General features: G+C 75.5%; 50 protein-coding genes, 2 tRNA genes and 1 other RNA gene. 31 read left to right on the plus strand and 22 right to left on the minus strand.

Translation table 11 applies throughout. From position 1 onward, the window contains the following. Window positions 1–505: IS110 family transposase (locus ACK586_RS14470; RefSeq protein ID WP_409331191.1), on the minus strand; the 505-nt coding region annotated here is incomplete at its 3' end. A 184-nt stretch (window positions 506–689) separates the two neighbouring features. On the opposite strand from ACK586_RS14470, the gene rfaE2 reads away from it, so the two are divergent. Together rfaE2 and ACK586_RS14480 are read left to right on the plus strand one after the other, a co-directional pair. After that, window positions 690–2,096, plus strand: a complete 1,407-nt coding sequence (rfaE2, locus tag ACK586_RS14475) for a D-glycero-beta-D-manno-heptose 1-phosphate adenylyltransferase (RefSeq protein WP_409331192.1) — start codon at window positions 690–692, stop codon at window positions 2,094–2,096. Continuing rightward, entirely contained in the window at window positions 2,093–3,082 is a 990-nt protein-coding gene (locus tag ACK586_RS14480; protein ID WP_409331193.1) for a glycosyltransferase family 9 protein, read from the plus strand. The genes rfaE2 and ACK586_RS14480 overlap by 4 nt, the downstream gene beginning before the upstream one ends. An 8-nt stretch (window positions 3,083–3,090) precedes the next feature. On the opposite strand, the gene ACK586_RS14485 is transcribed toward ACK586_RS14480, so the two are convergent. The 7 genes from ACK586_RS14485 to ACK586_RS14515 form a co-directional block, all read right to left on the minus strand. Then, entirely contained in the window at window positions 3,091–4,746 is a 1,656-nt protein-coding gene (locus tag ACK586_RS14485; RefSeq protein ID WP_409331194.1) for a substrate-binding domain-containing protein, read from the minus strand. Window positions 4,747–4,845: 99 nt separating this feature from the next. After that, window positions 4,846–5,823: a UDP-glucuronic acid decarboxylase family protein gene (locus ACK586_RS14490; protein WP_409331195.1), complete on the minus strand. Its 978-nt coding sequence runs from the start codon at window positions 5,821–5,823 to the stop codon at window positions 4,846–4,848. Window positions 5,824–6,090: 267 nt separating this feature from the next. Continuing rightward, window positions 6,091–7,452: an ABC transporter substrate-binding protein gene (locus tag ACK586_RS14495; protein ID WP_409331196.1), complete on the minus strand. Its 1,362-nt coding sequence runs from the start codon at window positions 7,450–7,452 to the stop codon at window positions 6,091–6,093. Window positions 7,453–7,574: 122 nt separating this feature from the next. Continuing rightward, window positions 7,575–8,747, minus strand: a complete 1,173-nt coding sequence (locus ACK586_RS14500; RefSeq protein ID WP_409331197.1) for a branched-chain amino acid ABC transporter permease — start codon at window positions 8,745–8,747, stop codon at window positions 7,575–7,577. Then, window positions 8,744–9,631 carry a branched-chain amino acid ABC transporter permease gene (locus tag ACK586_RS14505; protein ID WP_409331198.1) on the minus strand — a complete coding sequence of 296 codons (888 nt, stop codon included), beginning with the start codon at window positions 9,629–9,631 and terminating at the stop codon, window positions 8,744–8,746. Before ACK586_RS14505 ends, ACK586_RS14500 begins: the two co-directional genes overlap by 4 nt. 33 nt (window positions 9,632–9,664) lie before the next feature. Beyond that, window positions 9,665–10,441, minus strand: coding sequence for an ABC transporter ATP-binding protein (locus ACK586_RS14510; protein WP_409331199.1), 777 nt, complete (start codon window positions 10,439–10,441; stop codon window positions 9,665–9,667). Beyond that, window positions 10,434–11,324, minus strand: a complete 891-nt coding sequence (locus ACK586_RS14515; protein WP_409331200.1) for an ABC transporter ATP-binding protein — start codon at window positions 11,322–11,324, stop codon at window positions 10,434–10,436. The genes ACK586_RS14510 and ACK586_RS14515 overlap by 8 nt, the downstream gene beginning before the upstream one ends. A 147-nt stretch (window positions 11,325–11,471) precedes the next feature. On the opposite strand from ACK586_RS14515, the gene ACK586_RS14520 reads away from it, so the two are divergent. Then, the gene (locus ACK586_RS14520) at window positions 11,472–12,713 is read left to right on the plus strand and encodes a PucR family transcriptional regulator (protein ID WP_409331201.1); all 1,242 of its coding nucleotides are present in this window, start codon (window positions 11,472–11,474) and stop codon (window positions 12,711–12,713) included. A 36-nt stretch (window positions 12,714–12,749) separates the two neighbouring features. Here the strand turns inward: ACK586_RS14520 and ACK586_RS14525 are convergent, their stop codons facing one another. Next, window positions 12,750–12,983: a DUF2630 family protein gene (locus ACK586_RS14525; protein WP_409331202.1), complete on the minus strand. Its 234-nt coding sequence runs from the start codon at window positions 12,981–12,983 to the stop codon at window positions 12,750–12,752. A 38-nt stretch (window positions 12,984–13,021) separates the two neighbouring features. Continuing rightward, on the minus strand, window positions 13,022–13,945 hold the full coding sequence (locus tag ACK586_RS14530; protein WP_409331203.1) for a prephenate dehydrogenase: 924 nt from the start codon (window positions 13,943–13,945) through the stop codon (window positions 13,022–13,024). A gap of 70 nt (window positions 13,946–14,015) precedes the next feature. Here ACK586_RS14530 and ACK586_RS14535 point away from each other — a divergent pair, with 70 nt between their 5' ends. The 5 genes from ACK586_RS14535 to ACK586_RS14555 all read left to right on the plus strand — a co-directional run bounded on the left by ACK586_RS14535 (window position 14,016) and on the right by ACK586_RS14555 (window position 16,420). Beyond that, window positions 14,016–14,678: an O-methyltransferase gene (locus ACK586_RS14535; protein WP_409331204.1), complete on the plus strand. Its 663-nt coding sequence runs from the start codon at window positions 14,016–14,018 to the stop codon at window positions 14,676–14,678. Continuing rightward, entirely contained in the window at window positions 14,675–15,181 is a 507-nt protein-coding gene (locus ACK586_RS14540) for a tRNA adenosine deaminase-associated protein (protein WP_409331205.1), read from the plus strand. Before ACK586_RS14535 ends, ACK586_RS14540 begins: the two co-directional genes overlap by 4 nt. Next, entirely contained in the window at window positions 15,178–15,834 is a 657-nt protein-coding gene (locus ACK586_RS14545; protein WP_409331206.1) for an HAD-IA family hydrolase, read from the plus strand. Before ACK586_RS14540 ends, ACK586_RS14545 begins: the two co-directional genes overlap by 4 nt. Next, window positions 15,831–16,322, plus strand: a complete 492-nt coding sequence (locus tag ACK586_RS14550) for a nucleoside deaminase (protein ID WP_409331207.1) — start codon at window positions 15,831–15,833, stop codon at window positions 16,320–16,322. The genes ACK586_RS14545 and ACK586_RS14550 overlap by 4 nt, the downstream gene beginning before the upstream one ends. A 10-nt stretch (window positions 16,323–16,332) precedes the next feature. Further along, window positions 16,333–16,420 (plus strand) — tRNA-Ser (locus tag ACK586_RS14555). A 67-nt stretch (window positions 16,421–16,487) separates the two neighbouring features. Here the strand turns inward: ACK586_RS14555 and ACK586_RS14560 are convergent. From ACK586_RS14560 to ACK586_RS14570, 3 genes are all read right to left on the minus strand, one after another. Continuing rightward, on the minus strand, window positions 16,488–18,950 hold the full coding sequence (locus tag ACK586_RS14560) for a hypothetical protein (protein WP_409331208.1): 2,463 nt from the start codon (window positions 18,948–18,950) through the stop codon (window positions 16,488–16,490). Window positions 18,951–19,073: 123 nt separating this feature from the next. Continuing rightward, window positions 19,074–20,846 (minus strand): serine/threonine-protein kinase, encoded by a 1,773-nt coding sequence (locus ACK586_RS14565; RefSeq protein WP_409331209.1) that lies wholly within the window; start codon window positions 20,844–20,846, stop codon window positions 19,074–19,076. Between the two features lie 40 nt (window positions 20,847–20,886). Then, entirely contained in the window at window positions 20,887–21,231 is a 345-nt protein-coding gene (locus tag ACK586_RS14570) for a hypothetical protein (protein WP_409331210.1), read from the minus strand. 210 nt (window positions 21,232–21,441) lie between these two features. On the opposite strand from ACK586_RS14570, the gene ACK586_RS14575 reads away from it, so the two are divergent. Next, a tRNA-Ser gene (locus ACK586_RS14575) sits at window positions 21,442–21,526 on the plus strand. A 44-nt stretch (window positions 21,527–21,570) separates the two neighbouring features. Here the strand turns inward: ACK586_RS14575 and ACK586_RS14580 are convergent. Then, window positions 21,571–22,542 (minus strand): DMT family transporter, encoded by a 972-nt coding sequence (locus ACK586_RS14580; RefSeq protein ID WP_409331211.1) that lies wholly within the window; start codon window positions 22,540–22,542, stop codon window positions 21,571–21,573. Window positions 22,543–22,749: 207 nt separating this feature from the next. Between ACK586_RS14580 and ffs the strand changes: the two genes are divergently transcribed. Both ffs and ACK586_RS14590 read left to right on the plus strand, forming a co-directional pair. Next, window positions 22,750–22,845: signal recognition particle sRNA small type (gene ffs / locus ACK586_RS14585), an RNA gene on the plus strand. 163 nt (window positions 22,846–23,008) lie between these two features. Beyond that, complete coding sequence (locus tag ACK586_RS14590; protein WP_409331212.1) at window positions 23,009–25,327, plus strand: DNA polymerase III subunit gamma and tau; 2,319 nt, start codon at window positions 23,009–23,011, stop codon at window positions 25,325–25,327. Between the two features lie 3 nt (window positions 25,328–25,330). Here ACK586_RS14590 and ACK586_RS14595 read toward each other — a convergent pair whose 3' ends face one another. Beyond that, a complete protein-coding gene (locus ACK586_RS14595; RefSeq protein ID WP_409331213.1) occupies window positions 25,331–26,188 on the minus strand; it encodes an N-acetylmuramoyl-L-alanine amidase in 858 nt (285 codons plus the stop codon). Between the two features lie 48 nt (window positions 26,189–26,236). Here ACK586_RS14595 and ACK586_RS14600 point away from each other — a divergent pair, with 48 nt between their 5' ends. Beyond that, window positions 26,237–26,572 carry a YbaB/EbfC family nucleoid-associated protein gene (locus ACK586_RS14600; RefSeq protein ID WP_409331214.1) on the plus strand — a complete coding sequence of 112 codons (336 nt, stop codon included), beginning with the start codon at window positions 26,237–26,239 and terminating at the stop codon, window positions 26,570–26,572. Window positions 26,573–26,608: 36 nt separating this feature from the next. Beyond that, window positions 26,609–27,208, plus strand: a complete 600-nt coding sequence (gene recR / locus ACK586_RS14605) for a recombination mediator RecR (RefSeq protein ID WP_409331215.1) — start codon at window positions 26,609–26,611, stop codon at window positions 27,206–27,208. A 3-nt stretch (window positions 27,209–27,211) separates the two neighbouring features. Here the strand turns inward: recR and ACK586_RS14610 are convergent, their stop codons facing one another. After that, complete coding sequence (locus tag ACK586_RS14610) at window positions 27,212–27,571, minus strand: Rieske (2Fe-2S) protein (protein WP_409331216.1); 360 nt, start codon at window positions 27,569–27,571, stop codon at window positions 27,212–27,214. A gap of 127 nt (window positions 27,572–27,698) precedes the next feature. Here ACK586_RS14610 and ACK586_RS14615 point away from each other — a divergent pair, with 127 nt between their 5' ends. After that, entirely contained in the window at window positions 27,699–29,729 is a 2,031-nt protein-coding gene (locus ACK586_RS14615) for a TPM domain-containing protein (RefSeq protein ID WP_409331217.1), read from the plus strand. Window positions 29,730–29,800: 71 nt separating this feature from the next. Continuing rightward, window positions 29,801–30,562, plus strand: a complete 762-nt coding sequence (locus ACK586_RS14620; protein ID WP_409331218.1) for a VOC family protein — start codon at window positions 29,801–29,803, stop codon at window positions 30,560–30,562. 39 nt (window positions 30,563–30,601) lie between these two features. Here the strand turns inward: ACK586_RS14620 and ACK586_RS14625 are convergent, their stop codons facing one another. From ACK586_RS14625 to ACK586_RS14635, 3 genes are read right to left on the minus strand one after another with little or no spacing between them, the layout of a single operon-like run. Further along, window positions 30,602–31,027 carry a PPOX class F420-dependent oxidoreductase gene (locus ACK586_RS14625; protein ID WP_409331219.1) on the minus strand — a complete coding sequence of 142 codons (426 nt, stop codon included), beginning with the start codon at window positions 31,025–31,027 and terminating at the stop codon, window positions 30,602–30,604. 54 nt (window positions 31,028–31,081) lie between these two features. Further along, complete coding sequence (locus ACK586_RS14630) at window positions 31,082–31,981, minus strand: pirin family protein (RefSeq protein WP_409331220.1); 900 nt, start codon at window positions 31,979–31,981, stop codon at window positions 31,082–31,084. A gap of 46 nt (window positions 31,982–32,027) precedes the next feature. Next, the gene (locus ACK586_RS14635; protein ID WP_409331221.1) at window positions 32,028–33,029 is read right to left on the minus strand and encodes a pirin family protein; all 1,002 of its coding nucleotides are present in this window, start codon (window positions 33,027–33,029) and stop codon (window positions 32,028–32,030) included. A gap of 166 nt (window positions 33,030–33,195) precedes the next feature. Here ACK586_RS14635 and ACK586_RS14640 point away from each other — a divergent pair, with 166 nt between their 5' ends. The 5 genes from ACK586_RS14640 (at window position 33,196) to ACK586_RS14660 (ending at window position 38,452) form a co-directional block, all read left to right on the plus strand. Further along, window positions 33,196–34,236: a methylenetetrahydrofolate reductase C-terminal domain-containing protein gene (locus tag ACK586_RS14640; RefSeq protein ID WP_409331222.1), complete on the plus strand. Its 1,041-nt coding sequence runs from the start codon at window positions 33,196–33,198 to the stop codon at window positions 34,234–34,236. Next, window positions 34,229–34,993 carry a class I SAM-dependent methyltransferase gene (locus ACK586_RS14645; RefSeq protein ID WP_409331223.1) on the plus strand — a complete coding sequence of 255 codons (765 nt, stop codon included), beginning with the start codon at window positions 34,229–34,231 and terminating at the stop codon, window positions 34,991–34,993. Before ACK586_RS14640 ends, ACK586_RS14645 begins: the two co-directional genes overlap by 8 nt. Window positions 34,994–35,118: 125 nt before the next feature. Next, a complete protein-coding gene (locus ACK586_RS14650) occupies window positions 35,119–36,615 on the plus strand; it encodes a circularly permuted type 2 ATP-grasp protein (RefSeq protein ID WP_409331224.1) in 1,497 nt (498 codons plus the stop codon). Further along, a complete protein-coding gene (locus tag ACK586_RS14655; RefSeq protein ID WP_409331225.1) occupies window positions 36,609–37,559 on the plus strand; it encodes an alpha-E domain-containing protein in 951 nt (316 codons plus the stop codon). Before ACK586_RS14650 ends, ACK586_RS14655 begins: the two co-directional genes overlap by 7 nt. Continuing rightward, window positions 37,556–38,452, plus strand: coding sequence for a transglutaminase family protein (locus ACK586_RS14660; RefSeq protein ID WP_409331226.1), 897 nt, complete (start codon window positions 37,556–37,558; stop codon window positions 38,450–38,452). The genes ACK586_RS14655 and ACK586_RS14660 overlap by 4 nt, the downstream gene beginning before the upstream one ends. Before the next feature lie 42 nt (window positions 38,453–38,494). On the opposite strand, the gene ACK586_RS14665 is transcribed toward ACK586_RS14660, so the two are convergent. Beyond that, window positions 38,495–39,274 (minus strand): hypothetical protein, encoded by a 780-nt coding sequence (locus tag ACK586_RS14665; RefSeq protein ID WP_409331227.1) that lies wholly within the window; start codon window positions 39,272–39,274, stop codon window positions 38,495–38,497. A gap of 274 nt (window positions 39,275–39,548) precedes the next feature. Here ACK586_RS14665 and ACK586_RS14670 point away from each other — a divergent pair, with 274 nt between their 5' ends. The 8 genes from ACK586_RS14670 (at window position 39,549) to mnhG (ending at window position 48,671) form a co-directional block, all read left to right on the plus strand. After that, window positions 39,549–41,363: an ABC-F family ATP-binding cassette domain-containing protein gene (locus tag ACK586_RS14670; RefSeq protein ID WP_409331228.1), complete on the plus strand. Its 1,815-nt coding sequence runs from the start codon at window positions 39,549–39,551 to the stop codon at window positions 41,361–41,363. A 66-nt stretch (window positions 41,364–41,429) separates the two neighbouring features. After that, window positions 41,430–41,885: an SRPBCC family protein gene (locus ACK586_RS14675; RefSeq protein ID WP_409331229.1), complete on the plus strand. Its 456-nt coding sequence runs from the start codon at window positions 41,430–41,432 to the stop codon at window positions 41,883–41,885. Window positions 41,886–42,101: 216 nt separating this feature from the next. After that, window positions 42,102–44,978, plus strand: coding sequence for a Na+/H+ antiporter subunit A (locus ACK586_RS14680; RefSeq protein ID WP_409331230.1), 2,877 nt, complete (start codon window positions 42,102–42,104; stop codon window positions 44,976–44,978). After that, the gene (locus tag ACK586_RS14685; RefSeq protein ID WP_409331231.1) at window positions 44,975–45,475 is read left to right on the plus strand and encodes a Na(+)/H(+) antiporter subunit C; all 501 of its coding nucleotides are present in this window, start codon (window positions 44,975–44,977) and stop codon (window positions 45,473–45,475) included. The genes ACK586_RS14680 and ACK586_RS14685 overlap by 4 nt, the downstream gene beginning before the upstream one ends. Further along, complete coding sequence (locus ACK586_RS14690; RefSeq protein ID WP_409331232.1) at window positions 45,472–47,250, plus strand: Na+/H+ antiporter subunit D; 1,779 nt, start codon at window positions 45,472–45,474, stop codon at window positions 47,248–47,250. Before ACK586_RS14685 ends, ACK586_RS14690 begins: the two co-directional genes overlap by 4 nt. Next, on the plus strand, window positions 47,247–47,873 hold the full coding sequence (locus ACK586_RS14695; protein WP_409331233.1) for a Na+/H+ antiporter subunit E: 627 nt from the start codon (window positions 47,247–47,249) through the stop codon (window positions 47,871–47,873). The genes ACK586_RS14690 and ACK586_RS14695 overlap by 4 nt, the downstream gene beginning before the upstream one ends. Then, window positions 47,870–48,232, plus strand: coding sequence for an MrpF/PhaF family protein (locus ACK586_RS14700; RefSeq protein WP_409331234.1), 363 nt, complete (start codon window positions 47,870–47,872; stop codon window positions 48,230–48,232). Before ACK586_RS14695 ends, ACK586_RS14700 begins: the two co-directional genes overlap by 4 nt. Then, window positions 48,225–48,671, plus strand: a complete 447-nt coding sequence (gene mnhG / locus ACK586_RS14705; RefSeq protein ID WP_409331235.1) for a monovalent cation/H(+) antiporter subunit G — start codon at window positions 48,225–48,227, stop codon at window positions 48,669–48,671. The genes ACK586_RS14700 and mnhG overlap by 8 nt, the downstream gene beginning before the upstream one ends. Window positions 48,672–48,699: 28 nt before the next feature. Here mnhG and leuA read toward each other — a convergent pair whose 3' ends face one another. Beyond that, a complete protein-coding gene (gene leuA / locus ACK586_RS14710; protein WP_409331236.1) occupies window positions 48,700–50,448 on the minus strand; it encodes a 2-isopropylmalate synthase in 1,749 nt (582 codons plus the stop codon). A 382-nt stretch (window positions 50,449–50,830) separates the two neighbouring features. On the opposite strand from leuA, the gene ACK586_RS14715 reads away from it, so the two are divergent. Beyond that, complete coding sequence (locus tag ACK586_RS14715; protein WP_409331237.1) at window positions 50,831–51,481, plus strand: universal stress protein; 651 nt, start codon at window positions 50,831–50,833, stop codon at window positions 51,479–51,481. A 37-nt stretch (window positions 51,482–51,518) separates the two neighbouring features. Here the strand turns inward: ACK586_RS14715 and ACK586_RS14720 are convergent, their stop codons facing one another. Then, a complete protein-coding gene (locus ACK586_RS14720) occupies window positions 51,519–53,141 on the minus strand; it encodes a phospholipase D family protein (RefSeq protein WP_409331238.1) in 1,623 nt (540 codons plus the stop codon). 73 nt (window positions 53,142–53,214) lie between these two features. Between ACK586_RS14720 and ACK586_RS14725 the strand changes: the two genes are divergently transcribed. Continuing rightward, on the plus strand, window positions 53,215–54,483 hold the full coding sequence (locus ACK586_RS14725) for an aspartate kinase (RefSeq protein WP_409331239.1): 1,269 nt from the start codon (window positions 53,215–53,217) through the stop codon (window positions 54,481–54,483). Further along, window positions 54,480–55,523: an aspartate-semialdehyde dehydrogenase gene (locus ACK586_RS14730; protein ID WP_409331240.1), complete on the plus strand. Its 1,044-nt coding sequence runs from the start codon at window positions 54,480–54,482 to the stop codon at window positions 55,521–55,523. The genes ACK586_RS14725 and ACK586_RS14730 overlap by 4 nt, the downstream gene beginning before the upstream one ends. Window positions 55,524–55,639 lie beyond the last annotated feature (116 nt).

A 55,639-nucleotide genomic window follows, 5' to 3' on the forward strand; every position in this document is an offset into this window, starting at 1 on the left:
CGAGATCGCCGCCGGTGATAGCCAGCGCCGCGGGGTAGGTGATCTGCAGGTCGGCGCGCAGCCGGTTGAGCAACCGCCGCTGGTCGCGGGCGGCGCGCTCGTCGTCGCGGGCGATCGCCCGCAGCTCTCCACCGAGCTCGCCGTGCGGGATCAGCGTCTTGAGCCCGGCGTGCCGGTCCAGGGCCAGCAGGCAACAGATCCGGGCGTCCTCGGCGTCGTCCTTCTTCCGCGCCGGGCCGCGGCGGCGGGCGACCAGGTCGGGATTGACCGGCACCACGGCGAACCCGGCGTCGATCAGCGCCTCGACCAGCAGGCCGTGCCGGGTCTCCAGCACCACCCGCACCTCGGCCGGATCGGGCTCCAGCGCCAGACAGCGGGCGACCAGCCGAGCGACCCCGTCGGGCCCGTGGTCGATACGGAATTGTTCGATGACTCCCTTCTCCGGCGTTCCCAGGGCGATGTCGTGAAACTCTTCGGCCCAGTCGATACCGACTCCCAGCACCATTCCTCCTTCACCGGTCGCCATCGTGCTCGGCGGACCGGGAAGGCGCTGCGTCGTGCTGATGAACCAGTCCTCGTGGGACGACACCCTCCAGGGCGTCAGGCCTTCGCCGGGGCCCGGCAGGGGCGCCGTCTCACCTCAGTCCTCGCGGGACAAGCGACGCAAGCGCTCCCTGCCGGGATCCACCGTGCGAAGGGAAGGTAGAGCCATCAGCGACGAGCGGCCGCTGGTCGTCGTCGGCGACGCCCTGCTCGACGTCGACCTGGTCGGGACGGCGTCCCGGCTCACCCCGGACGCGCCGGTGCCCGTCGTCGAGGGGGCCGAGATCCGCGAGCGCCCCGGCGGCGCGGCCCTGGCCGCCGTGATCGCCGCCGCGGCGACGTCGCGCCCGGTCGTGCTGGTCACGCCGATGGCCGACGACGAGGGCGCCGGCCGGCTGCGGGCGCTGCTCGCCGACCGGGTGCGGCTGGTGGAGATCCCGGCGACCGGTGGCACCTCGGTCAAGCAGCGCGTGCGGGTCGGCGACCACTCGGTGGTCCGCATCGACTCCGGCGACCCGGTGGTCACGCTCGGACCGCTGCCGGACGAGGCGCACGCGGTGCTGCGCTCGGCGGCCGCGGTGCTCGTCGCCGACTACGGCCGCGGGACGACCGCCGCGCCCGAGGTGCGCGAGGCCCTGGCCGGCGCCGGCGGGCCGATCGTGTGGGACCCGCACCCCCGCGGGGCCGACCCGGTCCCGCAGGCCCGGCTGGTCACCCCCAACGGCGCCGAGGCCGCCCGGGTGGCCTCGGCAGCGGGCGCGGACACCGGGGGCGACGGGCTGGCCGCCGTCGGGGCCCGCGCCGAGGCGCTCATCCGGCACTGGGGCGTCGGCGCGGTCGCGGTGACCCTCGGCGCCCGGGGCGCGCTGCTCTCCTACGGCGAGGGTGCGCCGATGGTCGTGCCCGCCGTGCCGGCGTCCGGCGACCCGTGCGGCGCCGGTGACTCGTTCGCCGCGGCGGCCGCGCTGCTGCTGGCCGACGGTGCCGTCACCGGCGAGGCGGTCGCCGGCGCCGTGGCCGCGGCGTCGGCGTTCGTCGGCCGCGGCGGGGCGTCGACCTGGGACGGCGGCGGCTCCGGCGGGCCCGCGCCGAACGTCGTCGCCGAGCCGGGGGCGGACTCGGTCATCGCCCGGGTGCGCGCGGCCGGCGGCACGGTGGTGGCCACCGGCGGCTGCTTCGACCTCATCCACCCCGGGCACGTGGCCACCCTGCGCGCCGCCCGCGGGCTGGGCGACTGCCTGGTGGTCTGCATCAACTCCGACGACTCGGTGCGCCGGCTCAAGGGGCCCTCGCGGCCGCTGGTGACCGCCGCCGACCGGGCCCGGGTGCTGGAGGCGCTGGAGTTCGTCGACGCCGTCGTCGTCTTCGAGGAGGACACGCCGGCCGAGGTCCTCGACCGGCTGCGGCCGGACGTGTGGGCCAAGGGCGGCGACTACGCCGGCGCCGACCTCCCCGAGGCCGCGGTGCTGCGGCGGTGGGGCGGGCAGGCCGTCGTCCTGCCCTACCTGGACGGGCACTCCACCACCGCGCTGGTCGAGCGCTCGCGCGTGTGAGCGCGATCGCGCTGCGCCGGCCGTACGAGGACCGGCGGCCCGTCGCCGTCGTGCTCCGGCCGCTCGGGCTGGGCGACCTGCTCACCGGTGTGCCGGCCGTCCGGGCCGTCCGGGCGGCGGTGCCCGCCCACCGGCTGGTGCTGGCCACCACCGCGGCGCTGGCACCGCTGGCGCGGCTGGTCGACGCCGTCGACGAGGTGCTCCCCGCCCGCGAGCTCGAGCCGCTGGACTGGACCGGCCCGCCTTTCGACCTCGCCGTCGACCTGCACGGCAAGGGTCCGCTCTCGCACGTGGTCGTGGCCGACCTGCACCCGCAGCGGCTGCTGACCTTCGCCAGCCCCGGCTACCCCGGGCCCGCCTGGTACCCCGACGAGCACGAGGTCCGGCGGTGGTGCCGGCTGGTCGCGGAGGGCCTCGGCGTCCGGGCCGACCCCGACGCGCTCGACCTGGCCGTCCCGGCCGCGCCCCCGCCGGTGTCCGGGGCCGCGGTGGTGCACCCGGGCGCGGCCCACCCCGGCCGGCGGTGGCCGACCGAGCGGTTCGCCGCCGTCGCCGCGCACCTGGCCGCCGCCGGGCACGACGTGCGGGTCACCGGCGGCCCGGCGGAGGTCGAGCTGGCGCGGTCGGTCGCCGCGGCCGCCGGGCTGGGCGAGGACGCCGTCCTGGCCGGGACGACGACGTCGCTGGAGCTGGCCGCCGTGGTCGCCGCGGCCCGCCTGGTCGTCTGCGGCGACACCGGCGTCGCCCACCTGGCCACGGCCTACCGCCGGCCGTCGGTGGTGCTGTTCGGGCCGGTGTCCCCGGCGCTGTGGGGCCCGCCGCCGCGGACCGGGCCGGGCGGGGGAGCACTGCACGTCGTGCTCTGGCACGGCGAGGTGCACGGGGGCACCGGCGACCCGTGGGGCACCGCGCTGGACCCGGCGCTGGCCCGGATCACGGTCGACGAGGTCGTCGCCGCCGTGGACTCCCTGCCCGCGGGCGCCTGAGGGGGGAGCTACCGCCGGCGGATCGCGTCGAAGAGGACGTCCTGCAGGTCGCCGGGGTCCTGGGCGTCGTACGCGCGCCCGCCGGTGGCCTCGCAGATCTGCTGGAGCACGTCGACGTCGGTGTCGGGGCCGAAGGCCACGCCGATGAGCTGCACCGGCCGGTCGGGGTCCTCCTCGGCGCGCAGGGTGTCGATCAGCCCTTGCAGCGAGATGCCCCCGGCGTCGTCCTCGTTGGTCCCGTCGGTCAACAGGACCACGCTGGAGACGGAGCCCTCCTGGTAGGCGTCCTGAGCGGCCCGGAACGCGGCCAGGGCGGTGTCGTAGAGCCCGGTCCCGCCGCGCGTCAGCGAGCCCGGCAGGCCGTCGAGCTCCGCGCTCAGGGCCGCGCGCTGCGAGGAGCCGCTCACGTCGGCGTCCAGCGCACGGATCGGCACGCGCTCCACCCAGTCGTTGCCGTTGGCCACCTGGTAGGCGAACGTCCACAGCCCCACCGAGTACTCGTCGGGGAGCAGGGCCAGCGACGTCCGTGCCGCGTCGACGGCGAGGGTGATCCGGTTGCTGTTCCCGGCGGGTGCCTCCATGGACTGCGAGGTGTCGATGGCCACCAGCAGCCGGGAGGGGGCCAGCACCCGGTTCGCCTGCTCGATCGCCTCGAGGGCGGCCTCGGGGTCCATGGGCAGCCGCTCGGGGGCCTCCTGCCGGGTGCCGGTGTCCGGGCCGGCGTCGTCCGGCGCGTTGCCCTCGGCGTCGCGGAACCCGGCGGCCCGGACGGCCTCGGCGGCGGCGTCCGACGTCAGGGCGGTGACCACGGCCTCGACCGCGTCGCCGCGGTCGCCCGGGTCACCGGCCCGGATCACCGGGTAGTCCAGCGACGGCGCGCCGCCGTCGGGGTACAGCGCGAGCAGGTCGGAGTCCCCGGCCAGGTGGCTGGCGATCACGTCCTGCTCGGTCGCCGCGAACAGCCCCGCGTCGGCCTCTCCGGCGACGGCGGCCTCGCGTACCTGCTCCAGGGTGGCGCCGGCCTCCGACAGCGCGATGGAGGCCCGGAGCTCCTCGTCGGTGGTCTCCCCGCCGATGCCGGTCCCGGTGAGCTCGACGGCCAGCGAGACGGCGATCTGCCGCGCCTCACCGGTGAGGTCGGCGGCCGGGAAGGACCGGCCGTCGCTCAGCCCGGCGACGACGACGTCGAGCCAGCCGGGCGTGTCCTCGGCGACGCCGAGGTCCTCGGCCGAGGCCCGGCTGGTCGCGAGGACGACGGGGGAGGTGGCCATGGAGGCGACCGGCTCGAGCTCGGCCCCCTCCACCTGTGCGGCCCAGATCGAGGAGTCGGGCACCCAGACGTCGGGGAGCCCGGAGTCGGCGCCCGCGGTGAGCGCGGCGGCCGTCTGCAGCGGGTCGGCCCCGGTCACGTCGGGGGCCACGCAGCCGTCCAGCGCGTCGCCGGCCAGCAGTTCCTGGGTCACCGGCACGAGCTCCGGCGCGACGGTCACCCGCACGCTCACCGGGTCGGGGCACCCCGCCGCGTCGTCCCCCTCGGAACCGGCCAGCCACCAGACCAGGCCGCCGGCGACGAGCACGACGGCGGCGACCGCCGCGAGGAGGACCGAGCGGGGAGGTGGCCAGCCGCGGCCGGTGGTGCTGCTGTGCGAGGCATGGCGGCCCATCGATGCGCTCCGTCGTCGTCCGGACACTCATGGCGACCCCCGTCCGCCGGAACCCAGCGTAGATGGGTGACGCGGGGTGCCGGAATGGCAACGGTGCGCTCAACCCACGGCGCGCTCGGCGAGGCCTCTCTGCTGCGCGAACCAGGCCACGGTGCGCCGCAGCCCCTCCTCCGAGGGCACCTCGGGACGCCAGCCCAGGAGCTGCTGGGCGCGGGTGGTGTCCGGCCGGCGCACCTTGGGGTCGTCGACCGGGAGGTCGATGAACTCCACGGAGGAGTCCGAGCCGGTCATCTCCAGGATCCGCTGCGCGAGCTGCAGCATCGACAGCTCGTCGGGGTTGCCGATGTTGACCGGCCCGGCGTGCCCGGACCAGGCCATCGCGAGGATGCCGCGGACCGTGTCGTCGACGTAGCAGATCGAGCGGGTCTGCGACCCGTCGCCGGCCACCGTGAGCGGCCGGCCGGACAGCGCCTGGCCGACGAAGGCGGGGATGGCGCGGCCGTCGTCCGGGCGCATGCGCGGACCGTAGGTGTTGAAGATCCGCACGATGCCGGTGTCGGTGCCCTTCGAGGTCCGGTACGCCGTCGTCATCGCCTCGCTGAAGCGCTTGGCCTCGTCGTAGACCCCGCGCGGCCCGACGGGGTTGACGTTGCCCCAGTACTCCTCGGTCTGCGGGTGCTGGAGCGGGTCGCCGTACACCTCCGAGGTGGAGGCCAGCACGTACCGGGCGCCCTTGTCGTGGGCCAGCCCGAGGGTGTGCAGGGTGCCGAGGCTGCCGACCTTGAGCGTCTCGATCGGCATCTTCAGGTAGTCGATGGGGCTGGCCGGGGAAGCGAAGTGCAGCACCAGGTCGACCGGTCCCGGAACGTGCACGTAGTCGGTCACGTCGCAGCGGACCAGCCGGAAGCCGGGGTGCTCCAGGAGGTGGACGACGTTCTGCGGCGAGCCGGTGAGGAAGTTGTCCAGGCAGACCACCTCGACGCCCCGCTCCAGCAGGTGCTCGCACAGGTGGGAGCCGAGGAAGCCCGCGCCGCCGGTGACCACCGCCCGCCGGATCGTCCGCGTCGCGCGCACCATGCCAGGACCTCCTCGGCCAGCAGCCGGCGCGCACCGGCGCACGCCGCGGGCGCTCCTACCCGGAGGCCGACTCCGCACACACTTCGAGTGCTGAGCGTTTCCGCCGAAGTGGCCACTTCGGCGAGGAGGTCGTCCCGCCGACGTGGCCACTTCGGCGAGGAGGTCGGGGGCGGCACGGCCTCGGGGGACGACGACGGGCCGCCGACCCCCGAGGGGATCGACGGCCCGCCGTCACCGTTGCGGCCCGTCCCGTGGACGGGCCCGCTCTCAGCCGATGGCCTCCTCGTCGGGGATGCCGCTCTCCGGCGGGGTCGAGGCCTCGCTGTCGGACTCCTCGATCTCCGCGTCACCGACGTCGGTGAGCAGGACGGGGGTCAGGTCCTCGGCCGAGCCGTCCGCGTTGATCCGGGCGACCGCCATGCCGCTGATGCCGGCGTGCCGGTCGGAGGAGTAGCGGAACGGCGCGAGCGCCGGGCCCTGGAAGTCGCCGCCGGCCTCCTCCAGCGCGGCGACCAGGTCGTCCCGCGTCGGGTTGCGGCCGGCGGCCTGCAGGGCCTGCACCATCGTGTAGGCCTGCGACATGCCGTAGACGCGGAAGTTGGTCAGCTCGCCGTCCCCGCCGTGCTCGTCCCAGACGCGCTGGAACAGCTGGATCCACGGGTTGTCGACCTGGTCCACCGTCGGCAGGTAGGACGTCGTGTAGACGCCCTCGAGCAGGCTGGTGCCGGTCACGGCGCCCTCGGAGAAGCGCTCCAGGAGCGAGCCGACCAGCTGCGGGTCGGACCCGACGTTGGACACGAACCACTCCGGCGAGTAGTTGAGCCGCAGCGCGGTCAGCTGCGCCAGCGCGGTGTAGATCGGGGTGTTGAACCCGATCACGAAGTCCGCGCCGGACTGCTGCAGCGCCGTGATCTGCGCGCCGAGGTCGACGTTGCCCGAGGTGTAGGTCTGCACCTCGACGATCTGGTCGTCGTCCAGGTACTGCCGGACGCCGCGCTCGCCGTCCTCGCCGAAGTCGTCGTCCTGCAGGAACAGACCGACGCGCGCGTCCGGGAGGTTCTCGGCGATGTACTGGCCGATGATCTTCCCCTCGCTCTCGTAGTCGGTCTGCCAGCCGAACGTGTACGGGTTGTCCTCGGCGTTGTCCCACAGCGAGGAGCCCGAGGCGACGAAGAAGTCCGGGATGCCCTCGCTGTTGAGCAGGTCGATGACGGCGTTGTGCGTCGCCGTCCCGAGGCCGCCCATGATCGCGAAGACCTCGTCCTGCAGCACGAGCTGGTTGACGACCTGGCCGGTGTTGGTCGGGTTGTAGCCGTCGTCCAGGTACTTCCACTCGATCTGGCGGTCGTAGACGCCGCCGTTGGCGTTCACGAAGTCGAAGTAGGCCTGGACGCCGGTCGGGATCTCGCTGTAGCCCGGGGCGGCCGGACCGGTCAGCGGGTAGTGCGAGCCGATGAGGACGGTGTCCTCGGTCATGCCGGGATCGGTGGCCTCGTTGTCCTCGGCGGTGCCGCCACCGCCACCGCCGCCGCCGCCGCCACCGTCGTCGTCGCCGCCACAGGCGGCCATGGTGGTGGCGATCGTCGCCGCGGCCAGGACGCTCACGAGGCGTCGGGAGGTTCGCGTCAAGGGTGCTCCTCGTAGGTTGCCCGGGCAGCTCTGCCCGGGGGTCGGTGGGGGTGCGGCGGACGGGACGGGGTGGTCGCACCCGGGGCCCGCTCCGGTCGGTGCAGCGGCGTCGTGACGGGCGCTCACCTCCTGCCGGCGGCGGCCATGGCCCGCGCCGCCCGCCGTTTCAGCAGGGCGAGCCGGACCGTGCCGACGAGCCCGGCCGGGGCGAACAGCATGGTGAGCACGAGGAGCAGGCCGTAGATCACGAAGGCGGCCTCGGCGGCCTGCGCGGACCCCATGCCGAGCACGTCCAGCCCGAAGTCCCGGGACCACTGCGGCAGCAGCACGAGCAGGACCGACCCCAGCAGCGCCCCGAACAGGCTGCCCAGCCCGCCGATCACGATGGCGGTGAGCAGGGACAGCGAGAGCACGGGCAGGAACGAGCCGGGTGCGGTGAGCCGGACCACGATGGCCAGCACGCCTCCGGCCAGGCCGGCGGCGGCGGCGCTGACCACGAAGGCGAGCACCCGCCAGGAGCCCAGCGAGATGCCGGCCAGCTCGGCGGCGACCTCCTGGTCGCGGACCGCCCGCCAGGTGCGGCCGATCCGGCTGCGCATGAGGTTGGCCAGCAGGAAGTAGGTGATCAGCAGGCAGGCGACGGCGATGTAGGCCAGCCACTTCGTCCCCTGGCCGCGCTCGCCGGAGATCGCGTCGATGGCGTCGACGAACCAGTCCGGCGCCTGCGGGGCGCGCACGTTGATGCCCTGCTCGCCGCCCAGCGTGCCGCTGAAGTACAGCGTCAGGCCCGGGACGGCGACCGCGAGCGCCAGCGTCGCGCCGGCCAGGTAGGGCCCGTGCAGCCGGGCGGCCGCCACGCCGACGACCGCACCGACGACGGCGGTGATGGCGACGGCGATCAGGAAGATCAGCGGCAGGGGCAGCGGGTCGCCGTCGACGTCGAGCAGCAGCGCCGTGGTGTACGCGCCGACGGCCATCAGCGCGCCGTGGCCCAAGGAGATCTGCCCGTTGAGACCCGTGAGCAGCGTCAGCCCGCCGGCCGCGATGGCGTAGAAGGCGATGCGGCTGATCTGGTCGTTGGTGCTGCGCTCGGTGCCCTCGAGCAGCAGCACCGCGCCGACGGAGCACAGCGCCAGCACCAGAAGGTGGCGCAGCAGGGTGCTCCTGGGCAGGAAGGACCGGCCGCCGGTGGCCGCGGCCGAGGACGCGTTCCCCGCGGCGGTGGCCGTGGTGGGGGCGTCGTCGGAGGCGGCGCCGGGGGCACCCGGGGAGGACTGCAGGTCGCTCACGGTCATGCCCTCCGGGCGGGGGTGGTCGAGAACAGGCCGCCGGGGCGCACCAGCAGGACGACGACGAGGATGCTCAGCGCCGCCGCGCCCAGCAGCGAGTCGTCCAGGTAGCCGCGGACGTAGTTGAGCGCCAGGCCCAGCAGCAGGCCGCCGACGACGGCGCCGATCGGGGAGTCCAGCCCGCCGAGGACGGCCGCGACGAAGCCGAAGACGATCAGCTGCTCCATGAAGGTCGGCGCGATGAAGGAGACGTCGCCGGCGACCAGCATGCCCGCCAGCGAGCCGACCACCGCGGCCAGGGCCCAGCCGAGGGTGAGCATCCGGCCGACCCGGACGCCCAGCAGCCGGGCGACCTCCTGGCCGAAGGCCGAGGCGCGCATCGCCAGGCCGAGCCGGGTGAAGCGGAAGAGCGCGATCAGCAGCAGCATCGTCACCACGACCGCGCTGACCGTCCAGATCGAGTTCGGCGACAGCGACAGCAGGGTGAAGCCCTCCCGCACCTCGTAGCCGATGTTGGAGAACGGCGGGACGAACGCCCGCTGGTTCACCCCGAAGACCAGCGCGACCGCGCCCTGGATGGCGATGAACAGACCCAGGGTCACGATGACCGCGTTGAGATCCGGCCCACCCTCCACCGGACGGATGACGACGCGCTCGATCACGGCGCCGAGGACGAGGCCGGAGAGCAGGGCCACGACCAGACCCACCCAGTAGGACTGGCCGGACTCGATCACGGCCAAGGCGATGAAGGTCGTGGCCGCGGCCATGGCGCCCTGGGCGAAGTTGACGATCCGGGTGGACCGCCAGATCAGCACGAGCGCCAGGGCGAAGGCGGCGTAGACCGAGCCGTTGACCACCCCGCCGAGGGTGAGGCTGAGGAATCTCTCCACGTGGGGACTGCCTCCTGTGGTGCGGACGAGGGATCAGAAGCCGAGGTAGGCGTGGCGCAGGTCCTCGTCGGCGGCGAGGGAGCGGGCGTCGTCGGTGACGACGACGCGGCCGAGGTTCAGGACGACGCCGGTGTCGGCCACCGACAGCGCGCTGCGCGCGTTCTGCTCGACGAGCAGGACCGACAGGCCCTCGTGGTCGACCAGCTGGCGGACCAGGCCGAAGATCTGCGCCACGATCCGCGGGGCGAGACCCAGCGAGGGCTCGTCGAGCAGCAGCACCCGCGGGCGGGCGAGCAGCGCCCGGCCGATGACGAGCATCTGCCGCTCGCCGCCGGAGAGGGTGTGCGCGGGGTTGTCGCGCCGCTCGGCGATCCGCGGGAAGAGGTCGTACACCCGGTCGAACTCGTCCCGGTCGACCTTGCCGCGGAACAGCGAGCCCACGCGCAGGTTCTCGTCGACGGTGAGCTCGGCGATGACCCCACGGCCCTCCGGCACGTGGGCCATGCCCTTGTGCACCATGGCCTCGACCGGGGCGCGGGTGATGTCCTCCCCGTCGAGGACCACCCGGCCGGCGGTGGGCCGGACCAGCCCGCTGATCGTGCGGAGCAGGGTGGTCTTGCCGGCGCCGTTGGCCCCGAGGACGGCGGTGATCCGGCCGGCCCCAGCCTGCAGCGACACGCCGTCGAGGGCGCGCACCGGGCCGTAGGCCGCGCTCAGCCCCTGGACGTCGAGCAGCGCCGTGGCGGTGCCGGTGCCCCCGCCGGCCGGCAGTCCCTGCCCGGATGCGGTGCTGCCGTGCGGCTCAGCCACGGCTGACCTCCTCGTTCCCGCTGGTGCGTCCGGCGCGGTGCCGGCCGGAGAGCTCCGCGGCGTCGGCCTCGACGTCGACGTCGTCGCCCAGGTAGGCCTCGGTGACCGCGGGGTCGGCGCGGATCTCCTCCGGGGTGCCGACGGCGAGCTGCCGGCCGGAGTCCAGGACCGTGATCCGGTCGCAGACGCGCATCACCAGGTCCATGTGGTGCTCGACGAGCAGCACGCTCATCCGGCCCGACAGCGTCCGGATGAGCTCGCCGAGCTCGTGCATCTCGTCCTCGGACAGGCCGCTGGCCGGCTCGTCGAGCAGCAGCAGCTCCGGGTCGGCGACCAGGGCGCGGGCCAGCGCCACCCGCTTCTGCACGGGGTAGGGGAGGCTGCCGGGGTAGCGCGCGGCGTAGTCCGTGGCCTCGAGCTCGGCCAGCGCCTCCATGGCCCGCCCGCGCAGGCGCTCCTCGTCCTTGTCGGCGGTCGGCAGGGCGAACAGGGCGGAGAAGAACCCGGCCCTGGCGTGCCGGTGGGCGCCGACCATGACGTTCTCCAGGACGGTCATGCCCGGGAACAGGCCGACCCCCTGCAGGGTCCGGGCGATCCCCAGCTTGGCCAGCTGTGCCGGGCGCAGCCGGCGCAGCTCCGAGCCGCGCCAGGTGATCCGGCCGGCCGAGGGCCGGACGAGGCCGCAGGCGACGTTGAACATCGTCGTCTTCCCGGCGCCGTTGGGCCCGATCAGGCCGTGGACCTGGCCGGGCTCGACGACGAGGGACACGTCCTCGAGGGCCGTCACGCCGCCGAAGGCGACGCTGATGCCGCTCATCTCCAGCCGCGCGGCGGGCGACCTGTCCGGTCGCTGGGTGGTGCGGTCGTGCGGCGGTTCCGCCACGGGCCCACGTCTCCTCTGGGTCGCGAGGGGTCGCCCGACCGGGTGGGCGGTCGGCGACGATTGGGTCACGGCTAGCTCCCGTTGAGGTTGCCGCCCGGTGGTGGCGGTCACAATGGGCGCGACGCACAGTGATCGGCGAAGGTGGTTGTGCGCAGCGCAGCGCAGCAGGAGGTGACGGTGCACGAGTTCCCGCCGGAGGTGGCCGGCCGACTGGCGGACGTCGCGCCGCGGCTGTTCGACCAGGTGGACGCGATGGTGGACCGGATGGTCGACGTGCTCCTGCGGACCGAGCCGGTCTACCGGGAGCTGGACCTGGTGGAGCTGCGGCGCTCGGCCCGCGCCGGGCTGGCCGGAGGCATCCGCAGCCTGGTCGGCGCCGCCGCCGGCGCACGCCAGGTGCAGCGGAGCGAGGCACGGGAGGTGGGCCGGCGCCGCGCCGCGCAGGGCATCCCGCTGGAGGCGGTCCTGCGCGCCTACCGGCTGGGCGGGCAGATCACCTGGGAGACGCTGCTGGCGGTCGCCCGCGACTCCGGCGGGGCCAACGACACCCTGCTGGTCGAGATCGCCGGCTCGGTGTGGCGGACCAACGACGTGGAGTGCGGCCTGGTGGCCGAGGGCTACCGGGACGAGCAGCGCCGCCTGGACTCCGTCGACGAGACGGCGCGGCGGCAGGTCCTCGACGGCCTGCTCGACGGCCGGGGCGGCGACCCCTCGTTCGTGCGCTCGGCCTCGGAGCTGCTCGGGATGCCGCTGGAGGGGAAGCTGCTGGCGGTCGTCGCGATCCCGGACGCCGAGGGCCGGGCCGGCCTCTTCGACCCCGCCGCCGGGCTGCTGCGCCGTGGCGTGCGCTCGGTCTGGGGGGAGCGGTCCGGCGCGCAGGTCGGCGTCGTCGCCCTCGGGCCGCGCCGGTCGACCGACGTCCTCGGCTGGCTGCGGGCCATGGCGGCCGGGCCGGTCGGCGTCTCCGCCGAGGTGGAGGGCGCGGGCTCGGTGGCGACGGCCTACCGGCTGGCCGAGACCGCGGCCCGCACGCTGCCGGTGGGGACCAGCCAGGTCGTGACGATCGACGACCGGCTGCCCGAGGCGCTGCTGAGCAACTCGCCGGAGATCAGCTCGCGGCTGGTCGGCCAGTCCCTCGGCGGCCTGCTCGACCTGCCCGAGGACGAGCGTTCGGTGCTGCTGGACACGCTGGCCGCGTTCCTGGCCGCGGACGGCTCACCGACGCGGGCGGCCGACGAGCTGTACTGCCACCGCAACACCGTCATGCACCGGCTGCGGCGGATCGAGTCGGTGACGGGGCGCAAGGTCACCGACCCGCGCTCGCGCCTGCTCTGGCAGCTGGCGCTCCTCGGCGCCCCGCACGTCATGGCGGCGCGGCCGGCCGCCTAGGCCTCGTGCAGGGGCGGGGGCACCGGGGTCCTCCGGCTACTGCAGGTAGCCCTCGACCTCGGCGGCGGGGCGCACCTGCGCGCCCTCGGGGTCCTCGTCGTACTGCCGCTTGGCGCGCCGCTGGCGCAGCAGGTCCCAGCACTGGTCGAGCTGCACCTCCAGGTCCTGCATGCGCGCCTTCTGCTCGTCGGTGTGCTCCCCGCTGTCGCGGAGCCGGTGCTCCTCGTCGACGAGGGCGTGGATGCGGCTCAGCAGGTCCTTCTCGTCCATGATCGCCATCCTGCCCGCCGCTCCCGCCGGGGAAACGGTCACGCCTCCGGCAGCCACCCCTCGACGAAGGCGGCCAGCCGCCGGGTGACCGCTCCGCCGGCGCGGCCCACGGCCAGCAGCGCGGAGCGGTCCAGCGGCACGCGGACCTCCCGCCGCCCGGTGCGCACCGCCGTCCGGACGGCGTGCCCGGCGGCGACGAGCTCGGGCCACGGCCGGTCCAGCTGCTCCCGCGTGCGGGCCAGGGCGGCCGCGGTCGGGCCGGCGTTGCCCTCGACCATCGCCGTCACCAGCGCCGGGTCGCTGCCGGCCACCCGCGTGCCGTCGCGGAAGCTGCCCGCCGCCAGCGACAGGGCCAGCGGGCCGGCCTGCCCCGCGGCGGCGGCCAGCGCGGCGGCGAGCAGGTGCGGCACGTGGCTGATCGCGGCGACGGCGTCGTCGTGCTCGGCGGCGGTCACCGGGACCACCTCGGCACCGGCGTCCAGGGCGACCTCGGCGACGCGCAGCCAGCGGGGCAGCTCGGTGCCCCGCTCCAGGCACACCGCCCAGCGGGCGCCGCGGAACAGGTCCGGGTCGGTCGCCTCGTGCCCCGACCGCTCGGTGCCGCACATGGGGTGCCCGCCGACGAAGCGGCCGCCGAACGCGGCACCGACCGTCTCCAGCACGGGGACCTTCACCGAGCCGAGGTCGGTGACCGTGGCGTCGGGGTGGACGGCGAGCGGGGCGAGGGCCGTCGGCATCGCCGGCAGCGGGACGGCGAGGACGACGACGCCGCTCATCTCCCGGCCGATCCGCACCCCGCGGTCGGCGGCCGCTGCCCGGGCGCCGGGGTCGACGTCCCAGCCGGTGACCTCCCGGCCGGCGGCGACCAGGGCGGCGGCCAGCGAGCCGCCGAGCTGGCCCAGCCCGACCACCCCCACCGGCGGGGCGGGCATCGTGGGCACCGGGAGGGCGGCGTCGGCCATGATCAGAGGCTATGTCCCACACGCTCCCCGCATCTCCGCGCGCCATGACGCTCCTGCGCGGGGTCCTGCCATGACGCCGAAGCCGTTCCTGCTCAGCGAGCAGATGGCCGACTACGTACGCGCGAGCAGCGAGGCGCCGGACGACGTCGTCACCGACCTGGTCGCCGAGACGGCGGCGATGGCCGAGCGCGGCGAGGCGTCGGCGACGATGCAGGTCGGCGTCGAGCAGGCCGCGCTCATGCAGCTGCTCACGCGGGCCCTGGGCGTGCGGCGGGCGATCGAGATCGGCACCTTCACCGGCCTGTCGTCGCTCGCCATCGCGCGGGGGCTGCCCGAGGACGGGCGGCTGCTGTGCCTGGACGTCAGCGAGGAGTGGACCGCGACCGCCCGGCGGTACTGGGACCGCGCCGGCGTCGGCGACCGCATCGAGCTGCGGCTGGGCCCGGCCCTGGACACCCTGCGCGCGCTGCCGGCCGAGCCGGTGTTCGACCTCGCCTTCGTCGACGCCGACAAGACCGGCTACGCCGGCTACGTCGACGAGCTGCACCCCCGGATGCGGGAGAACGGCGTCGTGCTGCTGGACAACACGCTGTGGAGCGGCCGGGTGCTGGACCCGCGCACCGACGACGACCGGGCCCTCGTCGCGCTGAACGCGGCGCTGGCCGCCGACCCGCGCTGGGAGACCGTGCTGCTGCCCGTCGCCGACGGCCTGACGATGCTGCGCCGCCGGTGACCGGCGCAGCGGAGCCGGCGGGTCCGGCCAGCTACGCAGTGCTCGTCGGCCGGACCGGGGGGCGGTGGCGGGTCGAGCTGCTCGCGGAGGACGCCGGCGACGAGCTCCCGGTCCTCGAGCGCGCGCTGGGCGAGCCCGGGGCGGCGGCCTGGCCGGGCCCGTTCGTCGTCGTCGTCGACTCGCGGCTGTACCTGGTGATCCTGCGGCACGGCCCGGGCGGCATGGTCCGGGCGTTCATCTCCGACGCGACGATGCAGGAGTGGCTGCTGGCCAGCGAGGTGGTCGAGCGGTACGGCATCGCGGTCGACACCGAGGGTGCCTTCGACGACGACGAGACCGGCTGGCCCGGTGGCGACCTCGACGTCCTCGCCGACTACGGGCTGCCCGCCGACGAGCTGCGGCCGATCGTGACCGCCGACGACCTGTGGGCCGACGAGATGGTCGCCCGGATCGCCGGCCGGCTGGGCTTCGCCGACGAGCTGGCCGCGGCGGTGAGGGCGTGAGCGCGCGCGTCTCGGCGGTGGTGTTCGACCTGGGCGGGGTGCTGACCGGCAGCCCGATGGCGGCCTTCGGCGCCTACGAGGCCGAGGCGGGGCTGCCGGAGGGGCTGATCCGCCGGCTGAACAGCACCGATCCCGACCGCAACGCCTGGGCGCGGTTCGAGCGCGGCGAGCTGGACACCGAGGCGTTCGTCGACACCTTCGAGGCCGAGGCGCTGGCCGCCGGGCACCGGGTCGACGCGCGGCGGGTGCTGGCCGCCCTGGCCGGGGAGCTGCGGCCGGCGATGGTCGCGGCGGTCACCGCGCTGCGGCGGGCGGGTGTGCCGCTGGCGCTGCTGTCGAACAACGTCGCGCCGATGGAGCGCACCGGCCGGCTCGGGGAGCTGCTCGGTCTGTTCGACGCCGTCGTCGAGTCGTCGGTCGAGGGCGTCCGCAAGCCCGAGCCGGTGATCTACCTGCGGGCGCTGGAGCGGCTGTCGGCGGCGGTCGGGCGCCCGGTCGCGGCGGGGGACTGCGCCTATCTCGACGACCTCGGCATCAACCTCAAGCCGGCCCGCGCGCTGGGGATGCACACCGTCAAGGTGGTCGACCCGGAGGCGGCCCTCGCCGAGCTCTCGGCGCTGGTGGGGCTGGACCTGACCGGCGCGCCGCGGTGACCGGAGCGGAGGCCCGGCCACTGGCCGCCGCCGTGCTCGACGCGGCGATGGGGCGGGCGCTGGAGCTGGCCGCGGCGGCGGTGGAGTGGGGGGACACGCCGATCGGCGCCGTCGTCCTCGGGGCGGACGGCGCGGTCCTCGCCGAGGCGGCCAACGAGCGGGAGCGGCGTGGCGACCCCACGGCGCACGCCGAGGTGCTCGCGCTGCGGGCGGCCGCACCGGTGCTGGGCGACGGCTGGCGGCTGACCGGCACGACCCTCGTCGTCACCCTGGAGCCCTGCACGATGTGCGCCGGGGCCGGGGTGCTGGCGCGCGTCGCGCACGTGGCCTACGGCGCCGAGGACCCCAAGGGCGGCGCCGCCGGGTCGTTGTGGGACGTGCTCCGTGACCGGCGGCTGAACCACCGGCCGCTGGTCACCGGCGGGATCCGGGCCGAGGAGTCCGCCGCGCTGCTACGCGCGTTCTTCCGGTCCCGGCGGAGCCTGTAGTCTCTCCTGTGGTGGCGTGTCCGAGCGGCCGAAGGGTCCCGCCTCGAAAGCGGGTGAGGTGCAAGCCTCCGTGGGTTCAAATCCCACCGCCACCGCCAGCAGGATCGTCGGCGGCGTCCGCCCGGGTTCGAGCCCGGGCAGGCGCCGCCGTCGTCGTCGGTGGCCTCAGCGGATGCGGCCGTCGACCCAGCTGACCGTCCCGCCCTGGAACCGCTGCGCCCAGCCGCCGCGGACCGCGTACTCCCCGCCCAGCGGGTAGCCGAGCCGGCCGGTCTCCCAGCCCTGCACCGCCCAGTGCTGGTGGATCGCACCCCAGGTCGCGTGGGCGCCGCTGGCGGGCGACCAGTGGACGACCCCGCCCTGGAAGGTCTGGAAGCAGCCGCCGCCGCGCAGCCCGCAGTGCTCGCCGCTGGTGGGGTAGCCCAGCCGGCCGGTCTCCCAGCCGGAGGCGGCCCAGCGCTGGTAGATGGCACCCCAGCTGATCTGGGCGCCGGTGGCCGGGGACCAGTGCACGATCCCGCCCTGGAAGGTCTGGAAGCAGCCGCCGCCGCGCAGCCCGCAGTGCTCGCCGCTGGTGGGGTAGCCCAGCCGGCCGGTCTCCCACCCCTGGGCGGCCCACCGCTGGTGGATCGCTCCCCACGTCACGTGCGCACCGCTGGCCGGGGACCAGTGGACGGTGCCCCCCTGGAAGATCTGGTAGCAGCCGCCGCCGCGCAGGCCGCAGTTCTCGCCGCTGGTGGGGTAGCCCAGCCGGCCGGTCTCCCACCCCTGGGCGGCCCACCGCTGGTGGATCGCGCCCCAGGTGACCTGGGCGCCGGTGGCGGGGGACGAGTGGACGACCCCGCCCTGGAAGGTCTGGAAGCAGCCGCCCTCGCGCAGGCCGCAGGTCACCTCGCCGATCGGGTAGCCCAGCCGGCCGGTCTCCCAGCCGTGCGCGGCCCAGCGCTGGTGGATCGCCCCGGAGGTGATGTGCGCGCCGCTGGCCGGGGACCAGTGGACGGTGCCGCCCTGGAAGGACTGGTAGCAGCCGCCGCCGCGCAGGCCGCAGGCGATCCCGCTGGTCGGGTAGCCCAGCCGGCCGGTCTCCCAGCCGGAGGCCGCCCACCGCTGCGCGATGGCCCCGCGCGAGACGTGCACGCCGGTGGCCGGGGACCAGTGGATGCTGCCGCTCTGGAAGGACTGGTAGCAGCCGCCGCCGCGCAGGGCGCACGAGGAGTTCGACGTCGGGTAGCCGAGCTCGCCGGCGGGCCCGCCCGCGGCCGTCCACGCGGCGAGCAGCGGGTGGAAGGCGAACCAGGTGCCGCCGGCCGGTGACGACAGCATCGTGCCGCCGCGGAACTCCTGGCGGCAGCCGCCCTGCGGCAGGCCGCACACGGCCTCGGCGACCGGGTACCCCAGCGGTCCGAGGTCGGCGGAGTTGGCCCGCCACGTCTCGGCGAACCGGCCGGTCAGGGCGTGCGCTCCGGTGCCCGCGGACCAGGTGACGACGCCGCCGGTGTAGGTCTGCAGGCAGCCGCCGTCCTTGAGGCCGCAGACGAGCCCGGAGGTGGGGCTCCCCAGCGCCCCGCCGGCGACCGCCGCGCGCTCGGACACCGCGGCGGCGGCTCCCGTCGCGGGGGCGGGCTCCGCCACCGGTGGGGACGGGTCCGGGGAGCCCGCGACCTGCGGCAGGGCTGCGCGGACGAGCGCGAACCGGCCCTGCCGGCAGCCGAGGTCGTACCCGGACAGGTGGACGCCGTCGGCCGCCACCGCGCCGGGGTGCTCGGCGACGAACCGGTTCCACGGCAGCACCCGCAGGTTCGGCCACCGCGTCGCCGCGTCGTGCAGGACGGCGTTGAACGCCGCCACCTCGGCCGGGTGGCCCGCGTTGTGGACGTCGAGCCACAGCACGGGACGGCCGGCGGACTGCTGCAGGAACCACTCGACGTTGGCCCGGTACTCCCCGAGACCGAGGAAGCGGACGTCGTTGGTCCCCAGGCCGATGACCCAGGTGCCGGCGGCGCGGAAGTCGCGCAGCTCCTCGGCGTGGGAGGGCTCGGTCGTGAACGGCCACGTGCCCGAGGCGGTGGTGAGCCGCAGCCGCAGGTCCGTCGTGGTGCCGCCCCACCAGCCGACCATGCCCAGCGACCGGTCCGGCACGCCCAGCGAGGACCCGCACTGGTGGAACAGCGAGTCGCCCACGCCGAACACCGTCGGGTCGGTGACCGTCCACGGGTCCGGCTCCTCGGCCGCGGGCTCCGCCGGTTCCGGTGGCGAGGTGGTCGGCGCGACTCCCGTCCCGCTCCCGTCGTCCGCGGGCTCGGCCGGAGCCGGCTGCACCCCGCCGGTGGCCGGGGGGTCGGCCTCGGTCGTGGGCGCGGTCCCGTCCACCTCGTCGGGTGCGGAGCTCGAGGACGACGTCGACGGCGGCTCGGTGGCCGGCCCCCCGGCCGGCGGCTCCTCGGCCAGCGCCGGCGAGGGGACGGCCAGGACCAGGGTCAGGGCTGCGGCCAGGGCGGCGACGGCCGTCCGGGCGCGGCGGCCGCGGGCTGCGGCCGGGCCGGTGCCCCGCCGGCCGGTGCCGGGGCGCCACAGCACGAGGATCGAAGCGCCCACCACGAGCAGTGGGACGAGCAGGAGCACGTTCATCAGTCCGTTCCGGCAGCGGGAGCACCGGCGGACCGGGGCGTCTCCCAAACTATCGGCTGCTCCGGCGCCGTTCTGTAACGATCGGCCCACGACACGTGACCGATCGGTCACGTCCGGGCGGCGTCAGACCGCCACGTCGAGGTCGACGAGCAGCCGTCCGTCGTCGGCGCGGACGAACGTCACGGCGTGCGTCTCGACCTGCCGCTCGCCGGAGCGGAGGAACTCCACCTCGGTGGTCGCGGTGATGCGGTCGCCGTCGACGGCCACGTCGCGGACGCCGAGCAGGTTCGCCTCCGCCCACGTCCCCCAGAACCCGGAGTAGGAGCCGTAGCCCACCTGCGCCCGCAGGGTGGGGCCGGTGAGCTCGTAGGCGCTCTCGGGATCCCCGGGCAGCAGCGCGTAGTACTGCTCGAGGATCTGCCGCACCTCCTCGGCGGGCTCGGCCGGGGCGGCGGGCGGCGACGTCGTGGGCGTGCTCTCCGCCGGCGTCGGGGGGTCGGGTGTGCCCTCTCCCGGGGATGCGGGCGCGTCCTCGTCGCCGGTCCCCTGCGGGGCGTCCGGGTCCTCCGACGAGGGCGTGGCCGACGAGGCGGGTGGGTCGGCGGTGGCACCGCCGTCGCCGTCCGGGCCGGACGCCAGCCACGTGACCCCGCCACCGAGGAGCAGCAGCAGGACCAGCCCGGCCACCAGCAGCGGCCACCGCCGGCGGCGGCCGGCCGCAGCGGGCGGGCCGGACGGCGGCGTCCCCGACGGCCCCGGGTCGGAGGCCGCCGGTGGCGGCCGCCCGGCGTCGGGCTCCTCGGCGGCCGGGGACTCCGCCGGGGCCGGCGTCGCGAGCGTGCGCGGCGGGGGCGGCACCGGAGCGCGCCCCGCCGGGGGCGCGGGGGTCTGCGGGGCGGGCGGTGGGGGATCCGCCGCCGGGGCGGCCGGGGCGGGGGTCCCCGCCGGGGAGCCGGCCGGCACGACGGCTGCGCCCGGGAGGGACGACGTCGGGGACCGGCCGGAGGAGGAGCGGAGGTCGGTGCGGGCCAGCAGCACGGTGGTGGGATCGCCGTCCCGGCCGGCCGCCAGCCGCGCGAGCCGGTCGCGGACCTCCGCCATGGTCGGCCGTGCCGCCGGGTCGTCGCCGAGCATCTCCATGAGCGGCGCGGTGAGCGCCCCGGCCCGGGTGGGCGGGCGCACCCCGCCTCCCGCGACGCGGTGCAGCAGCCGCAGGGCGTTGTCGTCCATGCCGAACGGGGGCTGGCCCTCCAGGCAGGTGTAGAGCGTGGCGCCGAGCGAGAACACGTCGCTGGCCTCGCTCATCTCCGTTCCCTGGGCGACCTCCGGTGCCAGGAAGGCCGGCGTCCCGGTGAGCTGGCCGGTCTGGGTCAGCGTCACGTCGCCGATCGCGTGGGAGATGCCGAAGTCGGTGATCTTGACCAGGCCCTCGACGTCCCCGCCCCGGCCGACGAGCACGTTGGCCGGCTTGACGTCGCGGTGCACGATGCCGGCCGAGTGCGTGGCGGCCAGCGCGTCGGCCACCTGCGCGCCGATCTGCGCGACCTGGTCGGGGCGCAGCGGACCGTCGTCACCGACCACCTGCGCGAGGCTGCGGGAGGGCAGGTACTCCATGACCAGCCACGGCGAGCCGCCGTCGGTGGCGACGTCGTAGACCGAGATCGCGTGCGGGTGGCTGAGCCGGGCGGCGATCCGCCCCTCGCGCAGCGCCCGCTGGCGCTGCTGGTCGACCAGGTCCTCGTCCGCGCCGGCCGGCGGGACGATCTGCTTGACGGCCACCTGCCGGCCCAGGAGCTCGTCGCGGGCACGCCAGACCGTGCCCATGCCACCGCCCGCGATCTGCGCGAGCAACCGATACCGCCCCGAGACCAGGTGTCCCGGTCCGACGACCTGCACAGGCGCTCCCTACCCGCGCATCGCCCCGAGTCGCACGTGCTCAGACGGTGCTGGGCACACCGAAGCGCCGGGTGTACTCCTCCTGGGCCCCGGCGGGGAGCGCGTCGTACAGGGTGCCCAGCTCCTCGACGGCCTCGGGGGAGAGGTCGTCGAACAGGGTCTCCCAGGTGGGCGGCTCGTCGTAGCTGCGGGTGAGGAGGAGCTCCCAGGCCTGCGTCTGGCGGTCCCGCTTGCTCCGCTCGGCGGCGAACTCGGTGAGGTAGCGGTCCTTGGCGACCTGCTTCTCCTCGGCCGTCGCGCCGGCCGGCAGGCCCGCCGGGTCGGCCCCCTTGAGCACCGCGACGATGGCGTCGACGACCTCCGGTCGTGGCTCCGCTGCACCCATGACGCGCCTCCCAGACTCCTGCCCCGCGGCCGTCGCTCGACCACGACCGGCCTGCCATTCCCCCGCGCCCGTGCCTCAACCCCGGGCATGCGGTGGGCGGAGCCTCCCACGGTCGCGATCGAGGTCGCCAGGTGGCGGGGACCGGCGCCGGCCGCCCGGGCGGGAGCCGCGGCTGACCGTCGCGGCCGCGCCCGGTAGTCTGGGCGCACGGGAGGATTCGCCTAGTGGCCTATGGCGCTCGCTTGGAAAGCGGGTTGGGGGCAACCCCTCGGGAGTTCGAATCTCCCATCCTCCGCACCTGCGACGGGCCCCCGGCGTCCAGCCGGGGGCCCGTCGCGTTCACAGCCGCCCGTCGGCCTCCGGCGCGCGGCCCAGCTCCCGCAGGTACAGGCCGGCGACGGCGGCCAGGAGCAGCAGCCCGCCGGCCACCGCGGCCGGCGCCAGCCGCTCGCCGAGGAACGCCGTGGCCAGCGCCGTGGCGGTCAGCGGCTCGAGCAGCGTCACGATCGACGCGACCGCGCCGGGCACCGTGCGCACGCCCGTGAAGAACAGGCCGTAGGCCAGCGCGCTGGGCACGAACCCGAGGTAGAGCAGGACCGCGACGGCGACCGGGTCGGTCGGGACGGCGATCCCGGCGGCCAGCACCGCCGGGGTGAGCAGCAGCGCGCCGCCGCCGAAGCCGACCAGCGTCACCGGGACGCCGGCGGGCACGCCGCCGCCGGCCAGCGTGACGACCGCGTACCCCAGTGCCGACCCGGAGGCCATCAGCGTGCCGAGCAGGACGGCGGTCCCGCGGTCCGCGCCCGCCGACACCCCGACCAGGAGGGTCAGGCCGGCGACGGCGACGACCAGGGCCGCGACCGTCGTCCGGCTGGGCCGGCCGTGCCCGAGCAGGGCCGCGCCCACGGCGATGAGCAGCGGTGCCAGGCCCAGCGCGACGAGGGTCGCGATGCTGACCCCGGCCCGGGCGACCGCGCTGAAGTAGGCGAGCTGGTAGGCAGCCAGCCCGGCGCCGACGAGGGCCAGCCGGACGGCGACCGGCCGGGTGACCGCGACGGTCGTGGCGCGACGCCGGGCCGTGAGCCCCCACGCGGCCAGCAGCACGACGGCGCCGATGGCCAGCCGCCACCAGGCGATGTCGAGTGCGGAGAGGTCGCTGCGGTCGGCGACCACCCGGCCGCTGAGCCCCGACGTCCCCCAGCACAGCGCGGCGAGGACGACGAGCAGGAAGCCGCGGCGCGAGGCCGGGTGCCGGAGGGCCGCGGCGGGGGAGGCGCCGCGCGTGGACGCGGCGGAGGAAGGGGTGGACATGACGCTCCTGGACGGTTCCGGGTCGGCGGACGGCGGTCCGGAGCATGGGGCGGGCGGCCCGCCGGCACGCGGCCGGCGGGCGTCAGCGGTGCGCGGCGCTCCGGGTCAGGAGCGCGGCGGGGGCAGCGCGAGGTCGCGCCGGGGCGTCATGCGGCCAGCGTAGGGGGCGGCGTCGTCGGAGCTCGACCGACTTCCTCTACGATGGGCACCGACCCCTCGTGCGGCGTCATCCTGTGAACCTCCCCAGGGCCGGAAGGCAGCAAGGATAAGCGGGCTCTGGCGGGTGCGCGGGGGGTCCTCGTCTTCTCCGGTGTCACCTCGCCGGTGGTCTCCCGACGACGCCGGCGGGATCGGGCCGGCACCGTCGGCGAGACCGGCCGCAGAGCGGTCCGCGGGCGGCAGCGCCCGTGTCCGACGTCCCCAGCGCGTGCGCCTCGTCGTCACTGCCCCCACGTAACCTGCGTCCGTGGCTCTGGCGCTCTACCGGAAGTACCGCCCGGCGACCTTCGCCGAGGTGGTCGGGCAGGAGCACGTCACCGCGCCGCTGGTCAACGCCGTCGACGGCGGCCGGATCAACCACGCCTACCTCTTCAGCGGCCCGCGCGGGTGCGGCAAGACCTCCTCGGCACGGATCCTCGCCCGCTCGCTGAACTGCGAGCAGGGCCCCACCTCGACCCCGTGCGGCGTCTGCGGTTCCTGCGTCGCCCTGGCACCCGACGGCCCCGGCTCGCTCGACGTGATCGAGATCGACGCGGCGAGCCACGGTGGCGTCGACGACGCCCGCGACCTGCGCGAGCGCGCGTTCTTCGCGCCGGTGAGCAGCCGCTACAAGGTCTACATCGTCGACGAGGCGCACATGGTCACCACGCAGGGCTTCAACGCCCTGCTCAAGGTGGTGGAGGAGCCGCCGGAGTTCCTCGTCTTCGTCTTCGCCACGACCGAGCCGGACAAGGTGCTGCCCACCATCCGCTCGCGCACCCACCACTACCCGTTCCGGCTGGTGCCGCCGTCGACGCTGCGCGGGCTGCTGGAGCGCACCTGCGCCGCCGAGGGCGTCACCGTCGAGCCGACCGTGTTCCCGCTCGTGGTCCGCGCCGGTGGCGGCTCGGTGCGCGACTCGCTGTCGATCCTGGACCAGCTGCTGGCCGGCGCCGGCCCTGAGGGCGTCACCTACGCGTCGGCCGTGGGGCTGCTCGGCGTCACCGACGACGCGCTGCTCGACGAGACCATCGACGCGCTGGCGGCCTCCGACGCGCCGGGCGTCTTCCGGGCGGTCGACCGCGTGGTGGAGGCCGGACACGACCCCCGCCGGTTCGCCACCGACCTGCTCGACCGGCTGCGCGACCTCATCGTGCTCGACGCGGTGCCCGAGGCCGGCGGGAACGGCCTGCTCGACTGCCCGCCCGACCGGCTGGACCTGATGAGCTCGCAGGCTCGCGCGCTGGGCTCGGCGACGCTGTCGCGGATGGCCGACACGGTGCACGCCGGGCTCACCGAGATGCGGGGGACGACGGCGCCGCGGCTGCTGCTCGAGCTCGTCTGCGCCCGCATGCTGCTGCCTGCCACCGACGACGCGGCCGCTGCGACGCTGCAGCGGCTCGAGCGCATCGAGCGGCGGCTGTCCATCGCCGGCGAGCACGCCGGCCGCCCCGCTGCCGAGGCCCCGCCGCAGCAGGCACCGGTGCGGGAGACGCCCGGAACGGCCCCGGTCCGGGCGGCCGCCGAGGCGCCCGCCCCGCCCGCCCCCGCCGGCGCACCGCGCCGCGAGTTCGTCCGCAGGTCGCAGGCGGCCGCGCCGGCTCCGGCTGCGCCCGCCTCGCCGGCTGCGCCGTCCGCGCCGTCCGCGCCGTCCGCTCCGGGCCGTGCCGACCCGGCCCCCGACGCGGCGCCGGCCGCGCGGCCGCCGTCCGCGCCGGAGCCGGCCTCGCCCGCCCCGGCCGCCGCCGCCGACGACGACTGGCCGGAGACGGCACGACCCGGGTCGGCCGCCCGGCCGGCGACCGCCGCCCCGCCGGCGCCGGCCGCAGCCCCGGCCCCGGCCCCGGCCCCGGCTCCGGCCGAGGAGACCCCGAGTCGACGGGCCGCGACCGACGAGCCCGACATCCCCCTGCCGCCCGAGCCGACCGACGACGAGGACTGGCCGCACCCGGCCGAGCCGGCGGCCGCCCGCGCCGCCGCGGCCCGGGTCGGCGCTCCCCGCGAGACCGCACCGCCGCGGGCGGCCGCGGAGTCCGCGCCCGCCCCGCGCGGCGGGGAGCCCACGCCGGTGGTGTCGGCCAACCCTCCCGACGGCGCCGGGCCCGCGTCGGGCAGCGACCTCACCACGGCCGACGTGCGGCGGGTGTGGCCCGAGCTGCTCGCCGTCGTCCGCAAGCACAAGCGCACCACCGAGGCGCTGCTCAAGTCGGCGCAGGTGCACGACCTGGCCGGGGGCACCCTGCACCTGGCGATGACCTCGCCGGCCCTGGCCAAGATGCTCGGCGACGAGCTGAACCAGGAGATCGTCCGGACGGCGCTGCACGAGCTGCTGGGGGTCCGCTGGAAGGTGCAGGCGGTCGTCGAGGGGGCCGGCCGACCGGCCGCCCCGGGCCGGGCGCCGGCGGTCGACCGCGAGGCCGTCCGCGAGGCGCAGCGCGCCGCCGAGGCGGCCGAGGCCCGCGAGCTCATGGCCGAGCGCGAGGCGGAGGTCTCCGACGACCGGGAACCGGCGCCGGCCGTGGACCCCGAGCAGGCCGCGCTCTCCCTGCTCCGCGCCCAGCTGGGTGCCCGCCCGATCGAGGAGTGACGGTCACCGGCCGAGGAAGGTGAGCACCCCGGCCGCCAGGGCCTCGGCGAGGGCCTGCCGGCCGGCCGGGTCGCTCATCAGCGCGGCGTCGGCCGGGTTGCGCATGTTGCCGCACTCGACGTAGACGGCCGGTGTGGTCGCCAGGTTGAGGGCGGCCAGGTCCGGGCGGTCGTCCAGGCCGCCGGCCCCGGCGTACATCGCGGGCGGGACGACCGGGAGGAGCGCGTCGCGCAGCGCGAGGGCGAGCGCGTCGGTGCCGGCCGCGACCTGCGGGCCGGCGGCGTCCAGCGACGAGGTGATGACGTGGAATCCCCGGCCCGCCGCCGCGGCGCCGTCGCCGTGGATGCCGACGAACGCCGCCGCGCCGACCCGCCCGGGCAGCGCCCCGCGGGCGTCGACGCAGGGGCCGACCCCGGTGTCGTCGGCGCGGGTGAGCACCACCTCGACGCCGGCCGCGGAGAGCAGGTCGCGGGTGCGCAGCGCGACGTCCCAGGTGAAGGCGTGCTCCGGGTAGCCGGCGTCGGTGGCGGTGCCGGTGGTGTTGCAGGCCTTCGTGCCGCCGGCACCGTCGGGCACCGGGGCGCCGACCACACCGGGCGCGGCGGCGTTGCCGCCGTTGTGCCCGGGGTCGAGCACGACGACCGGTGCGGGGACCGGTGCCGGCGGGACGAGCGACGGGGACGGCGGGGCGGTCGTCGCCGGCGGCACGGTGCCGGCGACCGGCGGCAGCCGCGGGGCGGACGCGGGAACCGAGGACGCGGACGGCGACGACGAGGCGGGCGACCCCGCGTCCGCCGGGGCACCGCCGCACCCGGCGAGGAGCAGGCCGACGAGGACCGCCCCCGCCCCGGCACGCCGCACGGGCCCGAGCCTGCCACGGACGTCGTCCCGCGGGCCTACCCTCGACGCATGTTCCCCGGAGGCGCCCCCGACCTGCAGCAGCTCATGCAGCAGGCGCAGCAGATGCAGCAGCAGTTGGTCGCCGCCCAGGAGCAGCTGGCGAACGAGCAGGTGACCGGCTCGGCCGGCGGCGGCCTGGTCACCGCGACGATGACCGGCGGCGGTGAGCTGACCGCCGTCACCATCTCGCCGGAGGCCGTCGACCTCGACGACCTCGAGACGCTGCAGGACCTCGTGGTGGCCGCCGTCCGCGACGCCAGGCGGGCCGCCGACGAGCTGGCCGCCGGCCGCATGGGACCCCTCGCCGGGGGCCTCGGTGGCGGGCTGGGGCTGCCCGGCGCCTGAGCCGGGCACCCGCAGAGCACCGACAGGAGTCATCCCGTGTACGAGGGGGCCGTCCAGGACCTCATCGACGAGCTCGGCCGCCTCCCCGGCGTCGGGCCCAAGAGCGCGCAGCGCATCGCCTTCCACCTGCTGGCGGCCGAGTCCGCCGACGTCGGCCGGCTCGTCGCCGCCCTGCAGCGGGTTCAGGCCGAGGTCCGCTTCTGCGCGACGTGCTTCAACGTCGCCGAGGGCGAGCAGTGCCGCATCTGCCGCGACCCGCGGCGCACCGAGGACGTCATCTGCGTCGTCGAGGAACCCAAGGACGTCGTCGCCATCGAGCGCACCCGGGAGTTCCGCGGCCGGTACCACGTGCTCGGCGGCGCGATCAGCCCGATCGAGGGCGTCGGCCCCGACGACCTGCGGGTCAAGGAGCTCATGACCCGGCTGATGAACGGCCAGGTGACCGAGCTGATCATCGCCACCGACCCCAACCTCGAGGGCGAGGCCACGGCCGCCTACCTGGCCCGGCTCGTCGCGCCCATGGGGCTGGCGGTGTCGCGGCTGGCCAGCGGCCTGCCCGTCGGCGGCGACCTGGAGTACGCCGACGAGGTCACGCTGGGCCGCGCGTTCGAGGGGCGCCGCCGGATCGACGCCTGAGGGCTACTCGAGGACGACGTCGTCGCCGCGGCGCAGGGCCCGGCGCACCCGCAGCCTCAGGTGCCTGGCGTAGCCCCGGACGAACTGCGTGTACCCCGGCGTCGGCCCGTGGTAGCCGAGGAAGCCCCGCGGCCCGGTCACCATCTCCCCGGTCCGGACGTCGTAGCGGCTCTGGTGCCAGGGGCAGACCAGGCAGCCCTCGGCGTCGAGCTCGCCGTCGGAGAGGTCGGCGAGCTGGTGCCGGCAGCGCCGCGAGACGGCGAAGTAGCTGCCGCCGCGGTTGCCCACGGCCCAGTCGCCCACGCGGCGCACCGCACCCGGCGGGAGGTCGGCGGCGGGGATGCGGTCGGACTGGTCGGCCATGTCGTCTCCAACTCGGTGGTGGGGCACGCGTTCTGCCGCGCCCTACCCGCGCCGGCGGCTCCCGACCCCTCGCCCGCGCCCCGGCCGAACCGCCTCGGACCCGTTCCGCCTGGGTAGGGTCGCCGTCGTGGTCCTCCGCCGCCTGTCCGCCGTCCTCGCCGTCGCCGGTGCGGTGGTCCTGACCGGGCCGGCCGCCCACGCCGAGCCGCCGTTCGACGTCCCCGGGCAGCTCACCGACCGTGCCGACGTCCTCGACGGCGGGGAGGAGGCGCAGGTCGAGGAGGCGCTGCAGCAGCTGGCCGCCGACGAGAACGTGCAGCTGTTCGTCGTCTACGTCGACAGCTTCGACGGGCTCGCCGGCCCGCAGTGGTCCGACGAGACCGCGATCGCCTCCGGCCTGGGTCTGGACGACGTCCTGCTGGCCGTCGCGGTCGGGGACCGGCGCTACGGGGTGTCGGTGGACGAGTCGTCGGAGTTCTCCGACAGCCGGATCCAGGAGATCCTGCGCGAGGACGTCGAGCCGCGGCTGTCCGAGGACGACTGGGCCGGCGCCGCCGTGGCGATGGCCGAGGGACTGGGCGGGGACGGCGGCGGCACCGGGGTGGGCACGCTGGCGGTGGTCGGCGGCATCGCGGCCGTGGGCGGCGGGGCCTACCTCGTGTCGCGCTCGCGGCGCAGGCGGCGGGCGGCGGCCGGGCCCCCAGTCCAGCGGCTCGAGCGCCCGGACCCGCACGCCGGAGTGCCGACCGAGGAGCTCCAGGCCCGGGCCAGCACCGCGCTGCTGGAGCTGGACGAGGCGGTGAAGACCTCGCAGCTGGACCTCGACTTCGCCCGGCTGCAGTACGGCGAGGAGGCGGTCGCCGGGTTCGCCGAGGCCCTCGCGCAGTCGCGGCAGGAGCTGACCCGCGCCTTCACGCTGCGGCAGGAGCTGGACGACGAGATCCCGGAGGACGAGCCGACCACGCGCGCCATGCTCGCCGAGATGCTGCAGCTGACCTCGGCGGCCGACGCGCGGCTCGACGAGCAGGCCGAGGCCTTCGACGAGCTGCGCGACCTGGAGAAGAACGCGCCCCAGGCGCTGGAGGCCCTCGGCCCGCGGATCACCGCGCTGCACGGCCGGATGCCGGCCGACGCGCAGCGGATGGCCGAACTGCAGCGCCGCTACGCGCCGGCGGCGCTGGCCCCCGTGGAGGACAACCTCGAGCAGGCCCGGGCCCGGTTGGCCGCGGCGGAGACCGAGGTGGGTGAGGCGCGGGCGGCGCTGGACGCCGGTGCACCTGGTGCCGCGGTCGGCGACCTGCGCGCCGCCGAGGACGCGGTGGTGCAGACCGGCCAGCTTCTCGATGCGATCGGCCGGCTGGCCACCGACCTCGAGGCGGCCGTGCAGCGCATCCCGGCCGTGCGCGCCGACACCGAGCAGGACCTGGCCGAGGCGCGGGCGCTGGTGGCGGCCGGCGACGAGAGCGGTCTGCGGCCGCAGATCGCCCGCGCCGAGGCCGGCCTGGCCGCGGCCGACGAGGCGATGGCCACCGGCGGCGGGGCGCTGCCCGACCCGTTCACCGCCCTGCGCCGGCTGGAGGAGGCCGACATCGCGCTGGAGCAGGCGCTGTCGGTGGCCCGCGACGCGCAGGCCCGGGCCCGCCGCGCGGCCGCGGCGCTGGACCCGGCGCTGCTCAACGCCCGCTCGGCGATCGCGGCGGCCGGGGACTTCATCGCGACCCGCCGCGGCGCCGTCGGCCCCGAGGCGCGCACCCGGCTGGCCGAGGCGCAGCGGCACCTCGACGCGGCGACGCAGCAGGGCGGCAGCGACCCGGTGACGGCGGTGCGCGAGGCCCAGCAGGCCGAGGCGCTCGCCGTCCAGGCGCTGCAGCGGGCGCAGTCCGACGTGTCGAGGTGGAACTCCGGCGGCTACGGCGGAGGGGCCGGGTACGGCGGCGGCGGGTTCGGCGGCGGCTTCGCCGGGCCCGCCTACGGCCGCGGCCCCGATCTGGGCAGCCTGGTGCTCGGCGGCATCCTGTTCGGCGGAGGGGGCGGCGGGCACCGGCGCGGCGGCTCCTTCGGCGGGTCGGGCCGCCGCAGCGGCGGCAGCTTCGGCGGCAGTGGCGGTCGGCGCAGCAGCGGCGGGGGCGGGCGGCGCAGCGGCGGCGGGCGCTTCTAGCGCGCAGCCGCCCCTGGGAAACCGTCGTACGGCGGTGGCACGGTGACCTCCCCCACACCCGAGGAGGAGCCATGCCCACTCGCGACACCGCGTGGCCGGCCGGCACGCCGTGCTGGATCGACTACGGCGCCAGAGACGTCGATGCGGCGAAGGAGTTCTACGGGTCGCTGTTCGGCTGGAGCTGGTCCGGCGGCGATCCGGAGTACGGCGGCTACCTGAACGCCGAGCACGGCGGCCGCCCGGCGGCCGGCCTGGGGCCGCTGATGAACGGCGAGGACCCGCCCGGCTGGACCGTCTACTTCGCCACCGACGACGCGGCCGCGACCGCCGGCACCATCCGGGACGCGGGCGGCACCGTCGTCGTCGAGCCTATGCAGGTCGGGCCGATGGGCACGATGGTGATCGCCGCCGACCCGGCCGGCCACGCCTTCGGCCTGTGGCAGGCCGGCGAGCACACCGGCGTCCGCGTCGTCAACGAACCCGGGTCCCTGACCTGGGAGGAGGCCGCGGTCGAGGACGTCGCCGCGGCGCAGGAGTTCTACTCCCGCGTCTTCGGGTTCCGCTTCGACGAGATACCCGACATGGGCGGCTACGCCACCTTCGCCACCGGCGAGCGGCCGCTGGGCGGCCTCGGGCCTGCCCAGGCCGACCTGCCGACGGGCTGGTCGGCCTGCTTCGCGGTCTCCGACACCGACGACACGGTGGCCACGGTCGAGGCGCGCGGCGGGAAGGTGCTCATGCCCGCGCAGGACAGCCCCTACGGCCGCTTCGCCGTCGTGGCGGACCCGTGGGGTGCCGCGTTCTCGGTGATGCAGCTGCCGCCGGAGGAGTGAGGTGGCACGGGACGGCGCCGCGGGCGGCGCCGTCCCGGATCACCGCAGCTGGCCGTACGCGTGCTCGGGACGGAAGCGGACGACGAGCCGGCGGTCGCGGACCATCGCGGCGCGGTAGTCGTCCCAGTCGTCGTGCTCCCCGCTGACGCCGCGGTAGTACGCCACGAGCTCCTCGACCGTGGCGTCGTCCGGCGCGGCGGCGACCGGGGTCAGCTCCGCGGTGCCCTCGACGGCCACCCAGCTCCAGAAGTCGTCCGAGGAGACGTGCAGCGTCACCCGGGGGTCGCGCTCCAGGTTGCGCGTCTTGGCCCGGTCGGCCGTCACCGACACCCGGAACAGCTGCCGGTCGGCGTCGTAGGCGTAGCCGACGTTGGACAGCTGCGGCCGGCCATCCCCCTTGACGGTGGCCAGCACGCCCCACTTCCGGCCGGCGACGAACTCGAGGTACCGGGGCTCGACGGTCACGGAGGTCTCCTTCGGGTCGGTCCGGCCCCCGCAGGGGGGCAGGGGGTTCGTGCGCTAGCGCTCCCGGCCGCGGGCCTTGAGGGGGACCGGTGGCAGCGCCGGGGTGAGCAGCCGGTCGCCGTCGTAGCCGACCACGGTGCCGAAGCGGCCGTCGTCGGCGTTCCACTGCTCGGCGAACGCGGCGATCTCCTCGCCGGAGCGGCCGACGAAGTTCCACCACATGACCAGCTTCTCGTCGAAGGGCTCACCACCGAGGAGCAGCAGCCTCGCCGCCTCCCCCGTGCGGATCCGGACCGAGCGCCGGCCGGTGCCCAGGTAGAGCATCTGCCCGTGGCCGAGCGGTGCGCCCTCCACGTCGGCCCCGCCGGAGGCGCCGAGCAGGGCGTGCTCGAAGTCCGGCTCCAGCGCCAGCTCGACGTCGGCCCCGGCGGCCAGGTCCAGGTCGACGCCGAGCAGCGGGGTGTGCGCGGTGCCCGGCGAGGTCGCGCCGCCCAGCGAGCCCATCAGCACGGTCGCGGTCAGCCCGTCGGAGGTGAACCCGGGCAGCCGGGCGTGGTGCTCGAACGCGGGTGCGGTGTCGCGGGCGGCGTCGGGCAGGGCCACCCACAACTGGGCGCCGTGCAGGTAGCGCGGGTGCTCGACCGGCGACTGCTCCGAGTGGGAGATGCCGTGCCCGGCGGTCATCAGCGCGAGCTCGCCGGGCCCGAACTCGACGTCGCTGCCGAGCGAGTCGCGGTGGTGCACCCGCCCCTGGAGCAGCCAGGAGACGGTCTGCAGCCCGGTGTGCGGGTGCGGCGCGACCTGCATGCCCGGGCCGGCCGCGACGTCGTCCGGGCCGTAGTGGTCGACGAAGGCCCAGGCCCCGACCAGCCGCCGGCCCAGGGTGGGCAGCAGCCGGCGCACGCGGGTGCTCTCGCCGAGCGGCACCTCCTTGGCCGGCAGCAGGTCGAGCACGGGGCCGGCGGCGGTCCAGGTTGCTCATGGCGCTGGCTCCTCGTCGTCAGGCCTGCGGAGCCTGCCCAGTCTCACCGCGGACGTCGCCGTGCGGAACCCGCTGTGCCGGGACGGACCCGAGCCGGCCGGCCTGGAAGTCGGTGAACGCGTCCATGACCTCCTGCCGGGTGTTCATGACGAACGGCCCGTACATGGCGATCGGCTCGCGGATCGGCAGCCCGCCGAGGACGACGACGTCCAGGGCCAGCGTCCGCGACTCCTGGCGCTGGGCGCCGCTGATCGTGATGGTGTCGCCGGGGCCGAAGACGGCGAGCTGCCCGGTGCGGACCGGCTGCCCGTCGGGCCCCACCGCGCCGGCACCGGAGAGCACGTAGACCAGCGCGTTGAAGTCCGGCCGCCACGGCAGGTCGAGGGTCGCGCCGGGGGCGATCGTCGCGTGCACCATCGCCATCGGGCTGTAGGTGCTGCCCGGGCCGGAGTGCCCGGCGACGTCGCCGGCGATGACCCGGAGGAACGCGCCGGCGTCCGGGCTGGCCAGCAGAACCGCCTCGTTTGCGCGCAGGTCCTGGTAGCGCGGCTCGACCCACTTCTGCGCCCGCGGGAGGTTCACCCACAGCTGCAGGCCGTGGAACAGGCCGCCGCTGACGACCAGCGCCTCCGGCGGCTTCTCGATGTGCAGGACGCCGCCGCCGGCGGTCATCCACTGGGTGTCGCCGTTGCTGATCGTGCCGCCGCCGCCGTGGGAGTCGGCGTGCTCGAAGGTGCCGTCGATGATGTACGTGACGGTCTCGAAGCCGCGGTGCGGGTGCCAGGAGGTGCCCTTGGGCTCGCCCGGCGCGTACTCGACCTCGCCCATCTGGTCCATGTGGATGAACGGGTCCAGGTCGCGCAGGTCCACGCCGGCGAAGGCGCGGCGGACCGGGAAGCCCTCGCCCTCGAAGCCGGACGGCGCCGTGGTCACCGAGCGGACCCGGCGGCGCACCGTGCCGGGAGCGGGCGCGGGGACGCGGGGCAGGACGGTGGTGTCCTCGACGGTGATGGCGGGCATCGCTGCCTCCTTGAGTTGAGAGCTCAACTATCTATGGTCCACCCTAGCGCGGATGGGCGCGGAGTTGTTCCCGCCGTCCCTCTCGACGAGATCTGCACACTCGTCAGCATGAGGGTCTGATGCCGTCCACTGTGCAGATCTCGCCGGGGATGGCCAGGGTGGGGGCGTGCCCTCGCCGCTGCTCGCCGACCTCCCGCCCCGGGAGGGCTGCCCCAAGCGGATGGTCTTCGGCCCGTGCGGTGGCGTGCGGCCCGACGAGGGGTGCGAGGTCGCCGAGCACCGTTGCGTCTTCGTCGGGGAGCCGCCGGTGTCCTGGCCGGTCGAGCCGTCACCCGCCCCGGCGCCGCGCCCGGGCAGCCTGCTCGATACCGCCCGCACTCGGCCGGTCGTGCTGACCGACCTCACCGTCGTCCCGTACGACCCCGGCTCGCTGCGCCGGGTGGTCGGCGTGGTCGGCCCGGTCTCCGACGGCCTGCTGATCGGCGAGCACGCCAACCGGCCCGACTTCCCGCCCGCCCTGTTCGCCGCGGAGGTGCAGGCCGCCGGAGGCCGGCTGTGGACGACGCTGGCCTGCCGGGACCGCAACCGCGTGGTGCTGGAGCAGGAGGTGGCCGCGCTCGCCGCGCTGGGGGTGGACGGCGTCCTGTGCGTGACCGGCGACGCCCGGGGCCCCGGCGTCCGCCCCGGCGCCACCCAGGTGTTCGACCTCGACGGGCCCCGGCTGGCCGCGCTCGCCGCGTCCGCCGGGCTGGCCGTCGCCGTCCCCGAGTCGCCGGCGGCGCCGCCGGTCGACCTGCGGCCGGCCCGCGTGGCGCAGAAGCAGCGCGCCGGGGCGCAGGTCTGCGTGCTCAACCACGTGCGCACGCCGGGCGAGGTCGCGCGCTTCGCCGCCGCCGCGCGCGCCGCCGGCGCCACGCTGCCGTTCCTGGCCGCGGTCGCCGTCTACACCGACGAGCGCTCGGCCCGGGTGCTGCAGCGATTCCCCGGCCTGTACCTGGACGACGACGTGGTCGAGCAGGTGCTGGCCGCGCCCGACCCGCGGGAGGCGGGCATCGCCGCCGCCGTCGCCGAGGCCCGGGCGCTGCTCGAGATCGACGGGGTGGCCGGGGTGAACCTCTCCGGCCTGGCGTCGGCCGGCGGGGAGGACGCCGGGGCGCAGGTCAAGGCCGAGGTCGCGGCACGGATCAGGGAGGGGCACGGTGGCTGAGCTCGAGGCCGAGGCGATGGAGGCCGAGTTCGGCACGGTCGCCGGGTGGACCGAGGAGGCGGTGCGGGCGCTCGGCCCGGACCACGCGATCCCGGCCGGCTGCCGGGGGAGCGGCAGCGAGGGTGCGCTGCGCTGGCTCGCCGACGGGCTCGCGCTGCGGCCCGGCGCCCGGGTGCTGGACGACGGCGCCGGCGTCGGCGGCCCCGCCGGCTGGCTGGCCGCCGAGCGCGGCGTGCGCCCGGTCTGCGCCGAGCCGATGGCCGAGGCGGTGCGCGCGTCGGCGCGGCTGTTCGGCCTGCCCTCGGTGGTCGCGACGGCCCAGGAGCTGCCGTTCGGCGACGGGGCGTTCGACGCCGCCTGGTGCCTGGGCGTGCTCTGCACGACGCCGCACAAGGCCGCCGCCCTGGCCGAGCTGCGCCGGGTGGTGCGCTCCGGCGGGCGGGTCGGCCTGCTGGTCTTCGTCGCCGTCCGGCCGCTGCCGCCGCCGCTGCCGGAGGGCAACGTATTCCCCTCCGAGGAGGAGCTCACCGGCCTGCTGGCCGGCGCCGGGCTGCGGCTGGAGCGCACCGGTCGCGCCGACCTCTCCGACAGCCCGCCGGAGTGGTCGCAGCGGGCCGACGCCGTCGACGCCGAGGTCGAGCGCCGGCACGGGGACGACCCCGCGTGGGCGGAGGCGCAGGAGCAGTCGGGCCGGGTGGGCCGGCTGCTCTCCGACGGCGCGCTGGTGCCCTGGCTGGGCCTCGCGACCGCCACCTGACGCGACGAGATCTGCACACTCGTCACCATCAGCCGCTGATGGCGTCGAGTGTGCAGATCTCGTCGAGGAAAGGGGTCGACGGTCTCGAAACGCGCGGGACACACGGTGGAACTACGGTCCCGGCCATGGCGGACCTCTTCGACGGGTACCCGCTCGGGCAGCAGTGGGACGAGATGTTCGGCAGCCCCGGCTCGCCGCGACAGCCCTACGCCGGGCTGTTCGCCGCGCTGCAACCGATGGCGGGGGAGGAGCTCTCCGCCCGGGCCGACCTGCTCTCCCAGACCTACCGCGACGCCGGGGTCACCTTCGCCCACGCCGGCGAGGAGCAGCCCTTCCCGCTCGACATCGTGCCGCGCAGCGTCGTCACCACCAGCGCGCACTTCCACCGCCAGGCGCACGGCGTCGTCCCGCCCAACGGGGTGCGCGTGCACGTGTCGGGCATCGACCTGGTCCGCGACGAGGCCGGCGACTTCCGGGTGCTCGAGGACAACCTGCGCTCGCCCTCGGGCGTCAGCTACGTGATCACCAACCGCGCGGCCATGAGCCAGGTGCTGCCCGAGCTGTTCGCCGACCACCGCATCCAGCCGGTCGACGACTACCCGACGCGCCTGCTGGCCGCGCTCAAGGCCTCGGCGCCGGCCAACGTCGCCGACCCGACCGTCGTCGTCCTCACCCCGGGCGTCTACAACTCCGCCTACTTCGAGCACGCCCTGCTGGCCCGCCAGATGGGCGTCGAGCTGGTGGAGGGCCGCGACCTGGTGTGCGCCGGCAACCAGGTGAGCATGCGGACGACGGACGGGCAGCGCCGCGTCGACGTCGTCTACCGCCGGATCGACGACGAGTTCCTCGACCCGGTGCACTTCCGCCCCGACTCGGTGATCGGCTGCGCCGGCGTCCTCAACGCGGCGCGCGCCGGGCGGGTGACCATCGCGAACGCCGTCGGCAACGGGGTGGCCGACGACAAGCTGCTCTACACCTGGGTGCCGGACCTGATCCGGTACTACCTGGGCGAGGAGCCGCTGCTGGCCAACGCCGACACCTACCGGCTCGACGACGAGGACACGACCCGGTGGGTGCTCGACCGGCTCGACCAGCTGGTGCTCAAGCCGGTCGACGGCTCCGGCGGCAAGGGCATCGTCATCGGCCCGCGGGCCGACGAGCGGACGCTGTCCGACCTCACCGCCACCGTGCGCGCCCGCCCACGGGACTGGATCGCGCAGAAGCCGATCGGCCTGTCGACCTGCCCCACCCTGATCGGCGGCCGGATCGCACCGCGGCACGTGGACCTGCGCCCGTTCGCGATCAACGACGGCGACCGGGTGTGGGTGCTGCCCGGCGGGCTGACCCGGGTCGCGCTGCCCGAGGGGGAGCTGGTCGTCAACTCCAGCCAGGGCGGGGGCTCCAAGGACACCTGGGTGCTCAGCCCGCCCCGGCCGGCGAGCGAGCCCGAGGAGGTGCCGGAGCTGACCCGCATCGAGTTCACCGCCGCCGACCTGCCCGACGACCCGCCCGCGCAGGACCCCGGGCCGCTGAACGACACCGTCGTCGGCCAGTCCCAGCAGCAACAGCAGTCCGCCGGAGTGGCCACTTCGGCGGGTCCGGGCGGGGGGACGCCGTGCTGAGCCGGATCGCCGAGTCGCTGTTCTGGATCGGCCGCTACGTCGAGCGCGCCGACGACACGGCCCGGATCCTCGACGTGCACACCCAGCGGCTGGTCGAGGACCCGTGGATCGACGAGCGGCGCGCCTGCGCCAACCTGCTCGCGCTGATGGGGGCGCCCTGCGCGCCGGAGGACGCCGACACCGAGCGGGTGCTGGCCACCCTCGCGTTCGAGCGCGACAGCCCCGGCTCGATCGTGGGCGCGCTGTCGGCGGCACGGGAGAACGCCCGCGGCGCCCGGGAGGTGTTGTCCGGCGAGATCTGGGAGTCGCTGAACGTCACGCACAACGCTCTCCCCCAGCAGCGCACGATGGCCCGCCGCTACGGGCCGCACTCGCTGTTCCGGTTCGTCCGCGAGCGCTCGGCGATGGTCTTCGGCCTGGCCGACTCGACGATGAGCCGCGACGAGAGCTGGCTGTTCCTCGTCCTCGGCCGCTCGCTGGAGCGGGTGGACATGACCGCACGGATCATCTCGACCCGGGTGCTGGCCGGGGACGCTGCGCCGTCCTGGACGCTGGTGCTCCGCTCCACCGGCGCCTACGAGCCCTACCTGCGCACCTACCGCGGGGTGGTCGACTCCAGCCGGGCCGCGGAGTTCCTGCTGCTGGACCGGCTGTTCCCGCGCTCGGTGTTCGCCGCCCTGGACCAGGCCGAGAGCTGCCTGGTGGAGCTGGAGCGCAGCACCGTCCGCGACGCGACCCGCATCGGCGTCGCCGGCGAGGCGCACCGCATCGTCGGGCGGGCCCGGACGCTGCTGGAGTACATGAGCCCCCCGGAGCTGCTGTCCCGGCTGCCCGCCCGGCTGGAGGAGCTGCAGCGCACCTGCTCGGCGGCCAGCGCCGCGGTCAGCGAGCGGTTCTTCACCGAGCAGGCGCCGCAGGTGTGGGTGCCGGAGGGGGTCGCATGACGGCCCAGCAGCAGACCCAGCAGCAGCCGCCCGGCACGCGGACGTCGCCGTCCCGCTGGCGGCTGCAGGTCGTGCACCGCACCCGGTTCTCCTACGCCGGCCCGGTGCGCTCCTCCTACAACGAGGCGCGGCTGACCCCGGAGAACAGCAGCCGGCAGACGACGCTGCGCTCCCGCGTGGAGATCGAGCCCGCCGCGACCGCCTCCGCCTACCGGGACTACTGGGGCTCCACGGTGACCGCGTTCGACCTGCACTCCCCGCACGAGGAGCTGGTGGTCACCGGGACGTCCATCGTCGAGGCCGGCCCCGAGCCGACCGCCCACGAGCACGTCGGCTGGGCGGTGCTGCGCGGCGCCGAGGTGCGCGACCGGTACGGCGAGCTCCTGGGGCCCACGCCGCTGACCGCCGTCGACGACGAGGTGGTGGAGCAGGCCCGTGCCGTCGCGGGGGACCAGCCGCCGCACGAGGCCGCCGCCGCGCTGTGCCGCCACGTGCGCGAGCACATGGAGTACCTGTCGGGCGCCACCCACGTGAAGACGACGGCGATGCAGGCGTGGCGCCACCGCAAGGGCGTCTGCCAGGACATCTCCCACGTCACCGTCGGCATGCTGCGCGCCGTCGGCCTGCCCGCGCGGTACGTCTCCGGCTACCTGCACCCCGAGCGCGACGCCGCGATCGGGCAGACCGTCACCGGGGAGAGCCACGCCTGGGTCGAGTGGTGGGACGGCGGCTGGTGCGCCCACGACCCGACCAACTCCACCGCGGTCGGCGCCCGGCACGTGACGCTGGGCCGCGGGCGGGACTACGGCGACGTCTCGCCCTTCCGCGGCATCTTCTCCGGCGCCGGCAGCGAGGGGCACGCCGTCACGGTCGAGGTCACCCGCCTGGCGTAGGCCCTCTTTCCGCCGACGTGGCCACTTCGGCGGAAAGAGGGCCTAGGAGAAGTCCTTCAGCAGGCGGGCCACCCCCGTCGGGCCGGCGTCCCCGGCGTCCTCGTCGGGCAGCGCCTCGACGCGCTCGGCCAGGCGCGACCGCCAGGCCGGCGGGGCGGCGTCGAGCCAGGCCGCGCCGGCGTCGGTGAGCCGGCCGTCGCTGCGCAGCGGCGCCCACCCGCGGAGCACCCGCAGCGCCTCGGCGGCGGTGACCAGCACCGACCCGATGCCCCGCCGGCGCACCTCCGCCGCGACGGTCACGGTGTCGACGATGCCCGAGCGGTTGTACCAGCGGACCTCGCCGATCCGGTCGGCCATCCGCACACCGGCGGCGGCGACCTCCCGCGGGGTCACGACCACGCCCGGCCGGAACGCCGGGCCGCCGAAGGCCAGCAGCGACGTCGCGGGGATGTTGCTCGTGGCGTGGTGCAGCTCGGCGAACCACAGCGGCGGGCACAGCTCGGACAGGGACGCGGCCGTGTCGATCCGCCGGACCGTGCCGTCGGTGGCCCGGTAGCGGACGTCGACCAGCCAGCCGGACGGGCGGCGGCCCTGCGACTCGATCGCGGTCATGTCCACCGGGGTGCCGTCGGCGAAGCGGTCGGAGTTCACCGCCACCAGCGAGTGCTCCGCCGACGCCGGGCCGGCGTCGGCCATGCGTGCCCACCAGACCGCGGCGGTCACCGGCGCGTCCGGGACCGCGACCAGCCGCGGCCGGCCCGCCCCGCGCGCCGGCAGGGTGGGGTGCCGCGCGTCCTCGGCGTGGGCGACGGCGGTGCTCATGGCGTCCTCCTGGTGCTGGCCCGCCGGGAGGCGGGTGGTGTGCGTCTCCCTCGCGGGAGCCGGCCTGGAGGCCGGTGTCTGCGAGCCTCCGGGCCACGCTTGTGCGTGCCTTGCGAGCGACTGGTGGCCCCTCCGGCCCCCGCGAGGACACCCTCGGCCTCGTGGTGTCCCGGGGGCCAGGGTCGGCGGTCCCGGCCGGCTCGGGACGCCGCCCGGGGGCGGGGACACGCAGCGGCGATACTGGAGCGGACATGGACAGCGACCGCAGCCGCCGATGAGCGCGCCCCTCAACCTCGTCAACCTGGAGCGGGTGTCCAAGGCGCACGGCACCACCGTGCTGCTCGACGACGTCTCCCTGGGCATCGCCGCCGGCGAGCGGATCGGCGTCGTCGGCCGCAACGGCGGCGGGAAGACGACGCTGCTCGAGGTGCTCACCGGGGTCGAGGAGCCCGACTCCGGCCGGGTCACCCGCCGCAACGACCTGGCGATGGGGGTGCTCGACCAGTCCGGGACCCTCCCGGAGGGGACGACGGTGCGCGACGTCGTCCTGCCGGCCTCGCGGTTCGCCTCGGAACACGAGTGGGCCGCCGACCCGGCGGTGCGCAGCGTGCTGGCCGGTCTGGAGCTCGACCGGCTCGGCCTGGACAGCCCCGTGGCGCCGATGTCCGGCGGTGAGCGGCGCCGGGTGGCCCTGGCGGCCCAGCTGATCCGCCCCCTGGACCTGCTCGTCCTCGACGAGCCGACCAACCACCTCGACGTGGAGGGGGTCGCGTGGCTCGCCGACTACGTCAAGCGGCGCAGCGGCGGGCTGCTGGTCGTGACCCACGACCGGTGGTTCCTCGACGAGGTGTGCACCACCACGTGGGAAGTCGCCGACGGGAACGTGCACGCCTACGAGGGCGGCTACTCGGCGTACACGCTGGCCCGCGCCGAGCGGGCGCGGGTCGCCGCGGTCACCGAGGAGCGCCGGCTCAACCTCGTCCGCAAGGAGCTGGCCTGGCTGCGCCGCGGCCCGCCGGCGCGCACCAGCAAGCCGCGGTTCCGCATCGAGGCCGCCGAGGCGCTGATCGCCGACGAGCCGCCGCCGCGCGAGACGATGGCGCTGAAGGGCTTCGCCGCCCGGCGGCTCGGGAAGACGGTCTTCGACGTCGAGGACGTCGGCTACGCGGTGCAGACCCCCGCCGGCCCGCGCACCCTCTTCAGGGACCTGACCTGGCACGTCGGCCCCGGCGACCGGATCGGCGTCGTCGGCGTCAACGGCGCCGGGAAGACGACGCTGCTGCGGCTGCTGCTCGGGGAGATCGAGCCCGACTCCGGCCGGGTGGTGCAGGGGCAGACCGTCGCGCCGGCGTACCTCTCCCAGCACGTCACCGAGCTGCCGCCGCGGCTGCGGGTGCTCGAGGCGGTGTCGGAGATCAGCCGGGTCGCCCGGCTGGGCAACCAGGAGATCTCGGCGTCCTCGCTGGCCGAGCGCTTCGGCTTCGCCGCGTCCCGGCAGTGGACGCCGGTGGGCGACCTCTCCGGCGGCGAGCGTCGCCGGCTGCAGCTGCTCCGGCTGCTCATGGGGGAGCCGAACGTGCTGGTGCTCGACGAGCCGACCAACGACCTGGACATCGACACGCTGACCGCGCTGGAGGACCTGCTCGACTCCTTCGCCGGCACGGTGCTGGTGGTCAGCCACGACCGCTACTTCGTGGACCGGGTGTGCGACTCGGTCGTCGCGCTGATGGGCGACGGCACCCTGGCCGCCCTGCCCGGCGGGGTCGAGGAGTACCTGGCCCGTCGCGCCGCGGGCGAGGCCGCCCTCTCCGGCGGGCACGCCGGCACCGGTGCCCCGGCCGCACCGGCGGCCGCACCGGCGGGGCCCACCGCCGCCGAGGCCCGCGCGGCGAAGAAGGAGGCCGCCCGGCTGGAGCGGCGCCTGGCCAAGCTCGAGGCCGACGAGGCGCGGCTGCACGAGCAGCTCGCCGCCGCGGCGGCCGACTACGCCCGCGCGGCCGAGCTGGACGGGCAGCTCCGCGCCGTCCTCGCGGAGAAGGACCGGGTCGAGACCGACTGGCTGGCCGCTGCCGAACTCGCCGACGGCTGAGCTCGCGACACCGTCGCACCCGCTGCCAGGCTGGTGCGGCACGGGGCCGACGACGGAGGACGCGACGTGGAGGACGTGGAGGTCGCCCGGCACGTGGCGGCGCCGGTGGAGCGGGTGTGGGCGCTGGCCACGGACCTGGCGGGGGCGCCGGCGGTGATGAGCGGCATCGACTCGGTCGAGGTGCTCACGCCGGGGCCGTTCGGCGTGGGCACCCGGTGGCGGGAGACGCGCACGATGATGGGGCGCTCGGCGACCGAGGAGATGACCGTGACGGCGGTCGAGCCGCGGCGCGGGTACACGGTCGAGGCGGAGAGCTCCGGCGTCCGGTACGTCTCGACGTGCGCCTTCGCCGAGGCGGCCGACGGCGGCACCGACGTGCGGATGACCTTCGGTGGCACGCCGTCCTCCGCCGTGGCGCGGGTGCTCGCGGCGGTCACCGGTCCGCTCGTGCGGCGGTCGGTGATGAAGGCGCTGGACCGCGACCTCGCCGACCTCGCCGCCGCGGCCGAGCACGCGGGCTGAGACGGTCGGGCGCACCGAGCGGGAGACCGGCGCGCTGCCGGCGATGACCTGCGCCGACGGGAGCGGCCTGGCGCCCCGGCGGCCGAGGCCCCCCGGTCGGGCCCGGCCGGCGGTCGGCGGGCCGATCCACCCCGCCGGGTAGAGTCGTCGGCACCGCCGGCGTAGCTCGACCGACGCTCCGTGGTCCCCGAGCCGCCATCGACTCCCGGGAGACCTGTGCTCGCACTGCTGCTCGCGCACCTGGTGGCTGCGCTGGTCGCTCCGATGCTGCTCCGGTGGTGGGGCCGGCAGGCCTTCGTGGCCCTGGCCCTCGTGCCCGCCGCGTCCTTCGGCTGGGTGATGGCGCAGTTCGCCGGGATCACCGACGGCGGGGACGTCCGCGAGACGGTGCCTTGGGTCCCCGCGCTCGACCTCGAGGTGGCCCTGCGCCTCGACGCGCTCGCGCTCGCCCTCGCTGCCCTGGTCACCGGCGTTGGTGCCCTCGTGCTGCTCTACTGCGCGCGGTACTTCGAGCCCGCGGACGCGGGCACCCCCCGGTTCGCCGGGCAGCTGATCGCCTTCGCCGGGTCGATGCTCGGTCTCGTCCTCGCCGACGACCTGCTCCTGCTCTACGTGTTCTGGGAGCTGACCACCGTCTTCTCGTACCTGCTGATCGGTGCCTCCGGCACGCGGCTGGCGGCCCGACGTGCGGCCAGCCAGGCGCTGATCCTCACCACCGCCGGCGGGCTGGCGATGCTGGTCGGCTTGATCATGATCGGGGAGACGAGCGGCAGTTACCTGCTCTCCGAGGTCGTCGTGGACCCGGGTGAGGGGCCGTTCCTCGTGGCCGGGACGATGCTGGTGCTGGTCGGCGCGATCACCAAGTCGGCCATGGTGCCCTTCCACTTCTGGCTGCCCGCCGCCATGGAGGCGCCCACCCCGGTCAGCGCCTACCTGCACGCCGCGGCGATGGTGAAGGCCGGCATCTACCTGGTCGCCCGCTTCGCACCCGGCTTCGCCGACGTCCCCGGGTGGCGGCCGGTGGTGCTGGGGCTGGGCCTGGCCACGATGCTCGTCGGCGGTTACCGGTCGCTGCGGCAGCGGGACCTCAAGCTGCTGCTGGCGTTCGGCACGGTCAGCCAGCTGGGTTTTCTCATCGTGCTCGTGGGCGCGGGCAGCCAGGAGCTCGCCGCGGCGGGCCTGACCATGGTCGTCGCGCACGCGCTGTTCAAATCCACGCTGTTCCTGACCGTGGGTGTCGTCGACCACGCCACCCGCACCCGCGACCTGCGGGTGCTGTCCGGGCTGGGCCGGCGGCTCCCCCTGCTGGCCGTCGTCGGCGGCCTGGCCGGGGCCTCCATGGCCGGCGCCCCTCCGACGCTCGGGTTCGTGGGCAAGGAGGCGGCGTTCACCGCGCTGTGGGAGGGCGGGCTGGCCGACCGCACCGCGGCCGGTCTCGTGCTCGCCGGGCTGGTCCTGGGGTCGGTGCTCACCGCCGCCTACACCTTCCGCTTCCTCTGGGGTGCGTTCGCCCGCAAGCCCGGCTGCGCCGACACCGAGCTGCTCCACGTGCCGCGCCCGCTCTTCCTCACCGCCCCGACCCTGCTGGCCACCGCCGGGCTGGTGCTGGGGCCGGCCAGCCCGCTGCTGGACCCGCTGGTCAGCGAGTACGCGCAGGCGCTTCCGCTGATCGCGCCCGAGGCCGAGCACCTGGCGCTGTGGCACGGCCTGCAGCCGGCGCTGGGGCTGTCGGCGGTCACCCTGCTCGGCGGCTGGGCGCTGTTCGCGGTCCGCGAGCGCGTCTCCCGGGTCCAGCGGCGGCTGGCCGTGGGCGCGTCGGCCGACGAGGCCTACTGGAACGTGATGCAGGCGCTGGACCGCCTCGCCGTCCTCGTCACCGGCACCACCCAGCGCGGCTCGCTGCCGGCCTACCTCGGCACGATCCTGGTCGTCGTCCTCGCCCTGCCCGGAACGGTGCTGCTGTTCCGGGCGCCGTGGCCGGGGGAGTGGCGGGCCTGGGACACCCCGGTGCAGGCGCTGGTGGGCGCGGTCATCCTGGTGGCCGCCGTCCTCGCGCTGCGGATCCGGCAGCGGCTGTCGGCCGTGCTGGTCGTGGGCGTGACCGGCTACGGGCTGGCCGTGATGTTCGCGCTCCAGGGTGCCCCGGACCTGGCGCTGACCCAGTTCCTCGTCGAGACCCTCACCCTGGTCGTGTTCGTCCTCGTGCTGCGCAAGCTGCCCAAGGACATCGCCGAGCGGCACCGTCCGCGCGAGCGCGCGGTGCGCGGCGTCATCGCCGTCGCGGTCGGGCTGCTGATGGCCACGGCCGGCGCCGCGGCGATGAGCGCGCGGACGGCGACCCCGGTGTCGGTCGACTACCCCGACGCCGCGTACGACTTCGGCGGCGGGCAGAACATCGTCAACGTCACGCTCGTCGACATCCGCGCCTGGGACACGATGGGCGAGATCTCGCTGCTGGTCGTCGCGGCCACCGGCGTGGCCAGCCTGGTCTTCCTGCGACGGCGGACCGGTTCGGTCGACCGGCTGGATCCGGTGGCCCTGGCCCGGCAGCAGCGCTCTTCCCGGCGCGCCCCCCGCCGGCAGTGGCTGGCGGCCTCGGCGGCGCTGGCGCCCGAGCGCCGCTCGGTCGTGCTCGAGGTGGTCACCCGCATCCTGTTCCACACGATCGTCGTGTTCTCGGTCTACCTGCTGTTCACCGGCCACAACGAGCCCGGCGGCGGGTTCGCCGGCGGCCTGGTGGCCGGCCTGGCGCTCGTGCTGCGCTACCTGGCCGGCGGGCGCTACGAGCTGGGCGAGGCGGCCCCCGTCGATCCCGGCCTTCTCCTCGGTCTCGGCCTGATCTTCGCCGGCGGCACCGGCGTCGTCGGTCTGGCGCTGGGCGCCGAGGTGCTGCAGACGGCGATCCTGGAGACGACGCTGCCGGTGCTCGGCGACGTGAAGCTGGTGACGTCGCTGTTCTTCGACATCGGCGTCTACCTGATCGTCGTCGGCCTCGTGCTGGACATCCTGCGCAGCCTGGGCGCCGAGCTGGACCGGCAGCTCGACGAGAACGACCCGATCGACGTCGAGCCCGGCGAGGTGGTGGCCCGATGACGCCGACCGTCGTCCTTCCGGTGGTCATCGGTGGGCTCTACGCCGCCGGGGTCTACCTGCTTCTCGACCGCAGTCTCACCCGCGTGCTGCTCGGCTTCCTGCTGCTGGGCAACGCCACGAACCTGCTGCTGCTCTCCTCGGGCGGCGTCGCCGGGCTGGCACCGGTCCTCGGGTACGCCGAGCCGGAGGAGATGTCCGATCCGCTGCCCCAGGCGCTGATCCTGACCGCGATCGTCATCACCTTCGGGATCGCAGCCTTCCTGCTGGCGATCATCTACCGCTCCTGGCGGCTGGTCCGCCAGGAGAACGTGGGGGTCGACGAGGAGGACCGCCGGGTGGCCAGTCGCTCGGGCACGGACTCCGACGAGATGGACCCCGACGACCTGGCACCGGAGGACCGGCCCGCCGGGCACGCCGACAGCCTGCACACCGAGGACGACGCGCCCTTCGCCAGCGACGACATCGACCTGCCCTCCGTGGAGCGGGGGCGCCGGTGATCCGCGTCCTGACCCCGCTGCCGGTGCTGCTGCCGCTGCTCGGCGCGGCGGCCGCCCTGCTCGTCGGCGGCCGGCACCCCCGCGTGCAGCGCACCCTGAGCATCGCGGTCCTCGCGGCGGTGCTCGCGGTGTCGGTCGCGCTGCTGTTCATCGCCGACGCCGACGGCGCTGGCGCGGTGTCCGTCGGCGGCTGGCCGGTGCCGCTGGGCATCGTGCTGGTCGTGGACCGGCTGTCGGCGCTCATGATGGTGGTCGCGGCCACGGTGGCGCTCGGGGTCCTCGTCTTCGCCGTCGGCCAGGGCAACGCCGACGGCGACGAGGAGACGCCGATCTCGATCTTCCACCCGACGTTCCTGGTCCTGATCGCCGGTGTGGCCAACGCGTTCCTCGCCGGGGACCTCTTCAATCTCTACGTCGGGTTCGAGATCCTGCTGACCGCCAGCTACGTGCTGCTGACGCTCGGCGGGTCGGCGCCGCGGATTCGGGCGGGGATCACCTACATCGTCGTGAGCCTGCTCAGCTCGCTGCTGTTCCTCGCCGCGATCGGGCTGGTCTACGCGTCGACCGGCACGGTCAACATGGCGCAGCTGGCGGTCCGCCTGGCGGAGCTGCCGGAGGGCACCCAGCTGCTGCTGCAGTCAATTCTGCTCATCGCCTTCGCCATCAAGGCCGCCGTCTTCCCGCTGTCCGCGTGGCTGCCCGACAGCTACCCCACGGCGCCGGCCCCGGTCACCGCGGTGTTCGCCGGGCTGCTGACCAAGGTCGGCGTCTACGCGATCATCCGCACGCAGACGCTGCTGTTCCCCGGGGGGGCGCTCGACGAGCTGCTGATGTGGGCGGCGCTGGCGACCATGGTCATCGGCATCCTCGGTGCGGTCGCGCAGACCGACATCCGCCGGATCCTGTCGTTCACGCTCGTCAGCCACATCGGCTACATGGTGTTCGGCATCGCCCTGGCCTCGGCGGCGGGGCTCGCGGGCGCCGTCTTCTACGTGGTCCACCACATCGCCATCCAGACGACGCTCTTCCTCGTCGCGGGGCTGATCGAGCGGCAGGGCGGGTCGACCAGCATGGACCGGTTGGGCGGGCTGGCCCGCAGCGCCCCGCTGCTGGCGATCCTGTTCTTCGTGCCGGCGATGAACCTGGCCGGGATCCCGCCGTTCTCCGGGTTCATCGGCAAGGTGGGCCTGCTCGAGGCGGGCATCGTCGACGGCACGTGGTTGCCCGTCGTGCTCGTGGCCGGTGGCGCGCTGACCAGCCTGCTCACGCTGCTGGCGATCTCCCGGGTCTGGAACCGGGCCTTCTGGCGCCCGCCGGCGCAGCCGCCCGTCGAGGACTCGAACGTGGCGGCGGCCGACGACGCCGGGCCTGAGCTCGAGCCGGAGCCCGACCCCGCCAGCGCCGACGGGGGCGCCCTGTCTCCCGGGGACGCCGAGGCCGGCGAGGCGATCGGTGGCCACGGCTCGTCGCGCGAGGGGCGGGCCACCCGCGCCGCGGCCCGGCAGGCGGCCTGGGCCCGGCACACCGCGGTGGCCACGGCGTCCGAGCCGGCCCCGGACGGGCACCCCGAGGGCGCCGGCCAGGAGGCCGGGCCGGCGGGGGTGCCGCTGCCCCGGGTCATGGTCGGCGCGACGGCGGCGATGGTCGCGGTCACGGTTGCGCTCACCGCCCTGGCCGGCCCCCTCTACGGCGTCGCCCAGCGCGCGGCCGACGACCTCCTGGACCGCACGCCGTACGTCTCCGCGGTCCTCGACGGGACGGAGGACGCACCGTGAGCATCGCAGCGGGACCTCCGGCGGCCCGGCCGGACCAGCCGGCCGCGGAGTACGGGATCGCCCACCAGTTGCGGCACCAGCTGCCGCTGCTGCTGTGGCTGGTGCTGGTCTGGAACCTGCTCTGGGGCTCGTGGTCGTGGGCGAACCTCATCAGCGGGGTCGTGGTCGCGCTGGCCGTGACGGTGCTCCTCCCGCTGCCGCCGGTCATCGGTGGCGCCCACGTCCGTCCGGTCGGGCTCCTCGTCTTCTTCGCCACGTTCGCGGTGGACCTCGTGCGGTCGGCCTTCCTGGTCGCCTGGCAGACCATCCGGCCGCGGGGGATCGGGCAGAGCGCGATCATCCGCGTGCAGCTGCGGACCGATTCCGACCTGCTGCTGACCATCCTGGCCGAGTCGCTCACGCTGGTGCCGGGATCGGTGGTCATCGACATGGACCGGGAGCAGCGCACCCTGGCGCTGCACGTCCTGGCGGTGCGGGACGAGGAGGACGTCGAGCGGCGGCGCCGCGCCGTCCTCGCCGAGGAGGAACGCGTGGTCCGAGCCCTGGGCACCCCCGACGAGATCGCCGCGCTGGGCGCGGTCCCGGGCGGACGGGTCGTCGCGACGGAGCGGGGGACCCCGTGATCGTCGTCTCCTGGCTGGCGTTCGGCATGCTCGGTGGCGGGGCGGTGCTCTCCGTCGTCCGGCTGGCCCGTGGGCCGTCGCTGCTGGACCGGGTGGTGGCGACCGACACGCTGCTGGTCATCGTCTCCGCGGGGCTGGCCGTGTACGCGGCCCTGCAGCGCGACCCCACGCTCGTCCCCGTGCTCGTCGTGGTGGCGCTGCTGGCGTTCGTCGGGTCGGTGTCGGTGGCCCGCTACATCGGCGGAATGATCCTCCACTCCTCGGCCGACGGTGGGGACTCGGTGGAGACCGGCCGGCCGGCCCCGGCCCCGGTCCTCGACGGCCCTGCCCGGGGGGAAGGGGAGCGCGGGGATGGGTGAGGTGGAGTCGGTCAGCGACGTCGTGGCCGTGGTGGCGCTCCTCGGCGGCGCCTTCCTCTGCCTGACGGCCGGCCTGGGCCTGGTGCGCTTCCCGGACGTGCTGACCCGCATGCACGCCGGGACGAAACCGCAGGCGCTGGGCGTGCTGCTGATCATGACCGGCGGAGCGATCCGGCTCTCCGGCTGGTCGGCCACCTGGATGCTGCTGCTGGTGGCGGCCTTCCAGCTGGTGACCGCGCCGGTGACCGCGCACATGATCAGCCGGGTGGCCTACCGCCGCCGGCACGTGCGGCGGGACCTGATGCTCGTCGACGAGCTGCGGACCGGCGACTCGGTCGACCGCGTCTATCGCGGCGACGAGCCGGCCGACGCCCCGCCGGAGAACCCGGCCCCCTCGCTGCGCGAGACCGGCCGGGAGGACGGGCCGGGCAGGTTCTGACCTGCCCGGGCCCGTCCGGCGGTGGGCGCTACCGCCGCGCGCGGTTGACCGCGGAGACGACCGCCCGCAGAGAGGCGGTGACGATGTTGGGGTCGATGCCCACGCCCCACAGGACGCGGTCGCCGACGGCGCACTCGACGTAGGCCGCCGCCCGGGCGTCGCCGCCGGCCGACAGCGCGTGCTCGGTGTAGTCGAGCACCCGGACGTCGACGTCCACGCTGCGCAGCGCGTCGACGAAGGCGGCGATCGGGCCGTTGCCGCGGCCCTCGACGGTCACGGGGACGCCCTCGTCGACGATCTCCACGACCATCTCGTCGAGCTGCAAGCCGTGGGCGGTGTGCCGGTGGCCGGACAGGGAGAACCGGCCCCAGGGGGCGGCCGGGTCGGGCAGGTACTCGCTGCTGAAGGCCGCCCACATCTGCTGGGCGGTCACCTCGCCGCCCTCGTCGTCGGTGTGCCGCTGGATCACGCCGCTGAACTCGATCTGCAGCCGGCGCGGCAGGTCCAGCTGGTGCTCGGTCTTCATGATGTAGGCGACGCCGCCCTTGCCGGACTGGCTGTTCACCCGGATGACGGCCTCGTAGCTGCGGCCGACGTCCTTCGGGTCGATCGGCAGGTACGGGACCGCCCAGGGCATCTGCTCGACCGGGGTGCCGGCGACGGCGGCGTCGGCCGCCAGGGCCGTGAAGCCCTTGTTGATCGCGTCCTGGTGGGAGCCGGAGAAGGCGGTGTAGACCAGGTCGCCGCCGTAGGGGTGACGCTCGTGCACGCCCAGCTGGTTGCAGTACTCGACGGTGCGCCGGATCTCGTCGATGTCGGAGAAGTCGATCTGCGGGTCGATGCCCTGGCTGAACAGGTTCAGTCCCAGGGTGACCAGGCAGACGTTGCCGGTGCGCTCGCCGTTGCCGAACAGGCAGCCCTCGATCCGGTCGGCGCCGGCGCGGTAGCCCAGCTCGGCGGCGGCGACGGCGGTGCCGCGGTCGTTGTGCGGGTGCAGGCTCAGGACGACGGCCTCGCGCCGGCCCAGGTTGCGGTGCATCCACTCGATCTGGTCGGCGTACACCGTGGGCTCGGCCATCTCGACGGTGGCCGGCAGGTTGAGGATGGTCGGCCGGTCGACGGTGGGCTCCCACACGTCGGTGACGGCGTTGCAGACCTCGACGGCGAACTCGAGCTCGGTGCCGGTGAAGGACTCCGGCGAGTACTGGAAGCGGATCTCGGTGTCGCGCATCTGCTCGGCCAGCTTGCGGACCAGCTGGGCCCCGTGGACGGCGATGTCGACGATCCCGGCCCGGTCCGAGCCGAACACCACCCGGCGCTGCAGGGTGCTGGTGGAGTTGTAGAGGTGCACGATCGCCTGCCGGGCGCCGCGCAGCGACTCGTAGGTGCGCTCGATGAGCTCGTCGCGGGCCTGGGTGAGGACCTGGATGGTGACGTCGTCGGGGACCAGGTCGTCCTCGATCAGCTGGCGGACGAAGTCGAAGTCGGTCTGGCTGGCGGCGGGGAAGCCGACCTCGATCTCCTTGTAGCCCATCCGGACCAGCAGCTCGAACATCCGCCGCTTGCGGTCCGGGGTCATCGGGTCGATCAGGGCCTGGTTGCCGTCGCGCAGGTCGACGGCGCACCAGCGCGGCGCCTCCGTGCTGACCTTCTCCGGCCAGGTGCGGTCCGGCAGCTCGATCGGCGGGAACGGCGCGTACCGGGCGAACGGCATGGGCGAGGGCCGCTGCGGGTTGCGGGCGTGCGGGTGGTTCTCGGGCAGCTGGTGCTGGGACATGTGGGTGCTCCTCGGGCGCGGGCTGGACTCAGCTCCGGTGGGCGGTCAGCAGGCGCCGGGAACGCGCTGGCGTCACGGCAGGACACCGCGGCGAGGGGGCCGACCTAGGAGAGGGCCTCGCCGCGGCGGGTAAGCAGGAGGCTGCCGCGCACCCGACCACCGTAGCAGCGGCCCGGACGCCGCCGCACGCACGCGCGCCGCCGGCGAGGTGCGGACGGCGGGGCCGAACCCGGCTCCGTTGCCGGGTCCCGGCAGCCCGGGGGGCGGCGAGTCGTGCCGGGACCGACCGGTCCGGGCCCGCGGCGGCCGAGCACCCCGGGTACATGGGCCTGCTGTCTGCTGCTGAGTCCGCACACCCGACGCGCCGCCCGGGAGGTGCCCGGTGACCTGGACCGGCTGGCTGCTGTTCGTCGCCCTGTGGAGCGCGGTCGGCGTGGCCGCGGTCTTCTTCCTGCTGCACCGGCGGGGGTTCCGGGAGAACGTCTGGTACCTCATCGGGGCGGTCATCGGGCCGCTGCTCGTGCCGGTGGCCCTGGAGCGGTCGCGCCGGCGCAGCAGCTCGGTGGAGCACGGGCCGGCGCCGGGCTCGGTCCGCGGGGACGGCCTGACCGTGCTGGTGGGGGTGGACGGGTCGGCGGAGTCCGAGCAGGCGGTCGCCGACGCCGCGCGCCTGGTCGGCCCGGCCGCAGGCCGGGTCCTGGTGGCCACGGTCATCGGCGTCGACGAGGCCGAGGAGGCCGACGCGACCGCCCGGGAGGACGCCCGGCGCCTGCTGGCGGACACGGCCGCCACGCTCGCGGGCAGCGGGGTGCGGTGCTGCGAGACGCACCTGCTCTGCGGCCGGCCGGCCGACGCCCTGGCCGAGCTCGCCGCCGCGGAGGGGGCCGACCTCGTCGTCGTCGGGCGCCGCGGCCGGGGCCTGTCCCGGGCGCTGCTGGGCAGCGCGGCCGAGCGGCTGGGACACGGGTGCTCCGTGCCCGTGCTGCTCGCCGGGAAGGTCGGTGACCGGCACCGCCCGGCGCAACACCGGTGAGGACGCCCCGGGTGGGCGCGGCGGGCACCGCGAGCGGTCAGAACCCCCCGCGCAGGCGGAGCCGGAGCGGGCGGCCGTCGGGGTCGACGAGCAGCCGGTAGACGGGGGTGGCCCACAGCCGGGTCATCCGGGAGAGCTTCTCCGGTCGGTGGGGCCGCAACCGGCCGGGAGGCCGCGGACCCTTCCGCCCGGCCGCGTGCCAGGCCTGCAGAGCGGCGGCCCGCTCCTCCAGGGTGGCGACGAAGCTCTCCGGTTCGAGGAGCAGCTGATCATCGCTGCCGTCCGGGGCGAGATCGAGGTGCTCGCGGGCCAGCTCCAGACGCAGGTCCCGTGCGAACACGCGCGCGCCGTCGCCGGTCCCGGCCGGGTCGCGTGGCTCACGCGGATCGCGCGTCGTGTCCAGGACCGCCGTGGAGAGCTCGCTGTCGTGCGTCCAGGATCGGCGGTTGAAGTTGTCGCTGCCGATGCTCGCCCACACGTCGTCGGCCACGCAGACCTTGGAGTGCACGTAGACCGGCAGCCCGGCGTGGTTCTCCACGTCGAAGACGTGCACCCGGTCCTCGCCACCCGCGCGGACGCAGAGGTCGATCGCCTGCCGGCGACCGACGTTCTGCGGGGTCGAGTTGAGGGCGCCCTCCTGGTCGGGCAGCCGCGGCACGACGACGACGAGGTGCAGCCCGGGGTTGTCGGCCAGCGCGTCGGCGAACAGCCGGGCGACCTCCGCCGACCACAGGTACTGGTCCTCGAGGTAGATCAGCCGCCTGGCCCGCCGGATGGCCTTGGAGTACCCGAGGGCGATCGAGCGCTCGCCCTCGGGGGCGAAGTCGTAGCGGGGCAGGATCTTGGGATAGGTCCGGAGGGTCTGCACGAGGTGCGGTCCGCACGCCGGTGGCGGCGGCAGTTCCGGGGGGAGCGGGGAGGGATCCAGCCGCGCCCGGCGGAAGCGGTCGATGACGTAGGCGATCGGATTGCCCTGGACGGGGCTGGTGGGATCGTCCCACCGCTCCCGGAACGCCGTGTCCAGGACGGCGACGGCCGGTCCGCGGATCTCGGCCTGCACGTCGTGCCAGGCGGGGGTCGGCCCGTAGGCCGACGCCATGTCCACGGCCTGGGGGTCGCCGTCGTGCGCTGCGTCGTCCCGGCGGCTGCGGCACAGGTCGATCCCCCCGGCGAACGCCACGTCGCGGGCCGGGTCGGCGGGGCAGCGGATCACGACGACCTTCTGGTGGTGGCTGCCCACCCGGCGGACGCGCTGGTCGAGGACCACCCGTCCGCCGTCCGCCTCGAGCTCCCGGTCGAGGGACCGGTTCTGCTCCTTGCTGTAGGACAGAGCGTCGGTGTGCGAACGCCACACCAGTCCCCGGACGTCGACACCGTGGTGCGCGGCCGCGCTGAAGAGCTCGTCGACCGTGGGACCCCCGGGCCGCAGCCGCTGGTCGGGGTCGCCCCGCCAGTCGGTGAACCAGAGCCGGTCGCCCTCGCCGAGCTGCTCGACCACCTCGACGAGCCGGTCGAAGTACGCCGCGCCGTGCACGAGGGGCCGGACGAGGTTGCCCTCGGTCCACGCCGGGAGCGGCGTCCCGGGGTTGCCCCGCTCGGAGGCGCTGAGCAGCCAGCGCTCGGGGTCCTCGCCCTGGAGGTGCTGCTCGGGGTCGCCCACCGGGTGATCACAACGCGCCCTCCCCGGGGACGCAAGCACGGCGCCCGCGGGGACGTCGGTAGCCTGTGGACCCGTGGCCCTCGTCGTCCAGAAGTACGGCGGCTCCTCCGTCGCCTCCGCCGCGCACATGAAGCGCGTCGCCGAGCGGATCGTGGCCGCCAAGCAGGACGGCGACGACGTCGTCGTGGTGGTCTCCGCGATGGGGGACACCACCGACGAGCTGCTCGACCAGGCGGCCCAGATCACCGGTGACCCGCCCGGTCGCGAGCTCGACATGCTGCTCACCGCCGGCGAGCGCATCTCGATGGCGCTGCTCGCGATCGCGATCAGCACGCACGGCTACGAGGCGCGGTCGTTCACCGGCTCGCAGGCCGGCGTCATCACCACGTCCAGCCACGGCAAGGCGCGGATCATCGACGTCACGCCCGGCCGGCTGCGGTCGGCGCTGGACGAGGGCTCGATCGTCATCGTGGCCGGCTTCCAGGGCGTCAGCCAGGACACCAAGGACGTCACCACGCTGGGCCGCGGCGGATCGGACACGACCGCCGTCGCCGTCGCCGCCGCGCTACGGGCCGACGTCTGCGAGATCTACACCGACGTCGACGGCGTCTTCACCGCCGACCCGCGGATCGTCCCCAACGCCCGGCGGCTGGACACGATCACCTACGAGGAGATGCTGGAGCTGGCCGCCTCGGGCGCCAAGGTCCTCATGCTCCGCTGCGTCGAGTACGCCCGCCGCTACGGCATCCCCGTGCACGTGCGCAGCTCCTACTCACAGCTCCCCGGCACGACCGTGACCGGCTCGATGGAGGACCTCCCGGTGGAACAGGCGATCATCACGGGCGTCGCGCACGACCGCAGCGAGGGCAAGATCACCGTCTACGGGGTGCCGGACCGCCCGGGCGAGGCCGCGCAGCTGTTCCGGGTGCTCGCCGACGCCGAGATCAACATCGACATGATCGTGCAGAACGTGTCGGCCGAGGCCAGCAAGCTCGCCGACATCTCCTTCACCCTGCCCAAGAGCGACGGCCCGGCGGCGCTGGCCGCGCTGGAGAGGGTCAAGCACACGGTCGGCTACACCGACGTCAGCTTCGACCAGCACATCGGCAAGGTGAGCCTGGTCGGCGCGGGCATGCGCTCGCACCCCGGCGTCTCGGCCCGGTTCTTCGGGGCGCTGGCCGACGCCGGCGTCAACCTGGAGCTCATCAGCACCTCGGAGATCCGCATCTCCGTGGTCTGCCGCGACACCGACGTGGACGTGGCCGTCCGCGCGGTGCACGACGCCTTCGACCTGGGTACCGAGGAGGCCGAGGCCGTGGTCTACGGAGGGACCGGACGATGAGCATGCGCCCGCTGAACATCGGCGTCGTCGGCGCGACCGGCCAGGTGGGCGCGGCGATGCGCTCGATCCTCGCCGAGCGCGACCTGCCGATCGCCTCGTTGCGCTTCTTCGCCTCCGCCCGCTCGGCCGGCAGCACGCTGCCGTGGGGTGACGGCGAGATCGTCGTCGAGGACGCCGCCACCGCCGACCCGGCCGGCCTGGACGTCGCCCTGTTCTCCGCCGGCGCGACCACCTCCCGCGCGCAGGCGCCCCGCTTCGCCGAGGCGGGCGTGATCGTGATCGACAACAGCTCGGCGTTCCGCAAGGACCCCGACATCCCGCTGGTCTGCAGCGAGGTGAACCCCGGCGACGTCGCGAAGGCGCACGGCCGGATCATCGCCAACCCGAACTGCACCACCATGGCCGCGATGCCGGTGCTCAAGCCGCTGCACGACGAGGCGGGTCTGGTCCGCATCGTGGCCAGCACCTACCAGGCCGTCTCCGGCTCGGGCATCGCCGGCGTGCAGGAGCTGCACGCGCAGGTGAGGGCCGTCGTCGACAAGGCCGACGAGCTCGCCTACGACGGCGGCGCGGTCGCCTTCCCCGAGCCGCAGAAGTACGTGCGGCCGATCGCCTTCAACGTCGTCCCCATGGCCGGCTCGGTCGTCGACGACGGCACGGAGGAGACCGACGAGGAGCAGAAGCTCCGCAACGAGAGCCGCAAGATCCTCGGCATCCCCGACCTGCGCGTCTCGGGCACCTGCGTGCGGGTGCCGGTCTTCACCGGGCACTCGCTGTCGCTGAACCTGGAGTTCGAGCGCGGGATCCGGCCCGAGCGTGCGACCGAGCTGCTGGCCGCCGCGCCCGGCGTCGAGCTGTCCGACGTCCCGAACCCGCTGCAGGCGGCGGGGAAGGACCCGAGCTACGTCGGCCGCATCCGGCAGGACGAGAGCGTCGACGGCGGCCGCGGCCTGGCGCTGTTCGTCAGCAACGACAACCTGCGCAAGGGCGCCGCGCTCAACACGATCCAGATCGCCGAGCTCATCGCGGCCCAGGGCTGAGGGGGGGGGGGGGGGGGGGGGGGGGGGGGGGGGGGGGGGGGCGGGGGGGGGGGGGGCGGGGGGGGGGGGGGGGGGGGGGGGGGGGGGGGGGTGGGGGGGGGGGGGGGGGGGGGGGG

This window comes from Trujillonella humicola (genome assembly GCF_046233715.1).
In the GTDB taxonomy this organism is placed as follows: domain Bacteria; phylum Actinomycetota; class Actinomycetes; order Mycobacteriales; family Geodermatophilaceae; genus Trujillonella; species Trujillonella humicola.

What these genes read in the sequence shown, in the direction of transcription:
- ACK586_RS14485 (WP_409331194.1), bottom strand. Translation starts at nt 4,746, where the DNA reads ATGGGCCGCCATGCCTCGCACAGCAGCACCACCGGCCGCGGCTGGCCA.
- ACK586_RS14490 (WP_409331195.1), bottom strand. Translation starts at nt 5,823, where the DNA reads ATGGTGCGCGCGACGCGGACGATCCGGCGGGCGGTGGTCACCGGCGGC.
- ACK586_RS14500 (WP_409331197.1), bottom strand. Translation starts at nt 8,747, where the DNA reads ATGACCGTGAGCGACCTGCAGTCCTCCCCGGGTGCCCCCGGCGCCGCC.
- ACK586_RS14525 (WP_409331202.1), bottom strand. Translation starts at nt 12,983, where the DNA reads ATGGACGAGAAGGACCTGCTGAGCCGCATCCACGCCCTCGTCGACGAG.
- ACK586_RS14530 (WP_409331203.1), bottom strand. Translation starts at nt 13,945, where the DNA reads ATGGCCGACGCCGCCCTCCCGGTGCCCACGATGCCCGCCCCGCCGGTG.
- ACK586_RS14535 (WP_409331204.1), top strand. Translation starts at nt 14,016, where the DNA reads ATGACGCCGAAGCCGTTCCTGCTCAGCGAGCAGATGGCCGACTACGTA.
- ACK586_RS14560 (WP_409331208.1), bottom strand. Translation starts at nt 18,950, where the DNA reads ATGAACGTGCTCCTGCTCGTCCCACTGCTCGTGGTGGGCGCTTCGATC.
- ACK586_RS14570 (WP_409331210.1), bottom strand. Translation starts at nt 21,231, where the DNA reads ATGGGTGCAGCGGAGCCACGACCGGAGGTCGTCGACGCCATCGTCGCG.
- ACK586_RS14580 (WP_409331211.1), bottom strand. Translation starts at nt 22,542, where the DNA reads ATGTCCACCCCTTCCTCCGCCGCGTCCACGCGCGGCGCCTCCCCCGCC.
- ACK586_RS14600 (WP_409331214.1), top strand. Translation starts at nt 26,237, where the DNA reads ATGTTCCCCGGAGGCGCCCCCGACCTGCAGCAGCTCATGCAGCAGGCG.
- ACK586_RS14610 (WP_409331216.1), bottom strand. Translation starts at nt 27,571, where the DNA reads ATGGCCGACCAGTCCGACCGCATCCCCGCCGCCGACCTCCCGCCGGGT.
- ACK586_RS14620 (WP_409331218.1), top strand. Translation starts at nt 29,801, where the DNA reads ATGCCCACTCGCGACACCGCGTGGCCGGCCGGCACGCCGTGCTGGATC.
- ACK586_RS14635 (WP_409331221.1), bottom strand. Translation starts at nt 33,029, where the DNA reads ATGCCCGCCATCACCGTCGAGGACACCACCGTCCTGCCCCGCGTCCCC.
- ACK586_RS14650 (WP_409331224.1), top strand. Translation starts at nt 35,119, where the DNA reads ATGGCGGACCTCTTCGACGGGTACCCGCTCGGGCAGCAGTGGGACGAG.
- ACK586_RS14660 (WP_409331226.1), top strand. Translation starts at nt 37,556, where the DNA reads ATGACGGCCCAGCAGCAGACCCAGCAGCAGCCGCCCGGCACGCGGACG.
- ACK586_RS14665 (WP_409331227.1), bottom strand. Translation starts at nt 39,274, where the DNA reads ATGAGCACCGCCGTCGCCCACGCCGAGGACGCGCGGCACCCCACCCTG.
- ACK586_RS14670 (WP_409331228.1), top strand. Translation starts at nt 39,549, where the DNA reads ATGAGCGCGCCCCTCAACCTCGTCAACCTGGAGCGGGTGTCCAAGGCG.
- ACK586_RS14685 (WP_409331231.1), top strand. Translation starts at nt 44,975, where the DNA reads ATGACGCCGACCGTCGTCCTTCCGGTGGTCATCGGTGGGCTCTACGCC.
- mnhG (WP_409331235.1), top strand. Translation starts at nt 48,225, where the DNA reads ATGGGTGAGGTGGAGTCGGTCAGCGACGTCGTGGCCGTGGTGGCGCTC.
- leuA (WP_409331236.1), bottom strand. Translation starts at nt 50,448, where the DNA reads ATGTCCCAGCACCAGCTGCCCGAGAACCACCCGCACGCCCGCAACCCG.
- ACK586_RS14730 (WP_409331240.1), top strand. Translation starts at nt 54,480, where the DNA reads ATGAGCATGCGCCCGCTGAACATCGGCGTCGTCGGCGCGACCGGCCAG.